62 protein-coding genes, 1 tRNA gene and 1 pseudogene (1 of these 64 running past the window's edge) are annotated in these 55,013 nt (G+C 56.3%); 26 read left to right on the top strand and 38 right to left on the bottom strand.

Features of this window, described 5'->3' with window-relative positions; genetic code table 11:
- The 5 genes in view from rplP to rplB are tightly spaced (at most 12 nt apart) and all read right to left on the bottom strand, a layout consistent with a single transcriptional unit that may run on beyond the window.
- Positions 1-241, bottom strand: the 5' portion of a protein-coding gene (rplP, locus tag ACR0EK_RS17765) for a 50S ribosomal protein L16 (protein ID WP_267364819.1). It extends 173 nt beyond the left edge of the window; 241 of the gene's 414 nt are visible here — the first part of the coding sequence; its start codon is at positions 239-241; the stop codon falls past the left edge of the window.
- Positions 242-253: 12 nt separating this feature from the next.
- Positions 254-964, bottom strand: a complete 711-nt coding sequence (rpsC, locus tag ACR0EK_RS17760; RefSeq protein WP_209505853.1) for a 30S ribosomal protein S3 — start codon at positions 962-964, stop codon at positions 254-256.
- A complete protein-coding gene (gene rplV / locus ACR0EK_RS17755; RefSeq protein WP_039538267.1) occupies positions 964-1,344 on the bottom strand; it encodes a 50S ribosomal protein L22 in 381 nt (126 codons plus the stop codon). Before rplV ends, rpsC begins: the two co-directional genes overlap by 1 nt.
- A gap of 3 nt (positions 1,345-1,347) precedes the next feature.
- The gene (gene rpsS, locus ACR0EK_RS17750) at positions 1,348-1,626 is read right to left on the bottom strand and encodes a 30S ribosomal protein S19 (RefSeq protein WP_005980699.1); all 279 of its coding nucleotides are present in this window, start codon (positions 1,624-1,626) and stop codon (positions 1,348-1,350) included.
- 3 nt (positions 1,627-1,629) lie between these two features.
- Positions 1,630-2,472: a 50S ribosomal protein L2 gene (rplB, locus tag ACR0EK_RS17745; protein WP_480474051.1), complete on the bottom strand. Its 843-nt coding sequence runs from the start codon at positions 2,470-2,472 to the stop codon at positions 1,630-1,632.
- 295 nt (positions 2,473-2,767) lie between these two features.
- Between rplB and ACR0EK_RS17740 the strand changes: the two genes are divergently transcribed.
- Positions 2,768-3,889 (top strand): hypothetical protein, encoded by a 1,122-nt coding sequence (locus ACR0EK_RS17740; protein WP_480901033.1) that lies wholly within the window; start codon positions 2,768-2,770, stop codon positions 3,887-3,889.
- 74 nt (positions 3,890-3,963) lie between these two features.
- Here ACR0EK_RS17740 and ACR0EK_RS17735 read toward each other — a convergent pair.
- A pseudogene (locus ACR0EK_RS17735) lies at positions 3,964-4,062 on the bottom strand (50S ribosomal protein L23); the annotation flags it as partial.
- The gene (locus tag ACR0EK_RS17730; protein ID WP_480508542.1) at positions 4,061-5,095 is read right to left on the bottom strand and encodes a fatty acid desaturase; all 1,035 of its coding nucleotides are present in this window, start codon (positions 5,093-5,095) and stop codon (positions 4,061-4,063) included. The pseudogene ACR0EK_RS17735 and the gene ACR0EK_RS17730, both read right to left, overlap by 2 nt.
- Before the next feature lie 319 nt (positions 5,096-5,414).
- On the opposite strand from ACR0EK_RS17730, the gene rplO reads away from it, so the two are divergent.
- From rplO to ACR0EK_RS17640, 18 genes are all read left to right on the top strand, one after another.
- Positions 5,415-5,888, top strand: coding sequence for a 50S ribosomal protein L15 (gene rplO / locus ACR0EK_RS17725; RefSeq protein ID WP_480496037.1), 474 nt, complete (start codon positions 5,415-5,417; stop codon positions 5,886-5,888).
- A gap of 110 nt (positions 5,889-5,998) precedes the next feature.
- Entirely contained in the window at positions 5,999-7,363 is a 1,365-nt protein-coding gene (gene secY, locus ACR0EK_RS17720; protein WP_480508517.1) for a preprotein translocase subunit SecY, read from the top strand.
- Entirely contained in the window at positions 7,360-8,004 is a 645-nt protein-coding gene (locus ACR0EK_RS17715; RefSeq protein WP_209505861.1) for an adenylate kinase, read from the top strand. The genes secY and ACR0EK_RS17715 overlap by 4 nt, the downstream gene beginning before the upstream one ends.
- Positions 8,001-8,378 carry a hypothetical protein gene (locus ACR0EK_RS17710; protein ID WP_480921009.1) on the top strand — a complete coding sequence of 126 codons (378 nt, stop codon included), beginning with the start codon at positions 8,001-8,003 and terminating at the stop codon, positions 8,376-8,378. Before ACR0EK_RS17715 ends, ACR0EK_RS17710 begins: the two co-directional genes overlap by 4 nt.
- Before the next feature lie 192 nt (positions 8,379-8,570).
- On the top strand, positions 8,571-8,939 hold the full coding sequence (gene rpsM, locus ACR0EK_RS17705) for a 30S ribosomal protein S13 (RefSeq protein WP_170576075.1): 369 nt from the start codon (positions 8,571-8,573) through the stop codon (positions 8,937-8,939).
- A gap of 15 nt (positions 8,940-8,954) precedes the next feature.
- On the top strand, positions 8,955-9,344 hold the full coding sequence (gene rpsK, locus ACR0EK_RS17700; protein ID WP_170462414.1) for a 30S ribosomal protein S11: 390 nt from the start codon (positions 8,955-8,957) through the stop codon (positions 9,342-9,344).
- A 114-nt stretch (positions 9,345-9,458) separates the two neighbouring features.
- The gene (locus tag ACR0EK_RS17695; protein WP_209598874.1) at positions 9,459-10,475 is read left to right on the top strand and encodes a DNA-directed RNA polymerase subunit alpha; all 1,017 of its coding nucleotides are present in this window, start codon (positions 9,459-9,461) and stop codon (positions 10,473-10,475) included.
- Positions 10,476-10,650: 175 nt separating this feature from the next.
- Complete coding sequence (rplQ, locus tag ACR0EK_RS17690; RefSeq protein WP_480871362.1) at positions 10,651-11,073, top strand: 50S ribosomal protein L17; 423 nt, start codon at positions 10,651-10,653, stop codon at positions 11,071-11,073.
- A gap of 110 nt (positions 11,074-11,183) precedes the next feature.
- Positions 11,184-11,591, top strand: a complete 408-nt coding sequence (locus tag ACR0EK_RS17685; RefSeq protein ID WP_480901036.1) for a hypothetical protein — start codon at positions 11,184-11,186, stop codon at positions 11,589-11,591.
- 65 nt (positions 11,592-11,656) lie between these two features.
- Positions 11,657-13,042: a trypsin-like peptidase domain-containing protein gene (locus ACR0EK_RS17680; RefSeq protein ID WP_480901037.1), complete on the top strand. Its 1,386-nt coding sequence runs from the start codon at positions 11,657-11,659 to the stop codon at positions 13,040-13,042.
- A 3-nt stretch (positions 13,043-13,045) separates the two neighbouring features.
- Positions 13,046-14,356 (top strand): replication-associated recombination protein A, encoded by a 1,311-nt coding sequence (locus ACR0EK_RS17675; RefSeq protein WP_480484766.1) that lies wholly within the window; start codon positions 13,046-13,048, stop codon positions 14,354-14,356.
- A 186-nt stretch (positions 14,357-14,542) separates the two neighbouring features.
- On the top strand, positions 14,543-15,586 hold the full coding sequence (locus ACR0EK_RS17670; protein ID WP_209505873.1) for an RluA family pseudouridine synthase: 1,044 nt from the start codon (positions 14,543-14,545) through the stop codon (positions 15,584-15,586).
- A complete protein-coding gene (locus tag ACR0EK_RS17665; RefSeq protein WP_480508505.1) occupies positions 15,583-16,254 on the top strand; it encodes an HAD-IA family hydrolase in 672 nt (223 codons plus the stop codon). The genes ACR0EK_RS17670 and ACR0EK_RS17665 overlap by 4 nt, the downstream gene beginning before the upstream one ends.
- 3 nt (positions 16,255-16,257) lie before the next feature.
- Positions 16,258-16,965 carry an ATP12 family chaperone protein gene (locus ACR0EK_RS17660; RefSeq protein ID WP_480508503.1) on the top strand — a complete coding sequence of 236 codons (708 nt, stop codon included), beginning with the start codon at positions 16,258-16,260 and terminating at the stop codon, positions 16,963-16,965.
- A 205-nt stretch (positions 16,966-17,170) separates the two neighbouring features.
- Positions 17,171-18,187, top strand: coding sequence for an amino acid ABC transporter substrate-binding protein (locus ACR0EK_RS17655; protein ID WP_480474036.1), 1,017 nt, complete (start codon positions 17,171-17,173; stop codon positions 18,185-18,187).
- Between the two features lie 128 nt (positions 18,188-18,315).
- Positions 18,316-19,584 carry an amino acid ABC transporter permease gene (locus tag ACR0EK_RS17650; protein WP_480474035.1) on the top strand — a complete coding sequence of 423 codons (1,269 nt, stop codon included), beginning with the start codon at positions 18,316-18,318 and terminating at the stop codon, positions 19,582-19,584.
- Between the two features lies 1 nt (position 19,585).
- Positions 19,586-20,890 carry an amino acid ABC transporter permease gene (locus tag ACR0EK_RS17645; RefSeq protein ID WP_480547313.1) on the top strand — a complete coding sequence of 435 codons (1,305 nt, stop codon included), beginning with the start codon at positions 19,586-19,588 and terminating at the stop codon, positions 20,888-20,890.
- Positions 20,891-20,902: 12 nt separating this feature from the next.
- The gene (locus ACR0EK_RS17640) at positions 20,903-21,694 is read left to right on the top strand and encodes an amino acid ABC transporter ATP-binding protein (RefSeq protein WP_480484762.1); all 792 of its coding nucleotides are present in this window, start codon (positions 20,903-20,905) and stop codon (positions 21,692-21,694) included.
- A 44-nt stretch (positions 21,695-21,738) separates the two neighbouring features.
- On the opposite strand, the gene ACR0EK_RS17635 is transcribed toward ACR0EK_RS17640, so the two are convergent.
- The 8 genes from ACR0EK_RS17635 to ttcA form a co-directional block, all read right to left on the bottom strand.
- Positions 21,739-22,236 (bottom strand): SixA phosphatase family protein, encoded by a 498-nt coding sequence (locus tag ACR0EK_RS17635; protein WP_480774297.1) that lies wholly within the window; start codon positions 22,234-22,236, stop codon positions 21,739-21,741.
- Positions 22,233-22,919: a ferredoxin gene (locus ACR0EK_RS17630; protein ID WP_480774296.1), complete on the bottom strand. Its 687-nt coding sequence runs from the start codon at positions 22,917-22,919 to the stop codon at positions 22,233-22,235. The genes ACR0EK_RS17635 and ACR0EK_RS17630 overlap by 4 nt, the downstream gene beginning before the upstream one ends.
- A gap of 22 nt (positions 22,920-22,941) precedes the next feature.
- Entirely contained in the window at positions 22,942-23,805 is an 864-nt protein-coding gene (gene argB, locus ACR0EK_RS17625) for an acetylglutamate kinase (RefSeq protein WP_480774295.1), read from the bottom strand.
- A gap of 60 nt (positions 23,806-23,865) precedes the next feature.
- Positions 23,866-24,519, bottom strand: a complete 654-nt coding sequence (yihA, locus tag ACR0EK_RS17620) for a ribosome biogenesis GTP-binding protein YihA/YsxC (RefSeq protein ID WP_480474029.1) — start codon at positions 24,517-24,519, stop codon at positions 23,866-23,868.
- Positions 24,516-25,253, bottom strand: a complete 738-nt coding sequence (locus tag ACR0EK_RS17615) for an MOSC domain-containing protein (protein WP_480897824.1) — start codon at positions 25,251-25,253, stop codon at positions 24,516-24,518. Before ACR0EK_RS17615 ends, yihA begins: the two co-directional genes overlap by 4 nt.
- The gene (gene yidC, locus ACR0EK_RS17610) at positions 25,250-27,079 is read right to left on the bottom strand and encodes a membrane protein insertase YidC (RefSeq protein ID WP_480901038.1); all 1,830 of its coding nucleotides are present in this window, start codon (positions 27,077-27,079) and stop codon (positions 25,250-25,252) included. The genes ACR0EK_RS17615 and yidC overlap by 4 nt, the downstream gene beginning before the upstream one ends.
- A gap of 126 nt (positions 27,080-27,205) precedes the next feature.
- Positions 27,206-28,762 (bottom strand): putative bifunctional diguanylate cyclase/phosphodiesterase, encoded by a 1,557-nt coding sequence (locus tag ACR0EK_RS17605; RefSeq protein WP_480901039.1) that lies wholly within the window; start codon positions 28,760-28,762, stop codon positions 27,206-27,208.
- Positions 28,763-28,806: 44 nt separating this feature from the next.
- Positions 28,807-29,700, bottom strand: a complete 894-nt coding sequence (gene ttcA, locus ACR0EK_RS17600; RefSeq protein WP_480901041.1) for a tRNA 2-thiocytidine(32) synthetase TtcA — start codon at positions 29,698-29,700, stop codon at positions 28,807-28,809.
- A gap of 114 nt (positions 29,701-29,814) precedes the next feature.
- Between ttcA and ACR0EK_RS17595 the strand changes: the two genes are divergently transcribed.
- On the top strand, positions 29,815-30,750 hold the full coding sequence (locus ACR0EK_RS17595; protein ID WP_480901043.1) for an alpha/beta fold hydrolase: 936 nt from the start codon (positions 29,815-29,817) through the stop codon (positions 30,748-30,750).
- Here ACR0EK_RS17595 and yidD read toward each other — a convergent pair.
- Genes yidD through rpmH form a run of 3 tightly spaced genes read right to left on the bottom strand, consistent with a single transcriptional unit; the run spans position 30,747 to position 31,563 of the window.
- Complete coding sequence (gene yidD, locus ACR0EK_RS17590) at positions 30,747-30,980, bottom strand: membrane protein insertion efficiency factor YidD (protein WP_209598859.1); 234 nt, start codon at positions 30,978-30,980, stop codon at positions 30,747-30,749. The two genes, ACR0EK_RS17595 and yidD, sit on opposite strands and share 4 nt — an antisense overlap.
- Positions 30,977-31,402: a ribonuclease P protein component gene (gene rnpA, locus ACR0EK_RS17585; protein ID WP_209598858.1), complete on the bottom strand. Its 426-nt coding sequence runs from the start codon at positions 31,400-31,402 to the stop codon at positions 30,977-30,979. The genes yidD and rnpA overlap by 4 nt, the downstream gene beginning before the upstream one ends.
- A 26-nt stretch (positions 31,403-31,428) precedes the next feature.
- On the bottom strand, positions 31,429-31,563 hold the full coding sequence (gene rpmH, locus ACR0EK_RS17580) for a 50S ribosomal protein L34 (protein ID WP_005980833.1): 135 nt from the start codon (positions 31,561-31,563) through the stop codon (positions 31,429-31,431).
- A gap of 269 nt (positions 31,564-31,832) precedes the next feature.
- Here rpmH and ACR0EK_RS17575 point away from each other — a divergent pair, with 269 nt between their 5' ends.
- The 6 genes from ACR0EK_RS17575 (at position 31,833) to ACR0EK_RS17550 (ending at position 37,089) form a co-directional block, all read left to right on the top strand.
- A complete protein-coding gene (locus tag ACR0EK_RS17575; protein ID WP_480901045.1) occupies positions 31,833-32,591 on the top strand; it encodes a TVP38/TMEM64 family protein in 759 nt (252 codons plus the stop codon).
- Between the two features lie 3 nt (positions 32,592-32,594).
- Positions 32,595-34,013, top strand: coding sequence for a dihydrolipoyl dehydrogenase family protein (locus ACR0EK_RS17570; RefSeq protein WP_480968000.1), 1,419 nt, complete (start codon positions 32,595-32,597; stop codon positions 34,011-34,013).
- Between the two features lie 18 nt (positions 34,014-34,031).
- Positions 34,032-35,414 carry an ATP-binding protein gene (locus tag ACR0EK_RS17565; protein ID WP_480967999.1) on the top strand — a complete coding sequence of 461 codons (1,383 nt, stop codon included), beginning with the start codon at positions 34,032-34,034 and terminating at the stop codon, positions 35,412-35,414.
- 64 nt (positions 35,415-35,478) lie between these two features.
- A tRNA-Arg gene (locus tag ACR0EK_RS17560) sits at positions 35,479-35,555 on the top strand.
- A gap of 243 nt (positions 35,556-35,798) precedes the next feature.
- Complete coding sequence (locus tag ACR0EK_RS17555; RefSeq protein ID WP_480967998.1) at positions 35,799-36,290, top strand: hypothetical protein; 492 nt, start codon at positions 35,799-35,801, stop codon at positions 36,288-36,290.
- Between the two features lie 331 nt (positions 36,291-36,621).
- A complete protein-coding gene (locus ACR0EK_RS17550) occupies positions 36,622-37,089 on the top strand; it encodes a hypothetical protein (protein WP_480967997.1) in 468 nt (155 codons plus the stop codon).
- Between the two features lie 576 nt (positions 37,090-37,665).
- Here the strand turns inward: ACR0EK_RS17550 and ACR0EK_RS17545 are convergent.
- From ACR0EK_RS17545 to ACR0EK_RS17450, 20 genes are all read right to left on the bottom strand, one after another.
- A complete protein-coding gene (locus ACR0EK_RS17545) occupies positions 37,666-37,866 on the bottom strand; it encodes a hypothetical protein (RefSeq protein WP_480967996.1) in 201 nt (66 codons plus the stop codon).
- Complete coding sequence (locus ACR0EK_RS17540; protein ID WP_480967995.1) at positions 37,859-38,098, bottom strand: hypothetical protein; 240 nt, start codon at positions 38,096-38,098, stop codon at positions 37,859-37,861. Before ACR0EK_RS17540 ends, ACR0EK_RS17545 begins: the two co-directional genes overlap by 8 nt.
- 17 nt (positions 38,099-38,115) lie before the next feature.
- Positions 38,116-38,499 (bottom strand): type II toxin-antitoxin system death-on-curing family toxin, encoded by a 384-nt coding sequence (locus tag ACR0EK_RS17535; protein WP_480967994.1) that lies wholly within the window; start codon positions 38,497-38,499, stop codon positions 38,116-38,118.
- A 616-nt stretch (positions 38,500-39,115) separates the two neighbouring features.
- Positions 39,116-40,780 carry a hypothetical protein gene (locus ACR0EK_RS17530; RefSeq protein ID WP_480967993.1) on the bottom strand — a complete coding sequence of 555 codons (1,665 nt, stop codon included), beginning with the start codon at positions 40,778-40,780 and terminating at the stop codon, positions 39,116-39,118.
- The gene (locus ACR0EK_RS17525) at positions 40,780-41,115 is read right to left on the bottom strand and encodes a hypothetical protein (RefSeq protein ID WP_480967992.1); all 336 of its coding nucleotides are present in this window, start codon (positions 41,113-41,115) and stop codon (positions 40,780-40,782) included. The genes ACR0EK_RS17530 and ACR0EK_RS17525 overlap by 1 nt, the downstream gene beginning before the upstream one ends.
- A gap of 92 nt (positions 41,116-41,207) precedes the next feature.
- A complete protein-coding gene (locus ACR0EK_RS17520; RefSeq protein ID WP_480967991.1) occupies positions 41,208-41,627 on the bottom strand; it encodes an HNH endonuclease signature motif containing protein in 420 nt (139 codons plus the stop codon).
- A gap of 186 nt (positions 41,628-41,813) precedes the next feature.
- Positions 41,814-43,325, bottom strand: coding sequence for a DUF5906 domain-containing protein (locus tag ACR0EK_RS17515; protein WP_480967990.1), 1,512 nt, complete (start codon positions 43,323-43,325; stop codon positions 41,814-41,816).
- Positions 43,315-44,166: a bifunctional DNA primase/polymerase gene (locus ACR0EK_RS17510; protein WP_480967989.1), complete on the bottom strand. Its 852-nt coding sequence runs from the start codon at positions 44,164-44,166 to the stop codon at positions 43,315-43,317. Before ACR0EK_RS17510 ends, ACR0EK_RS17515 begins: the two co-directional genes overlap by 11 nt.
- On the bottom strand, positions 44,163-44,300 hold the full coding sequence (locus ACR0EK_RS17505) for a hypothetical protein (protein ID WP_480967988.1): 138 nt from the start codon (positions 44,298-44,300) through the stop codon (positions 44,163-44,165). Before ACR0EK_RS17505 ends, ACR0EK_RS17510 begins: the two co-directional genes overlap by 4 nt.
- Before the next feature lie 212 nt (positions 44,301-44,512).
- A complete protein-coding gene (locus ACR0EK_RS17500; RefSeq protein ID WP_480967987.1) occupies positions 44,513-44,803 on the bottom strand; it encodes a hypothetical protein in 291 nt (96 codons plus the stop codon).
- A complete protein-coding gene (locus ACR0EK_RS17495) occupies positions 44,803-44,973 on the bottom strand; it encodes a helix-turn-helix domain-containing protein (RefSeq protein WP_480967986.1) in 171 nt (56 codons plus the stop codon). Before ACR0EK_RS17495 ends, ACR0EK_RS17500 begins: the two co-directional genes overlap by 1 nt.
- A 95-nt stretch (positions 44,974-45,068) precedes the next feature.
- On the bottom strand, positions 45,069-45,746 hold the full coding sequence (locus ACR0EK_RS17490) for a hypothetical protein (protein ID WP_480967985.1): 678 nt from the start codon (positions 45,744-45,746) through the stop codon (positions 45,069-45,071).
- Positions 45,743-46,078, bottom strand: coding sequence for a hypothetical protein (locus ACR0EK_RS17485; RefSeq protein WP_480967984.1), 336 nt, complete (start codon positions 46,076-46,078; stop codon positions 45,743-45,745). Before ACR0EK_RS17485 ends, ACR0EK_RS17490 begins: the two co-directional genes overlap by 4 nt.
- Entirely contained in the window at positions 46,075-47,217 is a 1,143-nt protein-coding gene (locus tag ACR0EK_RS17480) for a tyrosine-type recombinase/integrase (protein WP_480967983.1), read from the bottom strand. Before ACR0EK_RS17480 ends, ACR0EK_RS17485 begins: the two co-directional genes overlap by 4 nt.
- Positions 47,218-48,113: 896 nt before the next feature.
- Positions 48,114-48,971, bottom strand: a complete 858-nt coding sequence (locus ACR0EK_RS17475) for a DUF302 domain-containing protein (RefSeq protein ID WP_170582983.1) — start codon at positions 48,969-48,971, stop codon at positions 48,114-48,116.
- Position 48,972: 1 nt separating this feature from the next.
- The gene (locus ACR0EK_RS17470; RefSeq protein ID WP_480901144.1) at positions 48,973-49,362 is read right to left on the bottom strand and encodes a DUF4345 domain-containing protein; all 390 of its coding nucleotides are present in this window, start codon (positions 49,360-49,362) and stop codon (positions 48,973-48,975) included.
- A 126-nt stretch (positions 49,363-49,488) separates the two neighbouring features.
- Positions 49,489-51,051: an arylsulfatase gene (locus tag ACR0EK_RS17465; protein WP_170582981.1), complete on the bottom strand. Its 1,563-nt coding sequence runs from the start codon at positions 51,049-51,051 to the stop codon at positions 49,489-49,491.
- Between the two features lie 304 nt (positions 51,052-51,355).
- Positions 51,356-53,116 carry an adenylate/guanylate cyclase domain-containing protein gene (locus ACR0EK_RS17460; protein ID WP_170556818.1) on the bottom strand — a complete coding sequence of 587 codons (1,761 nt, stop codon included), beginning with the start codon at positions 53,114-53,116 and terminating at the stop codon, positions 51,356-51,358.
- 190 nt (positions 53,117-53,306) lie between these two features.
- Complete coding sequence (locus ACR0EK_RS17455; RefSeq protein ID WP_480474019.1) at positions 53,307-53,765, bottom strand: hypothetical protein; 459 nt, start codon at positions 53,763-53,765, stop codon at positions 53,307-53,309.
- A gap of 484 nt (positions 53,766-54,249) precedes the next feature.
- Positions 54,250-54,897 (bottom strand): MAE_28990/MAE_18760 family HEPN-like nuclease, encoded by a 648-nt coding sequence (locus tag ACR0EK_RS17450; RefSeq protein ID WP_480870385.1) that lies wholly within the window; start codon positions 54,895-54,897, stop codon positions 54,250-54,252.
- Positions 54,898-55,013: the final 116 nt, after the last annotated feature.

Below are 55,013 nucleotides of genomic sequence, written 5' to 3'. Positions count from 1 at the left end.
CTTCGATCGGCTTTGCAGTGACCGGAGTGTCGGGGAAGATGCGGATCCAGACACGGCCCTGACGCTTCATGTGACGCGTCATGGCACGACGTGCAGCTTCGATCTGGCGTGCGGTTACACGCTCAGGCTCGATCGCTTTCAGGCCGTAGGTGCCAAAGTTCAGATCAGAGCCGCCCTTGGCTTCACCCTTGATCCGGCCTTTGTGCAACTTGCGGAATTTTGTACGCTTTGGTTGAAGCATATCTTTCCCTCCTTAGCGACGACCGCCACCAGCACCACGAGGTGCAGGGCCGTCCTGGAGTTCCTGTGCTTTACGGTCACGTGCCTGCGGATCGTGCTCCATGATCTCCCCTTTGAAGATCCAGACCTTGATCCCGATGATCCCGTAGGGGGTCATCGCTTCGGCATGTGCGTAATCGATGTCGGCGCGCAGCGTGTGCAGCGGCACACGGCCTTCGCGGTACCATTCGGTCCGTGCGATTTCGGCACCACCCAGACGGCCAGCGACGTTCACCCGGATACCCAGGGCGCCCATGCGCATGGCGTTCTGTACGGCACGCTTCATCGCGCGGCGGAACGAAACACGGCGTTCCAGCTGCTGAGCGATCGACTCGGCAACCAGCTGACCGTCAAGCTCGGGCTTGCGCACTTCGACGATGTTCAGGTGCAGTTCGCTGTCGGTCATCGCGGCCAGCTTCTTGCGCAGAACTTCGATGTCTGCACCTTTCTTGCCGATGATGACACCCGGACGTGCGGTGTGGATCGTAACGCGGCACTTCTTGTGCGGACGTTCGATGATCACACGGGCAACACCGGCCTGCTTGCACTCTTTCTGAATGAACTCACGGATCTTGAGGTCTTCCAGAAGAAGATCACCGTAGTCCTTGGTATCTGCGTACCAGCGGCTGTCCCAGGTGCGGTTGACCTGAAGGCGCATGCCGATCGGATTGACTTTATGTCCCATTAGGCTTGCTCCTCAACTTGACGCACCTTGATGGTGATCTCCGAGAACGGCTTCATGATCTTGCCGAAACGGCCACGGGCACGCGGGCGACCGCGCTTCATGACCAGGTTCTTGCCAACCCAGGCTTCGGCGACGATCAGTTCGTCAACGTCCAGGTTGTGGTTGTTTTCGGCATTCGCGATTGCGGACTGCAGGCACTTCTTGACGTCCTGCGCGACGCGCTTGTTCGAGAAAGTCAGGTCGGTCAGGGCCTTCTCGACTTTCTTGCCGCGGATCATTTGCGCAACCAGGTTCAGTTTCTGCGGGCTGGTGCGAAGCATGCGCGTTTTCGCCATTGCTTCGTTTTCAGCCACGCGGCGGGGGTTCTTTTCCTTGCCCATGACTTACTTCCGCTTCGCTTTTTTGTCTGCGGCGTGGCCATAATAGGTCCGTGTCGGCGAATATTCACCGAACTTCTGACCGATCATGTCTTCCGAGACGTTTACCGGGATATGCTTCTGGCCGTTGTACACACCAAAGGTCAGACCCACGAACTGGGGCAGGATGGTGGAACGACGCGACCAGATCTTGATGACTTCGTTGCGGCCCGACTCGCGCGCTGCTTCGGCTTTTTTCAGCACGTAAGCATCGACGAAAGGACCCTTCCAAACAGAGCGAGACATGGATTAACGTCCCTTCTTCTTGGCGTGCCGCGAGCGGATGATCAGCTTCTGGGACGCTTTGTTCTTGTTGCGGGTACGCTTACCCTTGGTGTCCTTACCCCACGGCGTAACCGGCGTACGGCCACCCGAGGTACGGCCCTCACCACCACCATGCGGGTGGTCGATCGGGTTCATAGCAACACCACGAACCGACGGACGCACGCCCTTGTGGCGCATACGACCGGCTTTACCGATGTTCTGGTTGCTGTTGTCGGGGTTGGACACGGCACCGATGGTGGCCATGCATTCCTGACGGACCATGCGCAGCTCGCCCGAGCTCAGACGGATCTGAGCGTAGCCGCCATCGCGGCCAACAAACTGAGCGTAAGTACCGGCCGCACGTGCGATCTGACCGCCTTTGCCCGGCTTCATCTCGATGTTGTGGACGATGGTACCGATGGGCATGCCCGAGAACGGCATTGCGTTGCCCGGCTTGATATCGGCCTTTGCCGACGCGATGACCTTGTCACCAACAGCCAGACGCTGCGGAGCCAGGATATACGCCTGCTCGCCGTCTTCGTATTTTACCAGTGCGATGAACGCGGTCCGGTTCGGGTCATATTCGATCCGCTCGACGGTTGCCGCGACATCAAATTTGTTCCGTTTGAAGTCAACGATCCGGTAGAGACGCTTTGCGCCACCGCCGCGGCGGCGTGAAGTGATCCGTCCGGTGTTGTTCCGGCCGCCCGATTTGGTCAAACCCTCTGTAAGAGACTTGACCGGACGTCCTTTCCAAAGCTCCGAACGGTCGATCAGCACCAGCCCGCGCTGGCCCGGCGTCGTCGGCTTGTACGACTTGAGTGCCATGCTTTCTGTCTTCCGTTTAGCAAGTGCAGGGGAGGTCCCCCGCTATGTGATAGGCCCCCGTAGGTGCCAAAGGTATAGGGCCCCGAAGGTCCCCGGTTGCAAAATATCTAAGGCCCCGGAACGAATCCGAGGCCGCAAGATTGGGTGCGTTTAGCAGTGTTGGGAGTTGGTGTCTATAGGGTGCGGCAGATTATCTTAGCGTTGCTGACAACACACTGAGGGAGTTGCTCACACTTTTCAACTCTACTACCTCAAAAGGTGAAAGAATCCAGTCTAGAAAGCGGGTAACGCGTTGATGTTAAAAACACTAATCAGCCAATTTGGGAGAAAGGAGCTCGAAGTATATGAATGGGACAGAAATGACATTTTGATGAAGAGGCTGCCGGATCGACCCCAGTGGGCTCACTTCGCAAATGCCAGACCAGCACTTGAGTTTTCAGGCTGGCAGCTTGCGCAGGCAGTTGTTAAAACAGATTTCCTGATAACAAAAAGTAGATATTTGCAAAGCCTTGGGTTTCTCCTCCAATGCCACCACGTTCTTAACCCAAACATGGGTGGAAATTTGAGGCTTGTAGACGGTGGATCCGGCCTGCTTAGCGATGTTTCTCAAACCAGCATGAGCGCTCGCCTAGGGCAAGGTATCTCTGTTCTTTTCGCTCAGAACTTAGGATACGATTTTGTCAGTCATCTAGCTACCGACCCGGACGTCAAAGTGCACAAGAAGACCAATAAAATTGGCACAGTAGCAGATTTTCTTTTCGAAAACTCCTCTCGGGAGCGTATGATACTTGAAGCGAAGGCCTCTTTTGCGCTGCAAGAAAACAATCCTTCCGGGGTGAAGCAAGTGCTTAAACCCGCCCTTGAGAAACAAGTTGCACCGTGGCTTAGCGCAATTTCCCCACCTGCCAGTAAAGGATACGCCACCCTTACGTGTTTTCGCGAGGCATCGAGCAATACGCAGAGCGCCCTGGTTTTTGTAGACCCACCAGGGGATGAAACCGTAACAGGAATGAAGTTGCCACCTAGTTGGGTTCTTCGTAGAAATTATAGTTCTTGGCTTGCCGCAATGGGAATGATTGAAACAGCCCAACAGCTTATTGGAGCAGATATCACAGAAAGTCGGTCCCATGACATTGACCTAGCTACAATCAGGGATCGAGCGTTTGTTGTTACCCGGTTTCACCCTGAAATTTCTGAGATGGAAGATATCTACGTCGGAATCGATTTGAGTATATATTCTCTCATTCGCGATACGATAAATGGCTCGGAAGACGCACTATTGGGCTACGAGCAGGTGGAGTGGGAACCTGATGACTTCGGGCAACGGCCAAATGGCAGCCTCATGTCAGATGGAACATTTTTTGGGTCAATTGATGAAATCCAAGAAATTAAATCTCCTAAGAAACATTACACGTAGTTTCGCAATGTTCACGAAAACAAAAAACCCCCGCTTTCGCGGTGGCCTTTATCTCTCTCCAAAGACGGGTTCGATCAGAGACCGGTGGACACGTCGATGGAGCTGCCCTTTTCCAGGGTCACATAGGATTTCTTGACGTCTTTCCGACAGCTCAACCGGCCAAGGAACTCCTCACCCGTAAAGCGCGCGGGCCTCGGCGAATGACAGCAGTCGGCGGCTTTGCTCATCCCAAAGGTGCAGGCGCGCGTTGGCGAGGCTCTCGCGGATGGTCATCCGGTTGCTGTTTGCCAGCTCATCATGGTCGCGCAGCACTTCGGTCAGGCGATAGAATGGAATGCGGCTGTACAGGTGATGCACGTGGTGGATGCCGATATTGGCGGTGAACCACTGCAACACGGACGGCAATATATAATGAGAGCTTCCGTGCAGCGCCGCTTCGTGCAACTGCCAGTCTTCATCGGCGTCCCAATGCGTGTCCTCGAACTGGTGTTGCACATAGAACAGCCATACCCCGGCGGTGGCGGCAATCAGGGTCGAGGGCAGGAAGATCAGCACCATCGGCATCAGCCCGCCAAAATAGTAAATGGCCACAAGCGCAACCAGAATGGCAAGATTGGTGGCCATCGCGCTGACCCAGAACCGGACGCTGTCGGTCAGACCCAGCGGAAGGCGGTTTTGAAACAGGAACAGATATCCGGGGCCAAAAACGAACAGGGTGATCGGGTTTCGATACACACGATACCAGAACCGGTTCATCGGGGTTTTCGCCTGATATTCGGCCACGGTCAGGGTGTGGATATCGCCCATCCCGCGTTTGCCCAGATTGCCGGAACTGTTGTGATGTGTGGAATGCGTGCGGCGCCAGACATCATAAGGTGTCAGCGTCAGAACTCCGATCGAGCGTCCAACCCAGTCACTGACCGTCCGGTTCTTGAAGAACGCGCCGTGCCCGCAATCGTGCTGGATGGCAAACAGGCGCAACAGAAAGGCCGCGTTGAGAACGGAAATCGCAAAAGCAAGCCAATAGCTGACCGACAGCGACATCCAGGACAAAGCCCAGAGCGCGAAGAAGGGGATGATACTGACGCCCAGCTCAAACGCGCTGCGCAGCTGGTCGGGTTCGCGATATTTGGCAAGCGTTGTTACCCAGTCACGTGCAGCGGTAGCCCCAGGCTGTTTCCGGGTCGAGAGAGTGGTTTCAGTCATGCGCCTGCCAAGTTCTTGTTTGTGGCAATCCGGATAGACTACCGCCCGGTCATGGCAAGCGATATTTGCCAAAATCGCCATATTTCGTGCTCAATTTTCGGTCAGACCCCGGTGAAGGTGTCCTTTTGGGTTCACCCGCGGGGCCGGTCCCGGGGCTTTGGCCGATCAGGCCAAGCGGCTGGCGATCTACAGTCTTGCCAAGCCCTGCCATCGGGCCTATACGCCTGCGGTGGCTTTTGGGCCGCGAGAATCAAAACCAAGAAATGCCGTGTTTGGCCCATCACGCTTCGGGGGTCATATCCGGCTTAGGAGAAGCGAAATGAAACTGAACGAATTGCGCGACAATCCTGGCGCCGCCCCAAAACGCACCCGCGTTGGCCGTGGTCCGGGTTCCGGCAAAGGTAAAATGGGTGGCCGTGGTATCAAAGGCCAGAAATCCCGCTCGGGTGTGGCCATTAACGGCTATGAAGGCGGTCAGATGCCCTTGTACCAGCGTCTGCCCAAGCGTGGCTTCAACAAGCCCAACCGCAAGGAATTCGCCGTCATCAATCTGGGCCTGATCCAGAAATTCGTCGAAGCCGGCAAGCTGGACGCCAAGGCTGCGATCACCGAAGACGCTCTGGTTGCGTCCGGTCTGGTCCGCCGCAAGCTGGACGGTATCCGCGTTCTGGCCAAAGGCGAGATCAGCGCCAAGGTTGATCTGGAAGTGACCGGTGCGTCGAAAGCTGCTGTCGAGGCAGTTGAAAAAGCGGGCGGTTCACTGAAAGTCACAAAAGCCGCTGCGGCAGAGTAAGCGCTTGTGAGCGGGCAAAGACCCGCTTACATAGACTTCAGAGTTTTCCAAGACGCCGTCCGAGCCGGAAAACGGTTCCGGGCGGCGTTTGCATAAGAGAGACCGACTTTATGGTATCAGCAGCAGAACAAATGGCAGCCAACACAAGCTGGGCTGCCCTTGGCAAGGCCACCGATCTGCGCAACCGCATCCTGTTCACGCTGGGTTTGCTGATCGTCTATCGTCTGGGCACCTTCATTCCGGTGCCGGGGATCGACGGAGCAGCATTGCGCGAGTTCATGGAACAGGCGGGGCAGGGCATCGGCGGCATGGTTTCGATGTTTACAGGCGGGGCGCTTGGCCGAATGGGCATCTTTGCCCTTGGCATCATGCCCTATATCTCGGCCTCGATCATCGTGCAGCTGCTGACATCGATGGTTCCCGCGCTCGAACAGCTCAAGAAAGAGGGCGAGCAGGGCCGCAAGAAGATCAACCAATACACCCGTTTCGGCACCGTGGCGCTGGCCACCGTTCAGGCCTATGGTCTGGCTGTTTCGCTGGAATCGGGCGATCTGGCGACCGATCCGGGGCTGTATTTCCGCATGTCGACCATGATCACGCTGGTCGGCGGCACCATGTTCCTGATGTGGCTGGGTGAGCAGATCACCGCGCGCGGCATCGGCAACGGTATCTCTCTGATCATTTTCGTCGGCATCATCGCCGAGGTCCCCGCCGCCCTGGCGCAGTTCTTCGCGTCGGGCCGTTCGGGCGCAATCAGCCCCGCCGTGATCGTTGGTGTGATCGTAATGGTGATCGCCGTGATCATGTTCGTGGTCTTCATGGAACGGGCGCTGCGAAAGATCCATATTCAGTACCCGCGCCGTCAGGCCGGGATGAAAATCTATGAAGGCGGCTCCAGCCACCTGCCGGTCAAGGTCAACCCCGCGGGCGTGATCCCGGCGATCTTTGCCAGCTCGCTGCTGCTGCTGCCGGTGACGATCTCGACCTTCTCGTCGGGCGCTGCAAACGGGCCGGTCATGTCGTGGCTGCTGGCCAATTTCGGCCCCGGACAGCCGCTGTATCTGCTGTTCTTCGCGTCGATGATCGTATTCTTCGCCTATTTCTACACGTTCAACGTGTCGTTCAAGCCGGATGATGTGGCGGACAACCTCAAAAAGCAGAACGGGTTCGTGCCCGGTATCCGCCCCGGCAAGAAAACCGCCGAGTATCTGGAATACGTGGTCAACCGCGTGCTGGTGCTGGGTTCGGCCTATCTGGCCGCCGTCTGTCTGCTGCCTGAAATCCTGCGGGGCCAGTTTGCCATCCCGTTCTATTTCGGCGGCACCTCGGTTCTGATTATCGTCTCCGTGACCATGGACACGATCCAACAGGTTCAGAGCCATCTTCTGGCGCATCAATACGAAGGGCTTATCGAAAAGTCTCAACTGCGCGGCAAAAGCAAGAAACGCGGCAGGAAGGGACCCTCTCGTCGATGAATATCATTCTGTTGGGCCCCCCGGGGGCTGGGAAAGGAACGCAGGCGCGTCACTTGGTTGAAACACGCGGCATGGTACAGCTCAGCACGGGCGACATGCTGCGCGAAGCCAAGACCTCGGGCACCGAGATGGGCCGGAAGGTTGCGGCGATCATGGATGCGGGCAAGCTGGTCACCGATGAAATCGTTATCGGCCTGATCGAAGAGAAACTGACCACCGAAACAGGCGCCGGTTTCATCTTTGACGGCTTTCCCCGCACGCTGGCGCAGGCCGATGCTTTGGCCGCTCTGCTGACCAAGCTGGGCCAGTCGCTGCACACCGTGATCGAGATGCGCGTTGATGACGACGCGCTGGTGGGCCGGATCACCGCACGCTCAACCTGTGGCGGATGTGGCGAGGTCTATAACGACAACACCAAGCCGATCCCGGCAGATGGCAAATGCACCAATTGCGGCAAGGAAAATGATTTCCAGCGCCGCGCTGATGACAACGAAGACAGCCTGCGCACGCGCCTGATGGAATACTACAAGAAGACGTCTCCGCTGATTGGCTATTACTACGCCAAGGGCGATCTGCGCCCCGTGAACGGGCTGGCGGATATCAAGGAAGTGACGGCGTCGATTGAGGCGATACTGGGTTGAGCCAAGGCACCACAGTTGTGGTTCCAGAGGAATTGGTCGGTGCGTTTGAGCGTTACGGCGAAATAATTCGAGCTGAGAGCCCGCTGTTTTATAAGTGCATGTTGTTAGTGCTCCTGGTTGGGGCTCCTGTATCATTGGTCGTTTCGCTTTGGGTGTTGCCTGCGATATGGCCAAATGCGGCTAATTCACTCTTCTATTTTTTTCAGTTTGGGGCTCCTTTTTTGTTTGCGGTTCCGCTTGATCTAAAGAGGAGAAAACTTGAACGGGAGCGTTTCGAAATTTCTAACCTGTTTCGACGCCGTGGCCTGCACATCTGCCATGATCCGGGGCTTCGAGTTGATGTATTGAAAATCGTTCCCGGTCAGATCATCTAATTGCCTTGACGACCTTTGAAAAACTCTCTACGCACCCCCATCCCTAAAGGGAATCAAGACCGCATGCGGGATTCGTCCCAATTGCCCCGACCACCTCGAATAATACTGGACCCTCTGGCGTCACTGCCACGGTAAAGTGTTGTGAAAAAAGGTTCCGGAGTTACGGAACCGCAACAAAAAGGAAAGTGACACGTGGCACGTATTGCCGGCGTAAACATCCCGACTGCAAAGCGGGTCCCAATCGCCCTCACATATATCACCGGTATCGGCAACACCTCGGCCAAAGCGATCTGCGAAGCCGTGGGCATTGAAGCGCACCGCCGCGTCAATGAACTGTCGGATGCCGAAGTTCTGGCCATCCGCGAACATATCGACGCCAACTACACCGTCGAAGGTGACCTGCGTCGCGAAGTTCAGATGAACGTCAAGCGTCTGATGGACCTGGGCTGCTATCGCGGTCTGCGTCACCGCCGCAACCTGCCGGTTCGCGGTCAGCGTACCCACACCAACGCTCGTACCCGCAAAGGCCCCGCAAAGGCCATTGCCGGTAAGAAGAAATAAGGGAGGGTCTGACCGATGGCACGCGATAAGACTCGCATCAAGCGCAAAGAGCGCAAGAACATCGCATCGGGCGTTGCCCATGTGAACTCGACCTTCAACAATACCAAGATCCTGATCTCGGACGTACAGGGCAACGCCATCTCGTGGTCGTCTGCCGGTACCATGGGCTTCAAGGGATCGCGGAAATCTACTCCGTATGCCGCGCAGATGGCTGCGGAAGACGCAGGCAAGAAAGCGCAGGAACATGGCGTCAAGACGCTGGAAGTCGAAGTTCAGGGCCCCGGTTCGGGCCGTGAATCGGCTCTGCGTGCGCTGGCTGCCGTGGGCTTCAACATCACGTCGATCCGCGACGTGACACCGATTGCTCACAACGGCTGCCGTCCGCCGAAGCGTCGTCGCGTCTAAGCGATCTGGAATTAAGCTGGGGCTGTGTTTTTACACGGCCCCAGCACGTCATTTTGAACCTCGGGCGTCTGCACCTTGTTGGTCATGGGGCGCGGGCAGGAATGGAGGGATTACATGATCCACAAGAATTGGGCAGAATTGATCAAGCCGACCCAGCTGGAAGCCAAGCCGGGCAACGACCCTGCGCGTCAGGCGACACTGGTTGCCGAACCGCTGGAACGTGGTTTTGGTCTGACCCTGGGCAACGCCCTGCGTCGCGTTTTGATGAGCTCGCTGCAAGGCGCGGCCATCACCAGCGTCCAGATCGACAACGTCCTGCACGAGTTCTCGAGCGTGGCGGGTGTGCGTGAAGACGTCACCGACATCATCCTGAACCTCAAGCAGGTTTCCTTGCGCATGGAAGTCGAAGGCCCCAAGCGCCTGTCGATCAATGCCAAAGGCCCGGCAATAGTTACGGCTGGTGACATCAGCGAAAGCGCAGGTATCGAGGTTCTGAACCGCGATCACGTCATCTGTCACCTGGATGACGGCGCCGACCTGTTCATGGAGCTGACCGTCAACACCGGCAAGGGTTACGTTTCGGCTGAAAAGAACAAGCCGGAAGATGCGCCCATCGGTCTGATCCCGATCGACGCGATCTATTCGCCGGTCAAGAAAGTCGCCTATGACGTTCAGCCGACCCGCGAAGGCCAGGTTCTGGACTATGACAAGCTGACCCTGAAGATCGACACCGACGGTTCGATCACCCCCGATGACGCACTGGCCTACGCCGCGCGCATCCTGCAGGATCAGCTGTCGATCTTCGTGAACTTCGATGAGCCGGAATCGGCTGGTCGCCAGGACGAAGATGATGGTCTGGAGTTCAACCCGCTGCTGCTTAAGAAAGTGGACGAGCTGGAACTATCGGTCCGTTCGGCAAACTGCCTGAAGAATGACAACATCGTCTATATCGGCGACCTGATCCAGAAGACCGAAGCCGAGATGCTGCGCACCCCGAACTTCGGCCGCAAGTCGCTGAACGAGATCAAGGAAGTGCTGTCCGGCATGGGTCTGCACCTCGGCATGGATGTCGAGGACTGGCCGCCCGACAACATCGAAGATCTGGCAAAGAAATTCGAAGACGCGTTCTAAGCATCTTCGACTGCGGCGGCGGGGCCAACCTGCCGTCGCAGGTTTTGTACATTTTGGACCAATCGGGTCCGAAAGCCGGTACAAAACGTACAATCCGGGCAATCCCGCCCCAAGGTGAGCTTCTGACACGCATCGGAAGCCGGACAAAGCAAAACGCGAAAGAAGGAATTGAAAAATGCGTCACGCACGTGGTTACCGCCGCCTGAACCGTACTCATGAGCACCGCAAGGCTCTGTTTGCAAACATGGCTGGCTCGCTCATCGAACATGAGCAGATCAAGACAACTCTGCCCAAGGCAAAAGAACTGCGCCCGATCATCGAAAAACTGATCACCCTGGGCAAGCGCGGCGACCTGCACGCCCGCCGACAGGCCGCAGCACAGCTGAAAGAAGACAAAGATGTCACCAAGCTGTTCGAAGTTCTGGGCCCCCGCTATGCCGAGCGTCAGGGCGGTTATGTCCGCATCCTGAAAGCAGGCTTCCGCTATGGTGACATGGCTCCGATGGCGATCATCGAATTCGTCGATCGCGACATTGATGCCAAAGGCGCCGCGGACAAAGCCCGTACTGCTGCCGAAGAAGCCGCAGCCGAAGAATAAGCACTAAGGTCATCGACCTAATGCGCCTGCCCGAGCAATCGGGCAGGCTTTTTTTGTGCCTCAGCCAGCCGATTGTCATCATGTGGTTTGTCCATTAAGTTCAAACCGTTATGACAAATAAACCTGCAACTGGATACTCGGGCAAACCGCTCTGGTCGAAACTGGGTTTCAAACCCGGATATGCGGTCCGCACGCTCAACGCTCCTGCCCATTATCCCAACCTGGCAGCCGGTGCCGACGGTGTTCTGTTCGACCCTGCAGCCGATCCTGCGGATGCGGTTCACATGTTCCTGAACCATCCGGACCAGATCGCCGAATTGGCCGCTGAGCAGATCGCCCACATACGGAGCGGAGGAATGCTGTGGGTCTCCTGGGCCAAGAAATCTTCGCCCCTGCACGCAGGTGTGACCGAGGATATGCTGCGCAGTGAAATCCTGCCGCTGGGCTGGGTCGACGTGAAGGTTTGCGCGGTTGACGCCGATTGGTCCGGGCTCAAGTTCCTGCGCCGCCGAAGCTGAGCGCGCGGCTTGCATTTATTGCCTTTGCCCCGCATATCCCAAAGATAATCAAATCCGGAGCCCCCATGATCCGCGCATCCTTTATCTCTCTTATGCTTGTCATGGCCCTGCCAGCATTTGCCGAAACCCGCGTCCCGCAATCGCAGTCCGAAATCTCTCTGGGCTTTGCTCCGGTGGTCAAAAAGGCCTCGCCTGCGGTGGTGAATATCTACGCCAAGATCGTGCGGCAGGGGCGGGCCAGCCCGTTTTACTCGGACCCGTTCTTTCGGGATTTCTTTGGCGGCAGCCTGGGAACGCCGCAGCCGCGGGTTCAGAACTCGCTGGGTTCCGGGGTCATCCTGTCTGAAGATGGCTACGTTGTGTCCAACTACCATGTTGTAGGCTCGGCGACCGAGATCAGAGTCGTGACAACCGACCGGCGCGAATTTTCTGCCACGGTCGTACTGGGGCACGAAGAAAGCGACATTGCGATCCTGCGTCTGGAAGAGGCGCAAGACCTGCCCTACCTGACCCTGCGCGATTCCGATCAGGTCGAGGTTGGCGAACTGGCCCTTGCCATCGGCAACCCGTTCGGGGTGGGGCAGACGGTGTCCTCTGGTATCATCTCGGGCTTGGCGCGCACAGGTACGGCGACAGGCAATGCGCGCGGGTATTTCATTCAGACGGATGCGGCGATCAACCCGGGCAACTCTGGCGGTGCGCTGATTGATGTGAACGGGGACCTGATCGGGATCAACACCTCTATTCTGACACGCTCGGGCGGGTCGAATGGCATCGGTTTTGCCATCCCCGCAAATCTTGTGGCCGAGTTTCTGAAACAGGCGCAGCAGGGCAATGACAGTTTTGTCAGCCCTTGGGCAGGCATGACCGGTCAACATATGAGCGCGGATATTGCTGAATCCCTTGGTCTTGCCATTCCGCTGGGCGTTGTCATCTCGGACCTGCATGACCTTAGCCCGCTGCGCGAGGCGGGGCTTAAGGTGGGGGACGTCGTGACCCATGTGGACGGGGACGAAGTGAACTCACCCGCCGAGATGAAGTTTCGCATGTCCGTTGCAGGGGTGGGGGGAACCTCGGTTCTGACACGGCTGCGCGGCACCCAGAGCGAAGAGGTTGAGGTGGCGCTGATCAAAGCGCCCGAAGTCCCGGCAGCTGAAGAGACGACATTGGGTGAAGACACTGTCCTGCCGGGGTTGGTGGTGTCTCTCGTCAACCCTGCGGTGATCTCCGATATGGGCTTGCCACTGTCCCAGACAGGTGTCGTTGTTGTTGATCCGGGCCCCTATGGTGGACGCGCGGGTTTGCGATCGGGGGATATTCTTGAAAGCATCAATTCCAATGACATCGAACGTCCTGGGGATGTGGAGAATGCGCTGACAGATCCGGGTCGTCGTGTGCAGATGGGTCTTCTGCGCGGTGGCCGGTCAGTCTCATTGCGGTTCCGGCTGTAACCCGTGAGCGATCTGTTCGATACCGGGCCAACGGAACCCACCGCTGCGCCACACCGTCCCCTGGCGGACCGGTTGCGCCCGCAGTCACTGGCCGAGGTCATCGGTCAGGAACAGGTTCTTGGCCCGGATGCACCGCTGGGGGTCATGCTGGCGTCAGGCAGTCTGTCCAGCCTGATCTTCTGGGGGCCGCCCGGTGTCGGCAAGACGACGATCGCACGGTTGCTGGCGCAGGAAACCGATCTGCAATTCGTTCAGATCAGTGCGATTTTCACCGGTGTTCCGGATTTGAAGAAGGTTTTCGAAGCGGCCAAGATCAGGCGCCAGAACGGGCAGGGGACCTTGCTGTTCGTGGACGAGATACACCGCTTCAACAAGGCGCAACAGGACGGGTTTCTGCCGCATATGGAGGACGGCACGATCCTTCTGGTCGGGGCAACGACCGAGAACCCGTCCTTTGAGCTGAACGCCGCGGTTCTCAGCCGGTCGCAGGTTCTGGTGCTGGAACGGCTTGGCCTTTCCGATCTTGAACGCCTGACCCAGCGCGCCGAAAAAGAGCTGGACCGCGCGCTGCCGTTGACACCCGCAGCCCGCGATGCGTTGCAGGAAATGGCCGATGGTGACGGGCGGGCGTTGCTGAACCTGATCGAACAGGTCTCGGCCTGGAAGGTGGATGCGCCACTGGACACGGACGCGCTGTCGACGCGGCTGATGCGGCGGGCGGCGAAATATGACAAGTCGGGCGATGAACATTACAACCTGATTTCAGCCCTGCACAAATCGGTGCGCGGGTCCGACCCGGACGCGGCGCTGTACTGGTTTGCGCGAATGCTGACAGGGGGCGAAGACCCGCGCTATCTGGCGCGTCGGATCACACGGATGGCGGTCGAGGATATCGGTCTGGCCGACCCGCAGGCGCAGGCCATCTGCCTGCAATCCTGGGAAACGTATGAGCGGCTCGGCTCCCCCGAAGGTGAGCTGGCGCTGGCGCAGGCGCTGGTCTATCTGGCCCTGGCCCCGAAATCCAACGGTGCTTATGTCGGCTATAAGGCAGCGATGCGGCTGGCCAAGCAATCAGGCAGCGAGCCACCGCCCAAACATATCCTGAATGCCCCCACATCACTGATGAAGGATCAAGGATATGGTGCTGGCTATGCGTATGACCATGACGCCGAAGACGGGTTTTCCGGTCAGAACTATTTTCCCGAAACAATGAAACGCCCGGTTCTGTATCAACCGGTCGAGCGCGGGTTCGAGCGTGAGCTGAAAAAGCGCCTCGATTACTTCGCCAAGCTTCGGACCCAGCGCAACAGCTAGACTGGCTGGGAATGTATTGACCGCGCCGAGGAGTGGCGGGCGGTGCTGAGCCCCCTCGAACGCCAAAGGTTCCTGTCTGATACCTTGACTCTTGCCGCGTTGCGCGCGAGAGACCCCCATGATTTCTGGGACACGGACAAAGACGCAATCCGGGCGGATCACCCGCGCGGCGCAAGGGGCAATGGCATGAGTGGCGTACAGATGATTACAGTCGCTGAAGGGGACGGCGATCAGCGTGTGGACCGCTGGTTGCGCCGCCTGTTCCCGCATGTCAGCCAGGGCCGCATCGAAAAGATGTGCCGCAAGGGAGAACTGCGCGTGGATGGCAGCCGGGCCAAGGCCTCGACCCGATTGGAGGTCGGTCAGGTGGTTCGTGTGCCGCCGTTGCCGGGGCCTGATCACAAACCGGTTGAGGTCAAGCATCGTATCTCGGATGCGGATGCCAAGATGATCCAGTCCTGCGTGATCTACCGTGATGATCACATTCTGGCCCTGAACAAACCGCAGGGCCTGCCGGTACAGGGCGGCAGCGGGCAGACCCGGCATGTCGACAGCCTGTCCGAGGCGTTGCGGTTTGGGTATGACGAAAACCCGCGTCTGGTTCACCGCCTGGACAAGGACACGTCAGGAGTTCTGCTGCTGGCCCGCACGCGCGAAGCCGCAAAGGGGCTGACAGCCGCTTTCCGCCACCGCGACACGCGCAAGATTTACTGGGCGCTGGTTGCAGGTGTTCCCACGCCATATCTGGGTGAAATCAAGACGGGTCTTGTGAAAGCAGCTGGTCATGGCGCCCACGGCGAGGGTGAAAAGATGATCCCCGTCCATATGAACGAGATCGACAGCACCCCCGGTGCGAAACGGGCACATACACATTATGCGACCCTCTACCGGGTGGCCGGGCGCGCCGCTTGGGTGGCGATGGAGCCAATCACGGGCCGCACCCACCAACTGCGCGCGCATATGGCAGCGATCGGTCATCCGATCATCGGCGACGGCAAATATGGTGGCTCGGGGCAGGAAAACCTGGGTGATGGCTGGGGCGCGCAACTGGGTGGGATCATCAGCAAAAAGCTGCATCTGCACGCGCGGCGACTGTCATTCCTGCATCCGATAACGCGCAAACCGGTAACGGTGACTGCGCCCTTGCCGGAACATATGAAACACAGCTGGGACACCTTCGGCTGGACCGAGGATCTGGCCGCCGACGACCCGTTTGAGGCGCTGCAATGAGCGCACCGCTGCGGCTGGTTTTGTTTGATGTCGATGGCACTCTGGTCGACAGTCAGGGCAGTATCGTTCACGCCATGACCACCAGCTTTCAGGCCGCTTCGGTCCCTGTACCGACGCGAGAGGTGATCCTGTCCATTGTCGGGCTGTCCCTGCCACATGCAATCGCACGGTTGGTGCCGGACCAACCTTCCTCGGTCCAGAACGATCTAGTTGAAGGGTACAAGGAAGCTTATCATGCGCATCGCTTGGATTTGGGCGCGGCCAGCTCTCCGCTCTATCCCGGTGCGAGAGAGGCGATTGAAGCTTTGCACGCCGTGCCCGAAGTGCTTCTTGGGGTGGCAACCGGCAAATCCCAGCGCGGACTTGATGCGTTGATCGAAGTACATGGGCTTGAGCGCTACTTCGTCACCCGGCAGGTCGCCGACCACCATCCGTCGAAACCGCATCCTTCCATGGTGCAGGCCGCGTTGGCCGAGACCGGTGTCGAATCCGACTGCGCGGTGATGGTCGGCGATACAAGCTATGACATGGACATGGCCGCCGCTGCCGGGGTGCGCGGCATCGGCGTGGCATGGGGGTACCATGATCGGTCTGCTTTGACCTCGGCCACCTGCATGATTGAGACCTTTGACCAGTTGCCCACTGCGCTGGCCGGGATATGGAACTGAAACATGAGTGACTGGAAACCGAAACGCTTCTGGAAAGACAGCCGGACCATCGATGTTGAAGGTGGGTTTACGGTTGAACTGGATGGCCGCCGCGTCAAGACCCCTGCCAAAGCAGCGTTGATCCTGCCGACCCGCGCCATGGCCGAAGCGGTTACAGCGGAATGGGATGCCCAGCAGAGTGAGGTAGATCCGTCGACGATGCCATGCACCCGATCGGCGAATGCGGCAATCGACAAGGTTCGGTCCCAGCACGGGGAAGTTGCCGATATGCTTGCGGATTACGGCGATTCTGATCTGCTGTGCTATCGAGCGACACATCCAACAGAGTTGCAGGAACGTCAAAGCGCCGAATGGGATCCGGCACTGGATTGGGCCGAGGTCGCACTGTCTGCTCGCTTGCGGCCAGTTGTCGGTGTGCTGCACAAACCGCAATCTGCCGCTGCCCTGTCGGCGCTGCGTGCTCGCGTCCATGCGCTGGATGCGTTTCAACTGGCGGCGTTCCACGATCTGGTCAGCTTGTCAGGGTCATTGATTCTCGGGTTTGCGGCGGCCATGGATTGGCGCGAACCGGCCGAAATATGGCGCATTTCGAGGTTGGACGAAACCTGGCAGATCGAACAATGGGGTCACGATGACGAGGCCCATGCGGTTGCCGAAACGAAGAAAGCCGCATTTCTGCATGCTAAACGCTTCTTTGATATGTCGGTTTGATCCTTATTTTCCGATTTTTGGCCAAATGTTCAAATTGGTTGGGGTCTGATCCATCGTTTTCGATGATCCGACCCTTGACGTTTGTTTATGAATACGCCCAAACTCAGTGCCACTAAAGGGGAGACACCTTTGGAGTAACCTATCCGGCATCCACTTGCCGGGCAGAGCCGCCTCTGATGGGGCGGGAAATCAGGAAGAGGTAAAAATGAAAAAATCCGTAATCTTGGGCGCGGCAACGATTGCCGGTCTTGCTGCTGGCGCAGCCGTGGCAGGGACCGTTGACGACGTTAAAGCGCGCGGCAAGCTGAACTGTGGTGTGACCACCGGTCTGGTTGGCTTTGCTGCTCCTGACGCCAATGGCGAATGGCAGGGCTTTGACGTATCGCTGTGCCGTGCCGTTGCTGCTGCTGTTCTGGGCGATGCAAGCGCAGTAGAATTCGTTCCGACCACCGGTAAGACACGTTTTACCGCTCTGGCCTCGGGCGAGATCGACATGCTGGCGCGTAACACCACCTGGACCTTCAGCCGCGACGTCGACCTGAAGTTCGAATTCACCGGTGTGAACTACTATGACGGTCAGGGTTTTATGGTTCCCAAGGCACTGGGCGTAAGCTCGGCCAAGGAACTGGACGGCGCAACCGTTTGTATCCAGACCGGCACAACAACCGAGCTGAACCTGGCGGACTTCTTCCGTTCGAACAACATCAGCTACGAACCGGTTCCGATCGAAACCAACGCCGAAGCACAGCAGCAGTATCTGGCTGGCGCATGTGACGTTTACACCACCGACGCTTCGGGTCTGGCGGCAACCCGCGCCACATTCGAAAACCCCGGTGATCACATCCTGCTGCCCGAAATCATCTCGAAAGAGCCGCTGGGCCCGCTGGTCCGTCACGGCGACCACGAGTGGGGCGACGTTGTGCGCTGGACTCTGAACGCGCTGATCTCGGCTGAAGAGCTGGGCGTAACCTCGGCCAATATCGATGAACTGGCCGCTGGCACCGAAAACCCCGAAATCAACCGCCTGCTGGGTACCGAAGGCACCCTGGGCGAGATGCTGGGTCTGAACGCTGACTGGGCAGCCAAGGCGATCAAAGCCGGCGGCAACTATGGCGAAGTGTTTGCCAAGAACATCGGTGAAGAAACCCCGATTGGTCTGGCACGCGGCCTGAACGCACAGTGGACCGAAGGCGGCCTGCTGTACTCGCCGCCGTTCCGCTAATATCGACGGAGAAGGGCGCAGGGCAACCTGCGCCCTTTTTCCATCCATAAGAATCACGCCCGTACGGTTTTGAGCAGGGATCAACTCTGCCGACATATTTACGGGATGCACGGGGATATACATAGGTCATGACGACTCTCACTGACCCGCCGAAGGAGCAGTTCCGGCTGTCCATGCTCCTTTATGATACGCGGTACCGATCTGCGACCATCCAGGTCATTGCAATGATTGGTTTTATGCTTCTGGCAGCCTGGATCATCTCCAATACCATCCAAAACCTCGAAGCGCTTGGAAAACCGGTTGAGTTCGGCTTTTTCGCAGAACCGGCCAGTTACGATATCAACCAGCGCTTGCTTGAATACGATTCGCGCGACAGTCACTTGCGCGCGGCCTTTATCGGCTTGCTGAACACGCTGGTTGTGGCGGTTCTTGGTTGTATCACAGCAACGATAGTCGGTGTTTTGGTTGGTGTTCTGCGCCTGTCCAACAACTGGCTGGTTGCGCGGATCATGACCGTCTATGTCGAGATGTTCCGCAACGTACCTGTGCTGCTGTGGATCGTTCTGGCCATGGCCATTCTGATCGAAAGCCTGCCAGCACCAAGGGCGTTCCGCGGAGAAAACCCAGAAGCCACGATGAATCTGTTCGATTCTGTCGCGGTGACCAATCGCGGGGTCTATATCCCGGAGTTCCTGTTCTCGCGCAGCCTGGGTGATATACACATCTTCGGTGCGTCGAGCCTGCGGTTCGATATCTCGCTGGACCTGATCGCCATTCTGATCGTGCTTGGTGGCAGCATCTTTGCGATGCGCAAGGTGTCCGCCTGGGCACAAGCCAAGCAAGAGGCATCCGGTGATCGTCCGACTATCTGGCACATCCAACTGGGTATTCTGTTTGTGCCGATGATTGTCCTTCTCACCATCCTGGGGTTTCACCTTGGTTTCCCTGAGCTGAAAGGCTTCAACTTTACCGGCGGCACACATTTGCGTAACTCGTTGATCGCGCTGTGGCTGGCCTTGTCGCTTTACACGGCGGCCTTCATCGCCGAGATCGTTCGTGCGGGTATCCTGGCCATCTCAAAAGGCCAAACCGAAGCCGCATCGGCGCTGGGTCTGCGCCCGGGCCGGACCATGCGCCTTGTGATCCTGCCGCAGGCATTGCGGGTGATCATTCCGCCCATGATCTCGAACTATCTGAACCTGACCAAGAACTCGTCACTGGCGATCGCGGTCGGGTATATGGACATCACGGGGACCCTTGGCGGCATCACCATGAACCAGACCGGTCGCGAGCTGGAATGTGTTCTGCTGTTGATGCTGGTCTATCTGTCCATCTCGCTGAGCATCTCAGGGGTGATGAACTGGTACAACAACCGTGTAAAACTGGTGGAGCGGTAATATGAGTGATGTTTCATTTGTCCGCACGGAAATGCTGCCCGAGCAGGCACCGCCTGCTTCCGAGGTCGGTGCGCTGGGATGGGTCAAGCACAACCTGTTCTCAAGTTGGTTTAACACGATCCTGACGGTGGTTTCGCTTTATGCGATCTACTACGTGCTGTCAGGTGTTCTGCCATGGATTTTCCAGTCCGTGTGGAATGCCGACTCTCTCAACGAGTGCCGCGAGATTATGATGGCCACCTGGGGGTCGACCCATGGGCACGCCTGCTGGGCGGTTATCAATGACCGTTGGTTACAGTTGCTGTTCGGCTTCTATCCAAGCCATCTGTACTGGAGACCGATCCTAGCGCTGGTTCTGTTGCTGGTCGCATTGGCGCCGGTTCTGTATTCGGACCGCGTCCCAACCAAGATGCTGATCTTCACGGCAATCTACCCGTTCCTGATGCCGTTCCTGATGTGGGGCGGAACCATCTGGGGGCCAATCTCGGCCGCGCTTGGGTTTGTCGTCGGTTGGTTTGCGTATTCGGTTCTCAGCAAACAGGTGAGTGAACTGGTGGGTATGATCGGTGCGGTCGTTGCCGCAGTGATCTGGTGGCTGGTGCTATCCAGCTATTTCACGGGCGCGATGGACTCGGTTCTGCCGATTGGCATCGAAGCTGTTGAAAGCCGTCAGTTCGGTGGTTTCATGCTGGCGATCCTGCTGGGCGTTGTGGCCATTGGTGTCTCACTTCCGATCGGTATCGTTCTGGCGCTGGGGCGTCAGTCGGACCTGCTGATCGTCAAATACCTGTGCGTGGGCTTTATCGAGTTCATTCGCGGTGTGCCGCTGATCACCTTGTTGTTCGTGGCGTCGCTGCTTCTGAACCTGTTCCTGCCACCGGGCACCAACTTTGACATCATCCTGCGGGTGATGATCATGATGACCCTGTTCTCGGCGGCTTACATGGCCGAGGTGATCCGGGGTGGTCTGGCTGCCCTGCCACGAGGACAGTACGAAGGCGCCGACAGTCTGGGCCTGAACTACTGGCAGGCGCAAAGGCTGATCATCATGCCGCAAGCCCTGAAAATCTCAATTCCGGGCATCGTGAGCACATTCATCGGGATCTTCAAGGATACGACGCTGGTGTCGATTATCGGGTTGTTCGACGTGATCGGATTGGCATCTGCTATCCGCGCCGACACAGCCTGGAACGGCATCTATTGGGAACTGTTCGCGTTCATCGCGTTCCTGTTCTTCATCGTCTGCTTCTCTATGTCCCGTTATTCCATGTATCTGGAGCGCAAGCTTCAGACTGGCCACCGTTAAGGAGTTCAACACATGTCTGAACTTGCAATTGACCGCGAAATCGACCGTTCCAAAATGCAGGTGAGCGACGAGGTCGCCATCGAAATCACCAACATGAACAAGTGGTACGGTTCCTTTCACGTGCTGCGCGACATCAATCTGACCGTCAATCAGGGCGAGCGGATTGTTATTGCGGGTCCGTCCGGGTCAGGGAAATCCACCCTGATCCGCTGCCTGAACGCGCTGGAGGAACACCAGCAGGGCACGATCATCGTGGATGGGACCGAGCTGTCGAATGACCTCAAGAACATCGACAAGATCCGGTCCGAGGTTGGCATGGTGTTCCAGCACTTCAACCTGTTCCCGCACCTGACCATTTTGGAGAACTGCACGCTGGCCCCGATCTGGGTGCGCAAGACGCCTAAGAAAGAGGCCGAAGAGCGCGCGATGCATTTCCTTGAAAAGGTGAAAATTCCCGAGCAGGCCGACAAGTATCCTGGTCAGCTTTCGGGTGGTCAGCAGCAGCGTGTGGCAATTGCCCGCTCGCTGTGCATGATGCCGCGGATCATGTTGTTCGATGAACCGACATCGGCGTTGGACCCCGAGATGATCAAAGAAGTGCTCGACACCATGATCGAGCTGGCCGAGGAAGGCATGACCATGCTGTGCGTGACGCACGAGATGGGCTTTGCCCGTCAGGTTGCCAACCGCGTGATCTTTATGGATGCGGGCCAGATCGTGGAACAGAACGAACCGGAAGAGTTCTTCAATAATCCGCAAAGCGAGCGGACCAAACTGTTCCTCAGCCAGATTCTGGGACACTGAACGGCTCAAGATGGTGGAAAGGCGGGGTTTTGCCCCGCCTTTTTCTATTCCAGCAACTCTCGCGCGGTGGTGAAGCCCAGCACGGTGCCCATATGCCATCGCACGTCCGACCAGCTGTCGGCGTTGAATGTCATCACAGTGGTTGCACAAGTCGGATAATCGAAAAAGCGCATGTGATCCGGTGGCCGTTGCACAAGGCGGTTGGCGAATTCGGCGATTCCGGGGTTATGGCCCAGCATCAAAACAGTCGGTTCCGTGGCACCTGCTAACTCGCGCAACATGTCTTCGGCGCCGGCGTGGTAGAGCACATTGTGAAAGCGGACCTTATCGGCCGTTAACCCCATCCGGTCCCATGTCTCGCGAGTGCGGGTTGACGTCGAGCTTAGCACTTCATCCGGCAGCCAGCCGTTATCGCGCAGCCATGCACCAATGGCCGGGGCTGACCTGCGCCCACGCTTGCTCAGGGGGCGTTCATGATCGCCAAGTCCTGGGTTATCCCAGCTGGATTTGGCGTGACGCGTCAGGATCAGAGTGCGGGTCATGACGGGTGAAAAGCCCTCATATGATGGGCTGATTGTTCGGGGTCGCGCCCTGCGCCCGCGCTGAGCGGGCAGGCGAGGCGGGCCAGACAGCCGCCTGTCATGCAGGTTTGACCCTCAGTGGTATCAAGATGGTCGTGGCAGGCTGCAAGGTCATAGAAGTTTTGCGCGTTCAGCGCGCCGACAGGGCAGGCCGTCGTGCACGGAGCGGCGCAGGTGTTACAGGGGGAAACGCCGGGTGTTTCTGGGATGGCAAACTCATGGGCGAAATGCAGTGCGCCGCGATATGAGATCATCATACCGACCGTGTCATGTACCAAAGCCCCCACCGGGCTGCTGAAGGTGCGTCCCGATTTCAGGGCCCAGTCGATGAAAGGCGCATAGGGCGGACCACCAAAGGGGAAATAGGCCTGTGCACCGAACGCATGTGCCATCTGGCCGACGATTCTGGTTGACCAGCGGTCTACTGGATCAGGCCCCCGCCATTCGGGCGAGGCTTTCAGAGCAGACCAGAAATCAGAGCCTGCGCCCAGCAAGATCAACGTGCCAGTGTCAAGTTGCCGGGCCGCCACGCGATGAGGATGCAGCGCACCCATGACAATCAACCCCGCCTGACGCGCCGCGTGTTCTACGCGGCCATAGGTTGCCGCATCCGGAACTGAGGAAGGTTGCGCAAGGTCTGTCATCTTCCCTCGGCTGTTGCTGCGATCAGTCTGGCCGTATCAGCGACCCGGCGCCATGTTCCGTGAACAGTTCAAGCAGAACCGCATTTGGCGCGCGCCCGTCAAGTATCACGACGGCCCGAACGCCGCTGTGCAGGGCATCGAGGGCCGTTTCGGTCTTGGGGATCATACCGCCCGCGATGGTGCCTTCGCGGGTCATCTCGCGGATCTGGCCGGCTTTCAGCTCGGTCACCACATCGCCCGCCGCGTTCTTGACGCCCGAGACATCAGTCAGCAGCAGAAGGCGGTCAGCTTTCAATGCCGAGGCAATCGCCCCGGCAGCCGTATCGCCGTTCACGTTGAACGTTTCACCCTCACGGCCCGCGCCCAGAGGGGCGATGACCGGGATCACATCATGTGAGAACAGATCATGCAGGACTTTCGGGTTCATCTCGGACGGGGTGCCGACATAACCCAGAGACGCATCCGTCTGGTCGCAGATCATCAGGTTTGCATCCTTGCCCGACAGACCCACGGCCGAACCGCCCTGTCCATTGATAGCCTGAACGATGCGCTTGTTCACCAGGCCAGACAGAACCATCTCGACAACTTCGACGGTTGCCGTGTCGGTCACGCGCTTGCCGTTCACAAAGTCGGACTGGATATCAAGCTTGTTCAGCATCGCGTTGATCATCGGACCACCGCCATGCACGACAACCGGGTTCACGCCGACCTGCCGCATCAAGACGACATCGCGGGCAAAGCTCTCCATCGCCTCGTCACTGCCCATGGCATGCCCGCCCAGCTTTATGACGACGATGGCCCCATCATAGCGCTGCAGATAGGGCAATGCGCTGTTCAGGGTTGCTGCGGTGGCGATCCAGTCCCGGTTCATGTCACGTGTCTTCATTGCTAGGGTCCCTCTGACCGTCCGTGTTAGGGCCTTTGCACCGCGCTGCCAAGGGCGAAGCTATTCCAGATGCGCAATGATCGAGCGCAGGGTCGGAATCCCGTCGCCTTTTTCGGACGAGGTCAGGACGATTTCCGGGAATGCTGCGGGATGTTTGGACAAAGCCGCACGGGTTTGTTCCAGAACCTTCTCGCGCTCGTTGGCCTTGACCTTGTCGGCCTTGGTGAGAACGCATTGAAAGGTCACGGCACTGGTATCCAGCAATTTCATGATTTCAGCGTCGACCGGTTTAACCCCGTGGCGCGCATCAATCAGGACAAAGGCACGGCGCAGCGTCTGGCGACCGCTCAGGTATTGCTTGAGAAGCTTCTGCCATTTTTCCACCACGTTAACCGGTGCATTGGCATACCCATAGCCCGGCAGGTCGACCAGATAGAGGTCCGGGCCTTGCGTGAAGAAGTTGATTTCTTGCGTACGGCCAGGTGTGTTCGAGGCACGCGCCAGACCCTTGGTTCCGGTTAGCGCGTTGATCAGGCTGGATTTGCCGACATTCGAGCGCCCGGCAAAGCAAACCTCCAACCGGTCAGGGGCGGGCAGGCCCGTCATGGCGACCACGCCTTTGATAAATTCAGACGGGCCGGCAAACAGTTTGCGACCGCGTTCTTTGGCGAAGTCATCCGGCTCTTCGGCCAGCGGAAACGGAAGCGTGGTCATAGCAACTCCAGCGTATCATTCAGGCGGATTTCACCACCCTGAATGACTTCTGCATAGACACCGAAATCCTGATGATCCCAGCTGTTCAGCGCGCCCAGAGTATCCGCGTCGCGTTCGCCGGTTTCCGGATTTGCAGTGGTGGCCAGACAGCGAATGATACGCTCGCGAACCCGGAGTACGGTTTCGCCAATGCGAAGGTCACGGCCCAGCCAGTCGAATTCATCCCACTCAGGCAGGCCTTCGAACCAGATGTTTCCCCGCCACCGTGCCGCAGATAAAGACTGGCCCAGCTTTTGTTCAACAGCGCGATGAGAGGCCATGTTGCACAGGCTGATTGACGGGAAATCGGTATCGGTCATGCCGCGCCCGGGCACCCGGACAATTCGGGCGGACGCAGCGCGATCCGAGGGCATAAGCGGTTTTACCCAGTTCAGGAAAACCGAGTGCTCCGTGTCGGGGTGAAAGCTCAGATCCGGGCGGTCCGGGTGGCGCAACGTGACCTGCTCGCCGTCCAGTTTCGCCCAAATCGCCATAAGCTTGGGGGCTTTTGAACCGCGGCTGAAATTTACACATGGGGCCCATTCCGTTCCGTCGGTCTTGGCCGCTTCATGGGCAACGGCCCAAACGCGATCCCCGGGCATGGTCTGCCCGGGGTTGAGGGTAATCTGGCTCAGGGCTTCGCGCCCATGGCTTTTGATCGGGTGACGCCAAAGGCCTGAAACTGTTCCGCTCATTTCTTGTCCGTGTTCGGCAATCGCTTAAATCCGGATTTGATGTTTCCGAACACATCCGGCGTATACCCCTGACTACGCATGATCAGATATTGCTGCGTAAATGTGATCGTGTTGTTCGCAATCCAGTACACGACCAGACCGCTGGCAAAGCCGCCCAGCATGAACATGAAGACCCACGGCATCCACGCGAAGATCATCGCTTGTGTGGCATCGGTTGGTGCCGGGTTCAGTTTCTGTTGCAGCCACATCGAGATCCCCAGCAGCAGCGGCAGAATACCGATAAAGATCAGCGCCATCAGGGTGTCCGGCTGCGGGCCAGCCCAGGGCAGCAAGCCAAAGAGGTTCATGATCGAGGTCGGGTCAGGTGCGCTCAGGTCCTGGAAGGGGCCAAACCACGGTGCCTGACGCAGTTCGATTGTGACGAAGATCACCTTGTACAGTGAAAAGAAGATCGGGATCTGCAACAGGATCGGCAAACAACCGGCAGCGGGGTTCACCTTTTCCTTCTTGTACAGCTCCATCATACCCTGCTGCATCTTCTGGCGGTCGTCGCCCGCGGCTTCCTTCAGGGCTTCCATCTGCGGCTGTAGTTCCTTCATCTTCGCCATCGAGACGTAGGATTTGAAGGCCAGCGGGAACAGGATTGCCTTGATGATCAGCGTCAGGCCGATAATGGACCAACCCATATTGCCGATCAGCGCATGAATGTTGTGCAGCAGCCAGAAAATCGGCTTGGTCAGGAAGAAGAACCAGCCCCAGTCGATGCTGTCGATGAATTTCTGCACACCGTCAGCCTGGTATTCGCGGATGGTCTCCCACTCTTTTGCGCCGGCAAACAGCTGCGTTGTCACCTGCTCGGTCGCACCCGGCGCCACGGTCAGCGTCGGAAGTACCGTTTCTGTCTGGTAAATCTTGCGACGCGAGTCGTATTTGGCAGCCGCCTTGAACGCAAAACCGGGTTCCGGGATCAGCGTGGTCATCCAGAAGTGATCAGTGAACCCGATCCAGCCGTTTTCCTTGACCTGAAACACCTCGGCCTGAGCGCGCTCGTCCGGGTCGATATCGAAATCACGAACGTCGCCATAATCCACTTCGGTCAGAGTGCCGTCGGCCATACCGATCACACCCTCATGCAGAATGAAGAAGTTCTTCAGGTCCGGCAGGTCCCCGTCTTCGCCAATGCCGTGGCGCGCAAGAATGCCATAAGGTGCCAATCCAATTTCAACCCCGGTGGCGTTTTCGACAGATTGCGTGACCGTGAACATATAGTTCTCGTCAACCGCGATGGTGCGGTGGAACGTCAGTCCATTGCCGTTTTCCCAGGCCAGCGTCACAGGTGTGTCAACACCCAGGGTTTCACCCTGCTCAAGCGTCCAGATGGTATTTGGTCCGGGAACATCTGCACCGGTCAGGCCCGCGCCAGGAGCCCAGCCATAGAGGGCGTAATAGGCGGATTGCGATCCGACTGGCGACAACAACTCGACAATCGGAGAATCCTCGGCCAGCGAGACCTTGTAGTCTTTCAATGACAGCTCGTCGATCCGACCGCCAGCAAGGGACAGGCTACCGGTCAGGCGGGGCGTGTCGATATTGATGCGGGGCGCTTCGGCCTCGGGTTCAGCTTCGGCAGCTGCCGCGGTTGCCTCTCCGACAGTGCTGGTGTCGGCCGCACTGGGCGTCTGAACCTCACTGCCTTCGACGCTGGTTGCTTCAACCTGATCCGGGGTTGTCGTCTGTTCCGGAGGGGGGAACAGCACGAACCAGACCAGGATCACGAGAAAGCTGAGCGCGGTTGCGAGGATAAGGTTCTTGTTCTGATCGTCCATCGGGGACAGCCACCTTGAGCAGTGAAAGACACCCGCAGGGTTCAACAGAGTGCAGACCCAAAGGTCAAGCGGAATCGCCCGTCATTTCGTCACGGAGGGGTCTTCTTTGTCGCGATTTCCGGTTCCCTACCGCGTTTTCCGCCCGATTTTGGGAACACCGTCGACCTTGTTGCGGTAAGACGTGATCCAATCCTTGGTTTTTTCGAATGGTATGGGCTTGCCGATGCCAAACCCCTGAACATGATCGCAACCCAGTTGGGCCATCAAAGCGTGCTCACCCGGCGTTTCGACACCTTCGGCCAGAGTTTCCAGATGCAAACGTTCTGCCATCATCAGAATGGCGCTGGCAAGCTGTTGCTGGCTTGGGTCCAGATCCGCTTTGGCAACAAATGATCTGTCGATCTTGATGCGCGACACGTTGAACCGTTTGATGGAACCGATCGAGGCATGTCCTGTCCCGAAATCGTCCAGATCAATACAGCACCCCATTGCGGCAAGCCCGGTGACGTTGCGGGTGATGACATCGTCGGGCCGTCTGGAGAACACGGTCTCCAACACCTCGACCGCCAACCTGTCAGGGGTCAGATCGAATTGATCCAGTTCCCATTTCAGACGGTCGATCAGGCCCGGATTGCGCAGTTCGTCAGATGAAAAGTTGATCCCGATGCGCGGCACCGACAGCATGGACCGATCCCAGTCGCGCATTGCGGAAAAGGAATGATGCCGCATGGCCTGACCCAACCGGTCCATCAGTTCGGCCTGTTCGGCAAAGGGCAGGAACACATTGGGGGCAAGAACCCCTTTTTTCGGATGTTCCCAGCGGGCCAGAGCCTCAAACCCGCTGATACGCCCGGTATCGGTTGAGATCTGGGGTTGAAACCATGGACGGATCTCACCGCTGTCCAGCGCCGCTTCGAATTCTTTGCGCAAGTTGATCCTGACCTGTGCCCGTCTGCGCGTCTGAGAGGAAAAAGCGCGAATCGTGGATGGCCCGTTTTGTTGTGCCTCCAAAAGGGCGTTATTTGCGGCCTCCTGCCAATCGATTGCAGAGCCGTCAGTGATATTGCTGCTCAGGCAAAAGCCAATGGAACAGGACATATATACGCCGGTGCCATTCAGCATGATGGGATCTTCTACGGCGTTTTGCATACGGCCCGACATCTGAATACAAGCTTCCAAATCCAGTTGCCGTGCCGGGTGCAGAACAACCATCATCCTGTTTCCACCCATCCGGGTTGCGCAATCATTTGAGCGGATCATGGACAAAACGCGCGAGCAGAATTGCTGTGCAACGTGGTTTGCCGCCGCCTGTCCGTGCAGATCAAGCAATTGCGTAAAGTCATCCAGAACCACCGCGAAACAGGCCGAGTTTTCCCCCTTCAGGCGGGCGTCGGCAAATACCTTCTCCAAAACTGTCTCAAACTGGTCCTTTGACAGCAGACCGCCGGGACGCCAAAGCCCCTTACGCGACGGATTGGCTGCGAACGCATTGATGCCTGCGACGATCAGAGGCAAAACCAGGGCCAGTGCAACCAGGGCCTGTTCACCCCCAATCCAGAATGCACTCAGACAAAGCGCCGGAACAAAGGCCAGCGCGGCTGGGCCGCCCAGAACGGTTTTCAACGAATGGACAAAACGGTCGGTAAGGGGATGGTTCCGCATCAGCTTTCTGGCCTTGGGCATGATCTGCACAAGGCAAAGCCTATGAAACCAGTCTGAGTCAGTCGTTAACGCAGAAGCGGAATCTCTTCCAAATTCCCGGAATTTTCGTTGGAATTTAGCGAAAGGTTAATGAAATCAAATAGCTTTCCATCCAGAAGGTGCGATGGCCGCGCATTTGTTAACGCTCGGAACATAACCTGTCGCCGACCCGGGCTGTTCTTTTCCCATTGATCCAGAATCTGTTTGACCTGCTGGCGCTGCAACCCATCCTGACTGCCGCACAGGTCACAGGGAATGATCGGGTATTGCATCGCCTTTGCAAATTTCTCGCAATCGGCTTCGGCGACATGGGCGAGCGGGCGGAATACAAAAAGATCGCCTTCTTCATTCACCAGTTTTGGCGGCATCGTGGCCAGGCGGCCGCCGTGGAACAGGTTCATGAAAAACGTCTCAAGGATATCGTCGCGGTGATGCCCCAGGACGACCGCCGAGCATCCCTCCTCGCGCGCGATGCGATAGAGGTTGCCACGGCGCAAACGGGAACACAGGGCGCAATAGGTCCGGCCCTGCGGAACCTTGTCCATCACAACGGAGTATGTGTCCTGATATTCGACCCGATGCGGTACGTCCATTCGACCCAGAAACTCGGGCAGGACCGTGGCCGGAAAGCCCGGCTGGCCCTGATCCAGATTGCAGGCCAGCAGATCGACAGGCAACAGGCCTCGCCATTTGAGCTCGTAGAGAACAGCCAGCAATGTATAGCTGTCCTTGCCACCGGAAAGACAGACCAGCCAGCGGGGCGGCTTGCCATCCTTGTCGTGGGCGGACGGAGCCACCATCCCGTATTGCTCGATCGCTTCACGGGTCTGGCGCACAATGCGTTTGCGCAGCTTCTTGAACTCGGTTGTCGAGGGCGCGCCGGCAAACAGCGGGTGGATATCGTCTGCATCATCAAACATGCGCCGTGGTTACAGCGGACCGAAGGCCCGGGCAAGGCGTAGAAGCAGGATCAACCGCGTTTGGAGCGTAGTTGCACCCGTGTTACCCTGCGCGTATTTTTCAGGAGGTATATTATGGACTACTTCTTTTCGGTCCGCGCCCGCAGCGGCGATCACTATTCAAACAAGATGGGTGCCGCGCGATATCTGGCTATTCCGGGAAATGTCGGGCAACCGGCACGGCAGCATGAAATACCGCAGTCTCAATGGATAAGCCGGCTTCAGGCCGAAGCCGGGGCGACGGCTACCGAGAATGGGCATATTGTCGTCTTCGTGCACGGGTTCAATACCGAGCAATATCAGATGCTGGAACGTCACCGCAAAATTCGCACCGGTCTTGAGGCGCATGGCTTTAACGGTGTGGTCATTAGCTATGATTGGCCAAGCGATGGATCGGTTCTGGGCTATAACGTTGACCGGGCTGACGCGCGGCGTGCGGCAGAAAAATTGTTCAGTCACGGGATCACGCGGCTGTCCCGGATGCAGACCGCGGATTGCCGGTATAACGTCCATGTTCTGGCGCATTCCATGGGCACGTTCTTGGTACGCGAAGCCATGGATTATGCCGATGACGACCATGAAACCGCGCAACACAGCTGGATGACCAGCCAGATCGCGTTTGTCGCGGCGGATGTATCCGCGAAATCGTTCCGCGACGGCAGTTCCAAGACCTCCTCTCTGATGCGACGTTGTACCAGGCTGACATGCTATTACAGCCCCTTTGACGAGGTTTTGTCGATTTCAGAGGTCAAGCGTGTCGGAGTATCGCGCCGACTGGGCCGTGTCGGAATGCCAAACGACCGGCCTGAGAAAGCGGTTAATCTGTATTGCGGGTCCCATTTCAAGAATACCCGCGATGAATACGGGGATGGGCCTTCGGCGACACACAATTGGTATTTTGATTCGCCCCGGTTTTTCGAAGACCTGCACCATACGTTGATGGGGAAACTGGACCGAGAGGTCATTCCGACCCGCAGCTTCACCGACCGCGGCAACCTGGCGTTGACTTAAGGGTCGGCATTGTCGGGCACCGGATCGTAACCGTCACCGCCCCAGGGGTGGCACCGGCAAATCCGGTGCGCAGCCAGCCACGATCCTCGGATCGCGCCATGTTTTTCCAATGCTTCCAGTGCATAGGCCGAGCATGTGGGCTGATAGCGGCAGTTGAAACCAACCCAGGGGCTGAAAATCAGCCGGTACGCGCGAACGGGCAGGGCGACGATATGGGACAGAAAGGTCATTTGCGATCCGCATGCACTTTGCGAAGCGCATACCGCAAGTCGCTCAGCAGGACGTCATAAGGAAGATCGGCGGTTACATCAGCCCGCCCGATCAGCACATAGTCCCAACCTTCAAGACCATACACAGGCAAGACGGCCCGTGCGACTTCTCTCAGGCGGCGCTTGGCACGATTGCGGGCCACGGCATTGCCGACTTTCTTTGAGCAGGTAAAGCCAACGCGCAGCCCCACCGCTTCATCCGGAGCGCGTCTGCGGGCCTGCACCATCATCGAAGACGTTCCCTGCCTGCGCGCGCGGGCGGCTTTCAGGAAATCGGCTCTTTTTTTCAGGATCGTCAGGGATGTGGGTAGACAAACAGAAGCCGCCGGGGGCGTATTCCCGGGGTGGTTCTTACCATCCTCAGGGGCCTCCGGCGGCGTCATGTTCATACCCTGATCGGTGGGCGGTTTTACGCGCTCAGCGATTTGCGGCCGCGGGCGCGGCGTGCGTTCAGGATCTTGCGGCCGGCTTTGGTGGCCATGCGCGCGCGGAAACCGTGGCGGCGTTTGCGAACCAGGTTCGAAGGCTGATAGGTGCGTTTCATCGCTCCGTCTCCAATCTATAGCGGTCGGGTGCGGCGCGGATTCGCCTGGCCCTAGTGTTCGAAGCCCGTCCTCTACTGCCAAGCGAAGTGTAAGTCAAACCCCAACGGTCCGGTTTTCGCGGCTTTTGCAACAATTCTGTAAACCGGATGCAGAAAAGATTTCAAATCGGTCGATTATCGTCTGAAACTGTCACGTTCGCGGCCACATAGATCAAGGCCCCGTGAACCCCCTGTTGCCGAAAGCGCAAGCAGCGCATGTTGGGCGTAAGATGAAGCAAGAAGAACCGGAAGGCCAGATGTCCGAAACAAGCCACGCTCCACGAAACGGGTTGGCGCGTCATATCCCCTTGCTGGTGATTCTCGGTGTCGCCGCGGTGGGGTTTTTCACGCTGGGTGATTACCTGACTTTCGAAACCCTGCGAGACAACCGCGAAGCGTTGCTGGCGTGGCGGGACGCAAACTATTGGGCCATGGTGGCCGGGTTCGTTGCCGTCTATATCGTAATCGTCGCGTTTTCGCTGCCCGGGGCTGCTGTCGCCTCGATGACCGGCGGGTTCCTGTTTGGACTGTTTGCCGGAACGGTGTTCAATGTATTTTCGGCCACTATTGGCGCATCGGCCATCTTTTTGGCCGCCCGCTGGGGGTTGGGCAATGTTTTGACGGCCCGGCTGGATGCCTCAAAGGGGACGATTGGGAAGCTGAAAGACAGGTTGCGCGAGAACGAAATCTCGGTGCTGTTCCTGCTGCGGCTTGTCCCGGTTGTGCCGTTCTTTGTGGCCAATCTGGTGCCTGCGCTGGTGGGCGTCAAATTTCGCAATTTTCTGATCACGACGGCGCTGGGCATTATTCCGGGGGGTATCGTTTACACCTGGATCGGCGTTGGGCTGGGCGGTGTGTTCGACCGTGGCGAAACACCGGACGTTTCTTTGTTGTGGGAACCCTTCGTCATTGGCCCCATTGTCGGCTTGTGTGTGCTGGCTGCTTTGTCGATTGTCATCAAGTCCCTGCGTGGCGGAAAGGACGCCTGACCCATGCAACACCTCAAGACAGATATCCTGGTCATTGGGGCCGGGTCCGGTGGGTTATCGGTTGCGGCCGGTGCCAGCCAGATGGGTGCGAAGGTGATCCTTCTGGAAGGGCACAAGATGGGTGGCGACTGCCTGAACTTCGGCTGCGTCCCGTCGAAAGCGCTGATCGCAAGCGGCAAAGCGGCCTTTGGTCAGGCGCATTCCGCCGCGTTTGGCGTGGCCGATGTAAACCCTCAGATCGACTATGCAGCGGCGAAGGATCATGTGCGAGATGTGATTGCCCAGATCGAACCGATGGACAGCCAGGAGCGCTTCGAAGGTTTGGGTGTCAAAGTGATCCGCGAATATGGCAGCTTTATCTCCCCGACCAAAGTGCAGGCCGGAGATCATGTCATCACCGCGCGCCGGATCGTGATTGCGACCGGGTCGTCGCCAATGGTTCCGCCAATCCCTGGTCTGGACACTGTACCTTATCAAACAAACGAAACCATCTTCGACCTGCGCGAGCGTCCGGAACACCTGCTGATCATTGGCGGTGGTCCGGTGGGTATGGAAATGGCGCAGGCTCATGTCCGGTTGGGCAGCAAGGTAACAGTCGTTGAAGGGCAGAGGGCGTTGGGCAAAGACGACCCCGAGGCCGCGTCCATTGTGCTGGAGGCTTTGCGCAGTGAAGGTGTCGTGATCCACGAAAACGCCGTGGTGGCCCAGATTCGCGGAAAGGATGGCGTTGTGGAGGTCGTGACCGAGAACGGCGATATTCACCGGGGCTCTCACCTTTTGATCGCCGTAGGGCGCAAGGCCAATATCGAGCGTCTGAACCTGACTGCGGCGGGAATTGACCGCACCAGAACCGGAATCAAGACGGATGACAGCTTGCGGACGTCAAACCGCCGGGTCTATGCGATTGGCGATGTCGTGGGGGGGCTGCAATTCACCCATGTTGCCGGGTATCATGCGGGTATCATCATTCGATCCGCCTTGTTCGGCCTGCCCACCAGGGCGAAAACGGCGCATATCCCATGGGCAACGTTCACCGATCCTGAACTGGCACAGGTAGGTCTGACCGAAGCTCAGGCCCGCGACCGGCATGGCGACAGGCTGGAGGTTGCGCGCTTTGATTTTCACCACAATGACCGCGCTTTGGCCGAGCGCAAAACCAAAGGGTTCATAAAGGTCATGGTGGTGAAGGGCAGGCCCGTCGGCGCCACGATTGTGGGCCATCAGGCGGGCGAGTTGATAAACATGTGGTCGCTGGCTTTGGCCAATAATCTGAAGATGGGGCAGATAGCTGCTATGGTTTCACCCTATCCGACAATCGGAGAGCTTAACAAACGCGTTGCTGGCGCTTATTTCTCTCCAAGGCTGTTTGAGAATCAGACAGTTAAACGTGTGGTCAGGTTTGTTCAGCGTTGGATTCCCTGACCTGTAAAGGAGCGTAAATTGAACTCGCTGTCGGGCCGATTTCTGATCCTGACGACGGTCTTCGTTATGTTGGCCGAAATCCTGATCTTTGTCCCGTCGATAGCCCGGTTCCGCGAGGATTTCCTACTGAACCGTCTGGAACGCGCTCAGATCGCATCGCTGGCTTTGTTGGCAGATGATATGCTGGCCGAAGATCTTGAGGCGGAATTGCTGGCGAATGCCGGTGTCTACAACGTGGTATTGCGTCGGGATGAAGTCCGCCAACTCATGCTGTCGTCTCCGATTCCAGAGGCAATCACCAAAACATTTGATCTACGGGATGCCGGTCCATGGATTTTGATCCGGGATGCGGTGAGCCGGATATTTATACCTGAAAATGAAGTCATCCGTATCATTGGCGAGCCGGTCAAGGGCGCGGGGCTGCTGATCGAGGTCACCATCGACAGCGCCCCCCTGCGTATGGCGATGGTTGATTACGGCCTGCGCATTCTGGGGCTGTCCTTTGTCATCTCGATCATCACGGCGTCCTTACTGTTCCTTGCGGTGCGCGTGGTTCTTGTCCGGCCCATCAAAAGCGTGGTTGGATATATGCAGCGCTATGCCAGCGCACCCGAGGACGCGCGCGGCATCATCTCGCCGAATTCCAGAGTGACGGAATTGCGCGAGGCTGAAGAAGCGCTGAAGATGCTGCAAACGGAACTGACGCAGGCGCTCAAACAGCGCGAGCGGCTGGCGCAACTGGGCGGGGCGGTTGCAAAGGTCAGCCATGACCTGCGCAACATTCTGACATCGGCGCAGCTGTTCACGGACAGGATCGAATCCAGTGATGATCCGCTGGTCCGGCGAATGGCTCCGAAGCTGGTGAATTCGATCACCCGTGCTGTATCGTTGTGTGAAAGCACATTGGCATTCGGCCGTGCAGAAGAACCTGCGCCCACCTTGACGATGGTGCCCCTACGGACAATTGCGGCTGACGTCGCCACCAGCGAACAGCTGGCGGTCGCAGGGGGCTGCGTCGAGATCGTGAACGAAGTGCCGGAAGATCTGATCGCCCGCGCCGACTCCGAGCAGTTGTTTCGTGTCATCATGAACCTCGTGCGTAACGCAAGACAGGCGTTGGAAGCCTCGGGTAAGCCGGGTCACATCACCATCGTCGGGTGTGAATATCAGGATGCCTGGTGTCTTGAAATTCGCGACACCGGGCCGGGTCTTCCGCCAAAAGCACGTGAAAACCTGTTCACACCGTTTCAGGGTGGGGTCCGCAAAGGAGGCTCTGGCCTGGGCCTTGCAATCTCACAGGAACTGGTGCGCGGGCATGGCGGTAACCTGACACTGAAGGAGACCGGACCCGATGGAACGATCTTTGAAATCAGGCTTCCGCGTGGAGACATGACTTTTTGATTTTTTTTTGAAGAATCGGCTTGCACGTCTTTGACCACAGGTCTAAACAGCGCCTCACCAACGCGGACCGATAGCTCAGCTGGATAGAGTACTTGACTACGAATCAAGGGGTCGGGGGTTCGAATCCTCCTCGGTCCGCCATTAAAATCAATCACTTGGCGGAAATTTGGTAACTGGCAAAAAGGGCTGTGTCAGTCTGTTGTCAGTCGCGCCGCTTCAACTCATACCGTAAGATTCGCTTGGCAGTATCAGCCCAGCGGCTGCGCAAATAATCCCAAGCCTCATTGTTCTAAGCCTTTGTGGCCTGTCAGAGGCACCACGCTTATTATACTCTAAACCGATTACTCCTTATTCGCAGTTACGTACATTTGGAAGGAGGAAAGAATGATGAAGTTTTTTGCGACTCTTTTGGCTTCTTTTTTTGCGTTTGCACCGCTTGCACAAGCTGAGGTGATGCGGTGTTTAGACATGTATTCTCTCTATTCAGGCGGTGAACACGGTTATTTGATTGAGAAAGACCAGCAGGGGCAAATTGTTTCCTTGTATAGCCTTGCAGTGAAGGTGGCCCGAGAATGCGTCGGACCACGAAGTACCCGATCTTGCAAATCACTCACTGAAAATGCCCTCTTCTCGGAGTCGTTCCACGTCCATTATACAATTTTCCCGGTCACTGATATTGATACCGAGAACGTATCCGGACACCAGCGCTATGCATTCAGACTAAATATGCTTCGGGACGCAGGATATGAGCCAACGCACTTCATAAGCACTACTGACGCACTTGTGAAAGCTGACGGGTCGATACAATCAATGGGCGGTGACGGAAGATACTTTCGATGTGAGAAGGGCGAATTGATTTGGAAATCCACCGATTGAGCAGATCATAGTTCGCGTTAGAAATTCTCAGGCACGGGGCGGTTCCTAGGTTTTGATGGAATCGCGCAGCCAAGTTCAGCCTCTGTGCGCTTTTTGATATGGGCCTTCAGTAGGGTGCGAGTATCGGGCCGCTCGGGCCTACAGAGACTGTTAAATGGTATGAAGTGACCCCTCGAACAGTGCAGCCCCCTTGCGCTTGCCGTGTTCCTCAGTAAACGCCTCGGCCCGGTTCAGGTCCGACCGATGCGGGCAATAAAACCGCAAAAAATTGGTTCCACTTCCACATTCAAAGTGCCAAGGTCCACGCTAAATATTGGACGGAGATTTGATAGTGAAACCTGCTGCTTACCTTGGTATCTGCCTTGCATCCTTAGTTTGGAACGTTCCCGAAGCAAATGCGGCATCATGGATTTGTCATGCTTCTGACGCGGCAGGCTATCGGTTAGTAGGAGGTGACTACAGACCCCAAACATTCACTGCCGATGACAGATTCCTCATTAGACCATTTAACCCGTCAGTTGATCCTGACCCAAATTCTCCCTTCCACGAAAACGCCCCGACATATGTGGGAATTGAACTTGGAACGACAGACCAATATTTCTATTTTTGGGCCGACTTCGACCCTGACGAAGATGCATACGCTCAGTCCGTGATCGGGGCTGGAAAAATGCAATTCTATCCAAAAAAGAACTTTATGACCGTCGAGTACACCATGTCCGCAATTGTCGGAAACAAAGGAACCGAAGAAGACTCATACACTCCAATGTTCTCAATAGCCAAATGCGCACGAACGGACTGACAGATTACTTGACAGCCAATCGAACAAAATTAGAACATTTGCCATGAAGAAATGGCCAAGAACAATTCCGTTTGATTTGAAATGTAAGCTGGAAAGTCTGCGGGAATATCGCAGCGCACCATCCTTGCAAGACGATTGGGCCGCGATCTTTGAGTGGTTGCATAAGCACGACATTGAACCACCAGATCACGCGTTGCCGACCGAACCGGAATTAAAGGGTCCTGTCGGTCACTGGTGACAGGAAACTTGTTACCTCCTCATCCTCGAAAAAACCCGCATTGTTCGGAGGGAAACCAATTGAACAACGCGGGCGATAGTTTCGGGGTAAAATTGTTACGGCTCACATCTTGGGTTGGATCAAAGTTCCCCGCGTCGCCTTAATCTGGGATGATAGGCAACGCGGGGATTTAGTCTGAACATGGGACTGCCCAGACTAAATGGGGCAAATGTGTTACGGGTGGTTACACAGGTTGGATCAAACACTGAAACTCGGCGTCAGTTACGCGGGTGTCATTTCTCTCGACGACCAAACATCAACTCCAGCATCCATGACGTGGTTGATTACCCTGGGTATTGCTAGACCGATGGCTGCTCTGGTGCGTCACCCAATGCGAGCAATAGCAAGATGGCCAGCAAAGGCGATCCAACAAGACCAATAAGAAACCAGATCAATCCGGATCGGTTGCGTCGTCCAGCCATAGTGATCGGCAGGATATAGAGCCAAATCGCTGCAGCCGTTATTAGAATCAGGAATATGAGTCCGCCGAAGTCACTCATGACTTTTATTTCCGATAGCTGCCGCAGCGGCGAACAATAGAGCTGATATTATTAATCCGCCGACTATGCTGTAAGGTGCGGCGTACAACGCAAGCGTGATTTTACTTTCTGAGCTGGCTGTGCCGCCTGCGAGGCTAAGTAGCACATTGACCTTGTCCATTGCTCTAAGAAAGCTGAATACGGAAAATCCCAAAGCGCATGCAGCACCAATGGCGAAAATATGATGGTTCATAGCCTGTTACCTTTAATTCATTCAATAACTGTGTGAAACCAAAACGCTACTGCGTCCTGAGACATACTGCCGTCAACGAGACGCACCACGAGAGTGTCTAAGAAGTCGATTGAAACAGGCGGCAGATCGTATCCTGATAATCGTGTCATGGTCATAGTGATAAGCACAGCCGCGCGTTTGTTGCCATCGTGAAAGCCATGCGCTTTAGCAACACCATGCAACAACGCAGCGGCTTTTTCATGCAACGTTGGATATACCTTCTCGCCACCAAAAGACGCGTAAGGTCTGGCAATTGCACTTTGAATGCTGTGTTCGTTCTTGATGTACGGTTTGGCATCTGGAACCCGCATGGCTTCGCAATAGACCAGTCGAATGTCATCGTACGTAACCTGATAGATCATTACTTGTCGGCCAGTCGGTCCAACACATCTTTCATGTCTTTGGCCGTCTGTTTGATCGTCGCCTTAACCTCTTCACGAGACGGTTTCTTCGTTACGCGTTCCGTCTGAGTTTTTTGATCGTTTGTCATACGGCTAGGATGATCTGTAAAGCCCAAGATCGTCAACTGTTTCATACGACCATTTGCATTTGGCCCCATCCGAGCAGATACATGATCGTTACGGCTTCAGCCATCATCAACTATTTGAAACTGCCGGCATCGGTGATTGGTAGGAAACCGCAATTTTGATGTTTTCTAGAAGAGGTGGCCCGAATAAGTGAGAAACGCCACAAATCCAATAAGCGCAATCAAACACGCGGCCTTAGACGGCGAACGCTGATTGGAGACCCATCTTCCATGAGAAAAATATCCTTGTACTATATCTGAGTCTCTACCATCGATCAGGTACAGGTTATGCAAAAGCCAAAATGAAAAGGCGACCAAAGTCCAAATCAGACCTAGTAAAATGGGCGCAAAGATCACAAGGATCAAAGCACCTCCTAAAATATAGAATATGGTTTCTAACATCGCCAACAGTCTTAACACAGTCTATGACTGCTTGTGGATTTATTCACATGTCACCCAATAAATCGCCCAATCTCAAAAGCACGGTGGCCGTGTTCATCGATCAAGGCCGTTGCGTTGATTGCGGCAATAATGCCATCGATCTTGGCGTACCCTTGGCCGCTCAAACGGTTGTCACGTTTCTTGAGCCTGCGATTTCCGTTTGCCAGTTCCTCAACCAAAAGGTTTTCCACATTCGCCAGCAACAATGGGCAATGACTGTGCGATACCGCGCCGTCGAGCAAACGCGCTTCCAGACTGGCGAGGGCTGCACCCAAAATCCATGTTTGCGGCACGGCCTCAAACCTCTTGCCCGTGGCGTCACGCAGCGCCTGTGCAAAGCCCGTCTGGCCGTGTTCATCGCCGCCCACAACGTCACAGCCAGCTTGGGCCACCAGATCGAACATGGCGGCCTGCATCGCTTCTGCCGTTTCGTGAATGTGCAACGTTTTATTGGAAACCGCTGCATCGTATGTGTCGCGTAGGTTATCGGGCGCACGCTCGTAACCCGTCTGGGTGAGAAACTGATGTACCGTCAATTCTAGGCGGCGCTGGGCGGCCTTGGGGCGTCTGGCAACGCATACGGCGGCGGGGTCATCAAGCCCGCCTGCATCGATGCCCACGGCGGTGAAATCATACGGCCCAGACGGCACGAGGCGCGGGCATTTGTCAAAGTGCAGATGCAATATGCTTTCCGCATTGGCGGCGCTGTCGTTTCGCTCAATCCCAAGGCGCTGGGACAAGGTGAGGGCAAAGGTTTCCTGATCGTCAGCATCAGCCGCTTGCCGTAACTCGCGCTCTAACTCAGCGGCGTCCATCGTGCCGGGTTGCCCTGCCGTTCTGAGGCTCGGCATACCGCGCCACCACTCGCTAGGGTCCAGCGGGTCTAGGTCGGGCCGCTCGGTTAGCGGGAAGGTGTAAAGCAGGGGTAGAAAGTCGGGGTCTTGGATGTCACCGCCTCGCACGGATCGCGCATAAGCAAGCTGGCGCTTAAATTCACCTTGGGGCGGTTCGATACTCATCGTCGTAATGGCGAGAACCTTGAAGTCTCGGCCCCAGTTCGCGCCGCCTTGGCGTAGCTGATTAATCGCGGCGGTTGCGTCACTCAGTTGCGCCATTTCGTGCAACTCATCCAAGATCAGTAACACAGGGCGGCGGCCCACTGCGTTACGCATAGAGCAAGAGATAATTTGAATGACGATACCGCTCGTGATGTGCGTCAGGCTCTTGGACTGGGCGTTACTACGGAATAGGGGGCGCAACTCATCATCCGCAAGAATGGCCTCTAGGATGTGGTTGAACACGATCTTTGCGCCTTCGATATTCGCGGCCATGATGACAACCTGTCCGCGCGTGTTGATCCCGAGAATTGAGGACAACATGACATAGCCCAGAGCAAAGGCACCCACGCTTACAGATTTGCCGCTGCCCTTACCCAGAACCCAGAGCGACTCGCGCACTTGAAAGCTGGCCTTGAGTGCATCGCGTTGCCACGGCAGCCAGTGTTGCTCTAGTCGATCCCCAGCCGCTGGGCCTTGGGTGAGCGTAAACTTTCCGCACAGCGTAACGAAACGCTCGGCTGTATCGGCGTCTCGGTCGAGTACAGGCACAAGCGACTGGGCATCTGGTGCGTGCGCCCAATCTGGATTGGCTGGCGTTACGGGGCGGATGTAGCTCATCAGGCTTGCCAGACCGAATTACCAGGATTTTGCGGTTTGGCGTCTTTCTCAATCGCGGCCAGCTTGTCTTTACCCAGCCCCAACAGCCCAGCCAGCTTTGTGAGCGTTCCTGTGTGACGGGCGATAATTGAAGACGCGACATGCGCCTTTCCGTCTGGCCCAATCGGCCCGCCATCAAGCGTCATTCTTGTTTGGGCCGCTCTGAGGGCTTGCAGGTTCACCAAATAAAGTTCAACCACACTGGCTTTCTCGGGCGTCCACGCCTCATGCGCATGAAGGTGGCGACAGAGGCCGTTCCACTCAGCCCAGTAAGCTGGATTGAGACTGGCGGGCATGACTGGCACCTCAAACGGCGCGGTTTCGTCTGATTTGTTCTGAATCGCCGTAAGTTGCGATTTTTGGGATGTAGTTGGGTTGGCCATTTCGGTTATTTCCCTCTCTGTTTTTGACGTTCGAACAACGTAGCGATACGGTCATTCTTGGGCGCTGTGTGTCTTTCGGTTGCCCCGCGTTCGGTGGAGAACTCCCCGTTAGACAAAGTCCTATACCCCTCCCACGCTTGTGAGCGGTGGCCTATGCCGTTGTGGGTTCGCCTGTCGTTGGCCTTGGTGCGCAGCTTGCTGTTGCACGGTTTGCAAATTGGTCTGAGGTTGTCGGTATCCCAGAACGTTGAGTTGTCAGGACGGTGTTCGATGTGGTCAACGCTGTCAGCAGCAACAGCATGACACACTGAACAGATTGGACCGTTGGCCAGCACTCTTGCACGTAGCCGTTTCCAGCGTGCCGTACCGTACCAACGCTTACGCTGGGCCACCTCGGGCCGTCGGCTCTTACGCTCAACAGTCATGGCAATATATCCACAATTCTATAGCTGTTGGCGCGTTGAGCGTGTTTAACGGCTTGGTATCCAATGTATCCGTTAAAAAGCACTCACTTCTTTTCGTGGGAATCGCACATATATTTTTCAAAAAAGTATGTGCGTTTTCGTGCAAAAGAAGTTGGTGGGATACATTGGATACATTGGATACGGGTTTTAAGGATTGGCAAGCCAACGTTCGAAAGCCTCCTGTAATCTCTCCCAATCTGGGTTGTTACCGTTCGCTGGCAGCGTAACGACACGAAGCTGTTCACCACGGCTGCCCGGTCGCGCTTGCTCAACCTCGCCCTTGGTCATGGCGTAGAAGTCTTTCCAGAATTGCCGTTCGCCAACAGCTCGGGCCGCTTTGTGTTCGTTCTCGCGGTGCCAGTGTTTGTAGCCCGCGTAAAAGACCTTCTTATCGATTTCGAACGTATCGCTCGGCACGGGCATAGGCGGGCTGCCCTCGTAAACCTTGCTCGGTGCGGGCCGTAACGTGTCGAGCGGATCGTATCCAAACGACTCGTTCTGCACAGTGTCGTGCCACCAATGATGGACTTCCCGCAGGCTGGATTTGCGGCTGTCGAGATAGATCGGGGTCAACGGCCTGTCATCGACTGGATGCCAGCCCGACACGTCACGGTTCAGCAGATAATTGAGAACCAAGAATTTGCCGCCCCCCTCTAACCATGCGTGCAGTTCGTCCCAATATTGGCGCACTTGTGGGATGTCGCTCACTTCGAACATGGCAAAGCGGCGGTCTGAGTATTCCACCTGTGCCGCGAACCTGTGGTTTGTCCCAAGCATGATGGACAGGCGGTTTTCCATCTGGATAGCGTCAACACCTTTGGGTTCGATAAACAGATACGGCTCGGTCACAATCGACTTGAGGGCGTCAGCGGCCCTCAGATCGCCAGCGAATAGCGCCTCATCCGCAAAGGCGAAAAGAGCGTCGGCAAGGTGTTTGTTGAAATCTCCAACCAAACCCTTGGCTTTGTAGATCGCACGCCCGTGCTGGCCGAATATGGTCAGCAGCAGATTGCCCAAGGTGCCTTTGCCTGTTCCTTGTCGGGCGCTGATGAGACACAGCGCAACGCCAATGCGTTTACCCGGATTTTGAACAACCCAAGCCAGCCAGTTCAGAATGTACTCGGCCCAAGCGTCCTGTTGGCAGGCGAGAACGGTGTGAACAAAGGTGACAAAGGGCGAGGCGTCACCATCGTAAGGGGCAATACCAAATCCCATCCAGAGGTTCAGTTTTCCGTTATGGACTGGCGGCGCGTCTGGGTCGGTTATGAGGCCGCTATACATTAGGCGTTTTGGGTTCTTGAGCCACAGTTCCGCCTCTGGGCGGTGTTCGTTCCAACCCAGAAAGTCGGCGCGTGTCATCATGTGTAACGTGCGCCTGCCGTGGCCGTTCATCTGTTCTGCTGTGAAATGGCAGTATCGGACCTTGCCACCAAAGTTGACGACAAAATACTCGGCAAGCATCGCCTCGGCGGCGTCCTGCGTCTCGGCATCGCGCGGCGCGTTCACCTCGGCCATTACCAGATTGCGCAGCATCGGCTTGCGCTGGGGGAAACCCTCTTTGGTACACCTCGTGTGCAACGCGGCAATCTCGGGTTCGCGTTCGATTTCCATCAACCCTGCAATTCGCTGGATTTCAGAGGCCAGTGTTTCAGCGTCCATAAAAAGCCTCCTGCATCCTCTGGGACATGATTGCGCGTCCCTCGGACGCTCGGGCCGCCTCGCGCTTAATCTGCCTGTCTGTGACGCGCGTCAGCCCGTCTCGGGCCACAACGCCATGTGCAAACTGTGTGGCCAGCAGCCAGTAAATCTCGGAATAGGTGAAGCCAGCGATGCCCAGCAGCTTGGCTATGCTCATGTCAAAGCCAGAGCGGCTTGTGTCGTGCAGCCCTTTGGCATCCCCCGCCCAGCGGCGGCGCAAATTCGGATGCCCGAACGTCAGGGCGAGATTGAGACGCCGTAAGACCGCGCCCGCATCCACAGGCGTTACAGGTTGCAGTGTTACGTCTCGGCCCTCGGGTGCCTTGGACAACTCAAGGCAAACCGCATCGGGCAGGATAGCAGGCCAAGCGTTACACGTGACTGTGTAGCCCTCGCCAAACGCAATCCAACCGCCAGAGCCTCGGCTGTCGAGGCCGGGAACAATGCCTTGCCGTGTCCCAAGGTTCTGCCACTCGCCAAGCGTCCGATAGATCAGATGCAGGCCGCCAGATACCGTGCTGTGCGTTCTGGTCAGCATTGGCACCCCCCACTGGGCTAACCAGTGCTGGGCCGCGCATCCGTCCTTGTAGCTATCCAGATCAAGGGCGTACCAACCGTTACCCATTCGGATACCAAACCCATTGGCGCGGCTCCAATCGAACGAGGCCACATCATACGAGGCGTCAAGGTGGCCATGACGGGTTAAGGGGGTCTTGTCCCACTTCACCTTGTTTGGGTTCCAGACAATGCGAATAGGAAAGACGGGCGCTTGCATCGCCGCTGCCAACTCGGGCCACATCATGCCGCCACCTCATCTGCCATCAGACGCGCACACAGCATCACGGCGGCGGCACGCACCTGTTCCTCGGTCGCGTGCATTTCGGTCAGTACACGGCCACTGGGGCGCAAAAACAAAGTACCTGGAATTTGCTCCAATGCCTCTGCTGAGGTTTTCCAAGAGACTTTGGGTATTGCTTCCCAAATCCTCACACGGATGAGGCCGCAATATCCCTCGTTCGGTTTGTCGTTCACCCATTGAATGCGCATCTGGGGATTTCCTTGTCGGATGACGCTCGGGCCGCTATCGTCATCGCGTTCCAATCGACTTGATAACTGACTGAGCGGGGCGGCTGTGGTGGCCGCCTCGTTTACGTTTGGGCGAGTAGGACTCGGACTTCTTTCGCCAGATCGGCCATTTTGTCCGCGCCGCGCAGGAAACTGTTCAGGTGAATGTCATCAGACAAAAGCCAAAGTTCCGTGCGGCAATCGTCGCCATGTTCTGCGTTGAGTACCGCGCCCTTTGCCTCAATCAGAGCCTTGGCGCGGGCTATCCCAGCGGGCAGGGATAGAAGGTACTCTTGCAAGCTATCATCAGCGGCGCACATTTCCTCGGCACCACCAGCCAGCATGACAACAAGATAGGTTTGTATATCGAACATCAGGCGGCCTCGCTCGTAAGCCACGCTTCAATGTCGCTGCGCTTGTATCGGATGTATCGGCCACGCTTGATAAACTTGGGGCCGCCCCCAGATTGCCGCCAACGGCCAAGAGTGACTGGGTGTTGCCCAATCAGCTTTGCGGCCTCTTTCGTGGTTAGAAGTTCGTCCATGTTGTCACCTGCTGATTTTTACGAATCGTGGTGACACCCCATAGTGGGCATAAAAAGCGGTCTGTCAGGGGACAAACAATGCTTGTCCCCAAATTCTACTTTTGGTTGTCCCTCTGCAATTGTTTTCGCAATGCGGAATCTCTGTCCCCTGCGTCACGCTTGAACGTGCCGTCATCCTCATAGCCGTAAATCTCGGCCAGCCGCTCCAATTGCTCGGGCGTAGCTGTCTTGAGCCTCGCAATCAGGCTCGGCCCGCTCGGCTTGTCGAGGTCGAACACGGCCCAAGCTGCCAGCTTGCGGGCTTTCCTGTCGGCGGCCTTGCGGGTGTTTCCGCTTTGCTGGCTCCTGCGTTGCAACTCGGCCATTGCGGCCTGTGCCTTGGCGCTGCGCAACTCGGCGGCATCTGGGCTGGTACTGAGACTTCCCAGCCATTTGTGCGCCGCCAGTTCAACGGCTCCTAGCTGGGCGTCAAAGTCGCCCTCATCAGCCCAATACCTGAACGTTGCACGGGCCTCGTAACATTGCAGGTAAAATGTAACGGCTGGGTCCGTAACACCATTGCGTAACGCGTCCCTGTCATCTGGGTTGAGACCAAGGGCAATAATGTCGGGGGCAGCCTCTCGGGCCAGAGCCTCAAGTACCGTAACAACATCAACGGCCAGTTCATCCGCGACTGGGTATTCCTCGCCACGCTGGGCCGCATACCATGCTCGGTCGAACTCAGGCACCAGAGGACGCAAGCTGTCTATGGCTGCCGTTATGTCATCGATCATGTTCGGTTCAGTGTCGGTTTGAGTTGTTCGATTAACGCGCGTTCACGCCCCATCAGTTCGTCCGGGTCGCAGTTTTCCAAAATTCGAACAGTTATACTTTCGCCTCTGCGGACGGCCTCGGCCAACCTGATATGAACCGCGCGATATGCTCTACCGTTCAAAGGCGGTTTGCCTTCTGCCATCCTTTGAACGTTTCGTGCGTAGCGTTTTATGCGTCGTTTTCCTCGTCCGGCACCAGCCTTTCCAACGTAATCGTCACTACCCACAATCCAGTAATAAACCAACGGTTGGTCCAAATCGTAACCGTTCAAGTCCAGTTCGAATTCCATCACGCGACTAACTCCTGCACATGATTTTGCCAGCCGCGCAAAACCTCGGCGGCTTCCTCTGCATAGTCGTGCTGCATGTAAGCCTTGTCCAATGCCGTGCGTTGCACCTCGTGCGCCAATGCAGCCTCGCTTGCCTCGTATCCGTATCCACTGGCGGCGGCCCAAGTGCGCATTGCTCGGCGCACGTCGTGCGGCTTTACCGTCGCATCAACGCCAGCCGCTTTGCGCCATGTGGGCAGCGCCTGCTTTAACCGTGTCGTACCTTGCCCGAATACCGCGCCCTCTTGGGCGAGAACGGGCCGTATCTGGTCGTATGCCCAAGGCGTAAGGGGCGTCCAAAACTCGCGCTTGCCTTTCATCACATCAGCAGGCCAGACGATACCGTCTTGTCGAATCCAACGGCGCTGCAATTGCTGCAAGGCTCCCGTGCGAACACAGGTCATAAGAACGAGACGGCCCGCAATGGCCGTAAGAGGCGTCAAAGTCTCGGCGGCGTCCCAGAGTGCCTTAATCTCATCCTCGGCCATAACTCGGGTGCGTGGCTTCGGTGTGGGTGCGGCTCTGCTGGCTTTGGGCAAAGTCACCTCTGTCAGCCCTCGGCTATCCGCCCAAGTCAGAAAGCTGTTGAGGGTGCGGAAAGTCAACGCGCCACTGGATGCACTACGGTCTGTCGCGCGGTCTACAATCCGCATCAGGTCGGCGCGTGTTACGTCACCTATTCTAATCTCGGCGGCGTCAGAATTGAGAACGTCGCGGCGCATCGCTCCAACGTATCCCTCGTGGGTGCTGGCACTCCAATTGTGCTTGGGGCTGTCGAGCCATTGCGAGACAAGCTGGCCCAAGGTGTCGCCGTGTTTGGCCTTGGCCGTTGCTGTCTCGGCCTGCTGGCTGGGATCGGCTCCTGTGCGTATCTCTAACCGCATCTGGGCTGCCCTCTTGCGGGCCGCATCAACCGTCAACTCGCCCAGCTTGCCGATTATCAGGCGCTTGTACTTCCCAGTTCCGCGCACCTGATAATTGAGGAATAGCGTTACATCCCCATTGTTGGCTTTGCGTGCGCCAAAGCCCTTAACCTCAGTATCCCAGATCAGTTTGCCCGCCTGCGCCTCGGCCAGATTGCGGGCGCTTAGTTTCATTGCCATGTCAGCGCCTCGTGTCAGTCATATGTCAGTCTATGTACGTTATTGGGCGCTAATGTAAATACCTCTATGTTATCAAGTTCTATATAAAAATACCTATATTCAATGGTTTATGTAGTGGATTCAAGTATTTGCATGTGAGACATTCGTTAACTACGAATCAAGGGGTCGGGGGTTCGAATCCTCCTCGGTCCGCCACTGGTTTTCTGTTGAACGTCACATGAACCTGACCCAACCTTCATAGTTGGACCAGAAAAGCAGCGAACGTTCGACATCAGAAGGCGCCCCCAATGTTGGACATCAGTTGAATTTGACCTTTGTGTCATCAGCTAACACGCCGCCGCCATTTCGTATTCCCGCAGATAGTGTGGTTTGATCTGACTTCCCTTTCGGAAAATCAGAGCTGATTTGTAGGTCAGACAGCGAAGCTGCCTGTTCCTGCTAATCTGCCACGTGGCGAACGCGGGAGGGGGCGAGGCAATGCTATTCGACAGGGGTGGTGCGGCCCGCAGGCACAGCCGAGGACACGGCCCTGTCTAATGGGGTTGCCCGAGGGGGAGGGCTGCGCCCTCACCCTGACGGCCAGGGCGTTTGGCTTGTCCAAATCCCGCTGGCCCACGAAAAGAAAGTGGTGAGGTAGAGGGCCTGCCGCCATTTGCGATTGAGCCCTTCTGTCAAAATTCAAAAAGTTATAGACGCCCACCAAGCCGCCATTCGCTGCGGTTGCAGCACTTGTCACTTCGAATGGCAGCAAGGCGCAGAAAGCGGCCTTTGCAAAGTTTAACGAACGGCCCAAAGCGTGGTAGGCCTGTTGCGTTGAGAACCGCTGAAATCAACCCAAAGCGGACGACGAAAAGATGGCCAATCGGCAAAGGTTTTTTGCGTTTTCCTAACAGCGGCTACTCAATTGCCTTGCGAAATGTCTCCGTCAGCCGTTTGTTCAAACCGTGATGAGGTTCGGCTGAAGAACCGTAGTGCAACTCCGCCAAAGCAGCGATGTCATTGAAAATGACTACGGAGCCGCCTTCTTCATTCGCGTAAACCAATAGTTTTTGGCAAAAGGCATCCAAACCAATTGCCGGAAAGTCCGCCATAGCCACACCACCGGGCGCTGGTCCGCCGAATAGCAAGAGAACAGCATCCGGCAGCTCCGTCCCCAGTTGGGACGCTTCGGCCGCAAAATCGATCTCCCCAAACCAGACTGTATCGTCCTGTCCCATCACAGCTGTCCTGACACGTTCCACTGCCTCTGGAACGCTGAGCTCAGATCGCAATTCGATGATGCCATGGTTTGCAACTAATCCTTTGGTCGGCGCTGGTGCTGCATCCAAGTCGTTCAGGACTTCGAGCAACTTGTTCTCAAATGCATTCAACGCTTGGGTATTGATTAGACCATGCCGAACTTTGAGAAACTGAGAGTCTGTGTATTCGATCTGCGGTCGACCATCCTGATCGAATGAAAGAACGCGAAAAGGAAGGTCCAGACCTGCACGTACGTTCTCCTCCAGTATAGGTGTGTTTACCTCTGGATCAGAGAAAACGAGTACACGAGATGCTGGCATTTCGACGCCTTCGGCCTTGGCCAGGCGCGCGTGATCTATCGATGCGATTGGAGCAGCTCCCGCTTCGGAAACGGCAGTCTCAAGCTCTAAGAAGTTTTCGTCCACCGCGGTCTGGACAGATGAAGATTGTGCAAAAGCGGATGCCGAAACTGATAAAGTTGCGATCATCGAGAAAACAAAGCCGGACCTCACCATTTTACCACTTCCTGTTTCCTCGTACTTTTTTCAGAGAAACCGCCGCCAGAGCTGCAAAAGCTATCTCGGCTGCAAGATAAAAGAGAAGTACCCCGTTCGGAACTCCATCGATAAGGATGCTTAGTATGCGCCCAACGGCCAGTCCTGACATAAACAAAAATAGAACCCACAGCGCGGGGCGTTGTAACTCTGGTTTCGAAGCAGCCGCCAACCAAAACAGAGCGTTTGCCAGGTAAAGACCCATAATCGCTCGGAACACGTGGGTTTGGTTCGTCCCTTCCACCGGAAATCTCAGCAAAACTGGGATCGAACGGCCGGGCATCAGACCGTATGATAACGCAATTGGCACGAGGCCGACGGCAGCAAGCAGAAGGACTAATCTAGCACTCATGGAGGACTCCTTCTCGTAGAGGTTTCGCTTTTTGCGAAATTCCTAGTCGGTTATTTTGGGCATCCGATGATCCGAGCCGGATGCCCACGCTGCGGTGGGAAAGGCGTATTGGTTGCCTCGCTTCCTCTACTGAGAGATGCCGCCTTCGGTTGATGTCTGTTCTTCAACATGGTCTTGATTGGCGACCGGCTTCCCGCGCGGAGGGAACTCCTCGAAAGTAGCGAGATGTGCCTGCACTAACCGGGCGGCTGGGCCGAATGCCCACATTTTCTCACCCATCCAGCGGACGTACATACCGCTTTCCTCCGCAGCTTTTTCGTAGGGATCGCGGCGGAGGTTGAAAAGCAAGGGGGCGACCAATTCTTCCTTCGGGCCTGACCAGCCGTGGTTTTGAACGACAAAGTGCGCTTTCCAATCGTTGTAGCGTACTGCTTGGAGGTCTGTACCCTGATAGTAAATCAGCTCGCGGCGAATGCTCTCTTCATCCTCACCCGTCAGGTAAGATAGTTGATTGTAGCCATCGAGATGCACTTTATAGCCTTCATATCCCTCTAGGAGCTTTTCTCTTAGATCTGTCGGACCTCCAGCCGCAGCTACAAATGTTGGCATCCAGTCCATTCCGCTGAAGATGCCATTCAAGACTTGACCTTCTGGAATTTTGCCCGGCCAGCGAATAATCGCAGGAACTCTAAAGCCACCTTCCCAAGTAGTACCCTTTTCCCCATGAAACGGTGTCGTACCACCATCAGGCCACGTCAGTGTTTCCGGGCCATTGTCTGCGGTGAACATCACTATGGTATTATCGGCGACTCCCAGATCCTCAAGGTGGCTGAGAACGTTACCAACGTTGTTGTCCAACTCCTTCATGACAACATCCTGAAGTCCACGCCCATTGCCCAACATAGCTTCGTATTCGGGGCTGAGGTGGGTCCAGACGTGTGCACGGGCTGGAGCCATCCAGACAAAAAACGGAGTGTCCGACTCTACTGCACGAGAAATGAAGTCTTTCGTGTAAGATGTCACTTCGTCATCCAAAGTCTTTTGGCGCTCAGGAGGCGCAGGCCCGTCATCAATAATGCGCTGCTTCCCGACTTTTCCAAATCGCGGGTCGACTGTTTCGTCTACCTCCTCTGTTGCAAATGAATGAATGATGTTGCGAGGCGCAAATTGCGCGTTGAATTCTGGGTCGTCTGGCCAATCCGGATCAGACGTATATTCCATAGCATTCAAATGATAGAGCCAACCCCAATACTCGTCGAAACCTTTTGCAGTCGGTAGGAACTCATTGAGGTCGCCTAGATGGTTTTTTCCGAACTGCCCCGTCGTATACCCCAACTTTTTCAGGAACATCGGAAGCGTTGGGTCATCTGGGTTTAAACCTACCGGATCTCCCGGCAGTCCAACCGTGTGCATACCAGTCCGTATTGGCAATTGTCCGGTCATGAAAGCTGATCGACCGGCAGTACAACTTGGCTCGGCATAATAATCTGTGAGACGAGCACCCTCAGAGGAGAGGCGATCCAAGTTCGGCGTCTCGATGCTTTTGACACCTCCGTGGTAAACGCCGACGCTCGCCCAACCTACGTCATCTGCCATGATGACAAGAATGTTGGGCGGGGTATGTTCGTCGGCCCAAGCTCCAGTGAAAGCAAAGCAGACGGCACCCGTTACTGAGATAAGCTTGTTCATTAAGACCTCCCGACTTGGTACTTCTTACCAACCATAGGAAAAACATCGGCTTAGAGGAACGGTCTGATTTGTTAACTTTTTGGGCTCAGCACCTTGGTGCAAGAAATTTCTTCGACCAAAAAGCCCGCCAAGCCGGAATTGCAAAGTCCTGGGTTGAATGTCCGGTTTGGGCTGGGAAACAGTCGTCGCCGATTGAAGCAATGAGCGATTGCTTAGAACCTTTCGAGGACATTGCGCTAAAATTGGATTGGCCCTTGGCACGATTTGTCTGCGATAGTTTCGAGCTTTGGCATCCTGACCAACTCTACGGCTTAACACCAGCTTTCTTCAAGCCTTCGACCAAAAGCGCATTGTGTTCGGGTAGACGGAAGAGGATCAAAGCTCCGGAGACAATGCTGTCTAGGAACGCTGGGGCGAAATCCGCCAGCGCCTGCTCATGTGGCAGGCCTGCTTCGGCGCGCCCGAGGTGGGCGGCACTGGCGATCATAAGAGCCCGGCGGATCGGCGCACGCGGCGTCATCTGAATGGCGTGCTCACCCCAACGCATTGCGTCTTCAAAATCAGCGTCGGCGAAGGCAGCTTGGGCGAGCGCCAGATAGGCGTCTCCTACCCAGAGGTCAGTGTCGCGTGGGGAAAGCTGGAGGGCAAGGTGGGCATGTTCGCGCGCCTGTGTGGTTCGGCCGACCAAAGATTCATGCCAGGCCATGAAGAAGATGTTCCGGGCAAAGTTCGGGTTCAGTGTGAAGCCCAAACTGAAGTCGGCGTTGGCCCCGTCAAAATCTCCACGGAAATGACGAACCATACCGCGAACGCATAAGGCGCGCGGGTCGAGTTGACCACCAAGAAACAGAGGTTCAACGCTTTTATCAGCTAGGCCCAGGTTTTCGGTGGGGTCCTCATCGAACTGGTATAGATAACGCATCAGGTAGGCAAACGCTTTGATCCAATGGGCCTGGACGTTGCGCGGGTCGAGATCAATGGCGCGATCAGAGACCGATATGACCTCATCGAACTTATCCTGAGAGTAGAAGCCTCCCGCGTAGAAGATCGCCATTGCACGTAGCGAGAGGTCGTAGGAGTTGAAGTCGATATCTCGAGCCACAGACGCGCGATCTATTTCGGCAATGGATATCTGGGGGGCGATGGCGCCGACCACGCTGCGTGTAATCTCATCCTGTAACGCGAAGATGTCGTCTAGCGTGCGGTCGTAGCGCTCGGCCCAAACATGGGCTCCATTTGTGCAGTCGATGAGTTGGGCAGTAATGCGTACGCGGTTTTGGGCTCGACGGAGGCTACCCTCTAGCATGTAGCGAACACCGAGTTCTCGAGCGATATCTATATGGGTGACGGGGCGACCCCTGAACGAAAATGAGGAGTTGCGGGCGATGACGAAAAGCTCGGGAAAGCGCGAGAGCTCTGTGATGATGTCTTCGGAAACGCCGTCACAGAAGTATTCCTGTTCTGGATCATTGGACATGTTCTGGAAGGGCAAGACAGCGATGGAGGGTTTGTCAGTGGGTTGAGATTGGTTTTGCGTGGAATCTGATTTGCCCTCCATCGCCAATTTGTAGGCGCGAACTGGCTCGGAGATGTTTTTGAGCGCTACTTCGCCAAGGTCTATGATGTCGTGTTCGATTTTGCCTCGAACCTGCCGGCATGCGTCGTCAGACAGTATGACACCGCCTGGGTCAGCGATGCCTTCGAGTCTTGCGGCAAGATTAACACCCTCGCCATAAATGTCGCCCTCGTCCAAGATTACGTCTCCAATGTGCAACCCTATTCGGAAGCTGATCCGGCTTTCGGTGGGGCTCTCGGCTTCGGCGGCGTGCAGCGCCTTCTGGAGCGTCGCTGCGGCCTCAACGGCAGAAACGACCGAGCTAAAAAGTGCAAACAGGCCATCACCGGTAAGCTTGATAATCTCACCTCCGGCACTTTCGATACTTGGATTGATGATGTCCCGTCGTAGGTCTTTGAGACGAGCAAGTGTTCCCGCCTCGTTAGCCGCCATAAGCCGTGAGTAGCCGACCATATCGGCGGCAAGTATGGCGGCAAGTCGGCGTGTCATGCGCATTTCCCAATAGCAACCTTTTTTCGAATCTATCAAGTTCGGCAGTAGTGTGCCAACTTTCGAGAATGTCCGCTTCGGGCTGCCACCGGTCATTAATGTGAAAAGTAACGAAAGGCGACAACAAGCCCAATGCGGGCTTTGCCAACCTTTCAAATCAGCATCATCCCCGACCATTTCAGTTCGAGTTTCAATCCCTAGCGGGCAAGGCAACCTCGCCTTCCCAGTCAGAAATACGGTGCGGTAGCGCCAGGAGTTTTGACGCCACACGTGTTTTGGTCGTTCCACTTCCAGTCATCCCCGAATATTTGCCGGTGGAGGAAACAATCCGCCAGTTGTTGACGCCGAAGGCAACAACCTCCCATCTCATGGTGAACGTGTCCTCTTCTTCACCATAAACACAGACGCCACCGCCGCTGACACCGCTGGGTCCGCCGAAACCCGAGCCCACGCACCGGACAAAACCAGGATCGATTGGTCCCTCGTCAACGGTATAAGTCCCATAGTTGTCCTCTTTCCAGAACACGTCCTCGCCCGCGGAAATTTGCTCTTGGTTGACGACATAGAAGTTCGTTGCCGACACTTTCTCTGCAGCAGTCAGACAATGAGGCGCAAAGAGAACTGCGGGGATAAGCATTGAACGCAACATGTTGTTTCCTTCGACAGTGGGGCAAAACCAGCATGATAGAGACTACGAAATTTATTGCTAGGAAAGGAACGCATAGCCGGACCTGAAAAGTCAGCTTCGTCCCGCATCTCAGAGATTGCAAAGCTTAGTGATGAAGGTCCGCTTTGGGCTGCGTGCGGCCAATCATGCTAACAGCAGACAACGATGGCACCGAGCCCAATTCAGTCGTTTACAGCAGACAACATGATTTCCTGAACGTCGCGCATGTCCTAGTCAATGGCTTGGTGCAAAACTGAAAAGCGTGATTGTGAATGCCTGCTTCAGGCTGGGACCAGCCAATCATGCTTGCTGCGGAGAACGGCAACACTGAGCCCACTTTGACCGATGTTGCGCGATGCCCCCCAATTGCAGCAATGCGCAGGAAGCGGACTTCGCAAAGTCATTAGGCAGTCTAATCGGCGACTAGTGATTGCAAACGATGCCTCAGAACAAAACACTGCCGCCCTTACGCTGCCAAGTATGATTTGAGCTGAACCCTGTTGTCGAGGGCATCACCAAACATTCTCATCAATCCTATGGTTTTATCCGCTAATTCATCCAAGTCACTTTTAGCGACGAAAGTATCTTCGCCGTGAGCAATGGCGTTGCGTCGCTTCAGTAGGATCGCGTCAATGAAACTCTCATGCTCATCAAATTCTTCGCTCGGTATCTCGCAAACTAGGCAAATTTCGCGGAGCACTTCCGAGTTCAAATTGGACTTTGTGTTCACTAGGTCATCATTCACACGAGAAAACTGTTTGCTCGAAGCCACTAGAATTTCATCCAACAACGCACATTTGGACGCCATGTTACTCTTGCTTGTTGAAAGTGCCGACAATCTTGGCAGGAAATAGTTTTTCAGGAACTGCGGACTAAGGTTCGCGTACTGAAATTTACGCAAGGCTATATGAGTTAAATACAACCTTGCCGAATTTCTAACATGTCCTTCCCAATGTGCGTACGAGACAGTTACCAATGCTCGAAGAAGTACTTTTTCTAGAGATTGGTCTGCTCGCCGGATCGCAGTCTTGAGGTCAGATATCTCCCGGATTCGCCATGTCCTGTCGGAGGTGACAAGTTGTGAGAAGTCGTCGGCAGAATATGGTTTGCTCATGGTCTAAACCAATCGTTCCCGAAAGGGTGGACCTGTCCCGTTTTTGTGCCGCCCCAAGTGCTCGTTTAAGCCACTTTCCTTTCGAATGCGACAGGGCTTTTCCAGCCCAATGCTGA

Source organism: Ruegeria sp. AE4 (genome assembly GCF_056542185.1).
The sequence above is the reverse complement of the archived record's forward strand: the minus strand, read 5'-3'. Positions and strand labels throughout refer to the sequence as shown.

Coding starts and splice junctions, on each gene's coding strand:
- ACR0EK_RS17460 (WP_170556818.1), bottom strand. CDS start 53,116: ATGACACGCCGACTTGCCGCCATACTTGCCGCCGATATGGTCGGCTAC.
- yihA (WP_480474029.1), bottom strand. CDS start 24,519: ATGACCACGCTTCCGTTTCCGCTGGCCGAAGAGCCGGATGACTTCGCC.
- ttcA (WP_480901041.1), bottom strand. CDS start 29,700: ATGTTTGATGATGCAGACGATATCCACCCGCTGTTTGCCGGCGCGCCC.
- argB (WP_480774295.1), bottom strand. CDS start 23,805: ATGAAGACACGTGACATGAACCGGGACTGGATCGCCACCGCAGCAACC.
- rnpA (WP_209598858.1), bottom strand. CDS start 31,402: ATGACGCCGCCGGAGGCCCCTGAGGATGGTAAGAACCACCCCGGGAAT.
- ACR0EK_RS17525 (WP_480967992.1), bottom strand. CDS start 41,115: ATGCCCGCCAGTCTCAATCCAGCTTACTGGGCTGAGTGGAACGGCCTC.
- ACR0EK_RS17660 (WP_480508503.1), top strand. CDS start 16,258: ATGAGTGACTGGAAACCGAAACGCTTCTGGAAAGACAGCCGGACCATC.
- secY (WP_480508517.1), top strand. CDS start 5,999: ATGGTATCAGCAGCAGAACAAATGGCAGCCAACACAAGCTGGGCTGCC.
- ACR0EK_RS17680 (WP_480901037.1), top strand. CDS start 11,657: ATGATCCGCGCATCCTTTATCTCTCTTATGCTTGTCATGGCCCTGCCA.
- ACR0EK_RS17510 (WP_480967989.1), bottom strand. CDS start 44,166: ATGATGTGGCCCGAGTTGGCAGCGGCGATGCAAGCGCCCGTCTTTCCT.
- ACR0EK_RS17670 (WP_209505873.1), top strand. CDS start 14,543: ATGAGTGGCGTACAGATGATTACAGTCGCTGAAGGGGACGGCGATCAG.
- ACR0EK_RS17500 (WP_480967987.1), bottom strand. CDS start 44,803: ATGTTCGATATACAAACCTATCTTGTTGTCATGCTGGCTGGTGGTGCC.
- ACR0EK_RS17730 (WP_480508542.1), bottom strand. CDS start 5,095: ATGACTGAAACCACTCTCTCGACCCGGAAACAGCCTGGGGCTACCGCT.
- ACR0EK_RS17575 (WP_480901045.1), top strand. CDS start 31,833: ATGAAGCAAGAAGAACCGGAAGGCCAGATGTCCGAAACAAGCCACGCT.
- ACR0EK_RS17650 (WP_480474035.1), top strand. CDS start 18,316: ATGACGACTCTCACTGACCCGCCGAAGGAGCAGTTCCGGCTGTCCATG.
- ACR0EK_RS17655 (WP_480474036.1), top strand. CDS start 17,171: ATGAAAAAATCCGTAATCTTGGGCGCGGCAACGATTGCCGGTCTTGCT.
- yidC (WP_480901038.1), bottom strand. CDS start 27,079: ATGGACGATCAGAACAAGAACCTTATCCTCGCAACCGCGCTCAGCTTT.
- ACR0EK_RS17520 (WP_480967991.1), bottom strand. CDS start 41,627: ATGACTGTTGAGCGTAAGAGCCGACGGCCCGAGGTGGCCCAGCGTAAG.
- ACR0EK_RS17465 (WP_170582981.1), bottom strand. CDS start 51,051: ATGAACAAGCTTATCTCAGTAACGGGTGCCGTCTGCTTTGCTTTCACT.
- rplO (WP_480496037.1), top strand. CDS start 5,415: ATGAAACTGAACGAATTGCGCGACAATCCTGGCGCCGCCCCAAAACGC.
- ACR0EK_RS17570 (WP_480968000.1), top strand. CDS start 32,595: ATGCAACACCTCAAGACAGATATCCTGGTCATTGGGGCCGGGTCCGGT.
- yidD (WP_209598859.1), bottom strand. CDS start 30,980: ATGACCTTTCTGTCCCATATCGTCGCCCTGCCCGTTCGCGCGTACCGG.
- ACR0EK_RS17495 (WP_480967986.1), bottom strand. CDS start 44,973: ATGGACGAACTTCTAACCACGAAAGAGGCCGCAAAGCTGATTGGGCAA.
- rpmH (WP_005980833.1), bottom strand. CDS start 31,563: ATGAAACGCACCTATCAGCCTTCGAACCTGGTTCGCAAACGCCGCCAC.
- ACR0EK_RS17640 (WP_480484762.1), top strand. CDS start 20,903: ATGTCTGAACTTGCAATTGACCGCGAAATCGACCGTTCCAAAATGCAG.
- rplQ (WP_480871362.1), top strand. CDS start 10,651: ATGCGTCACGCACGTGGTTACCGCCGCCTGAACCGTACTCATGAGCAC.
- rpsS (WP_005980699.1), bottom strand. CDS start 1,626: ATGTCTCGCTCTGTTTGGAAGGGTCCTTTCGTCGATGCTTACGTGCTG.
- ACR0EK_RS17545 (WP_480967996.1), bottom strand. CDS start 37,866: ATGAGTGACTTCGGCGGACTCATATTCCTGATTCTAATAACGGCTGCA.
- ACR0EK_RS17635 (WP_480774297.1), bottom strand. CDS start 22,236: ATGACCCGCACTCTGATCCTGACGCGTCACGCCAAATCCAGCTGGGAT.
- ACR0EK_RS17515 (WP_480967990.1), bottom strand. CDS start 43,325: ATGGACGCTGAAACACTGGCCTCTGAAATCCAGCGAATTGCAGGGTTG.
- ACR0EK_RS17645 (WP_480547313.1), top strand. CDS start 19,586: ATGAGTGATGTTTCATTTGTCCGCACGGAAATGCTGCCCGAGCAGGCA.
- rpsC (WP_209505853.1), bottom strand. CDS start 964: ATGGGACATAAAGTCAATCCGATCGGCATGCGCCTTCAGGTCAACCGC.
- ACR0EK_RS17535 (WP_480967994.1), bottom strand. CDS start 38,499: ATGATCTATCAGGTTACGTACGATGACATTCGACTGGTCTATTGCGAA.
- ACR0EK_RS17715 (WP_209505861.1), top strand. CDS start 7,360: ATGAATATCATTCTGTTGGGCCCCCCGGGGGCTGGGAAAGGAACGCAG.
- ACR0EK_RS17450 (WP_480870385.1), bottom strand. CDS start 54,897: ATGAGCAAACCATATTCTGCCGACGACTTCTCACAACTTGTCACCTCC.
- ACR0EK_RS17740 (WP_480901033.1), top strand. CDS start 2,768: ATGTTAAAAACACTAATCAGCCAATTTGGGAGAAAGGAGCTCGAAGTA.
- ACR0EK_RS17555 (WP_480967998.1), top strand. CDS start 35,799: ATGATGAAGTTTTTTGCGACTCTTTTGGCTTCTTTTTTTGCGTTTGCA.
- rpsK (WP_170462414.1), top strand. CDS start 8,955: ATGGCACGCGATAAGACTCGCATCAAGCGCAAAGAGCGCAAGAACATC.
- ACR0EK_RS17665 (WP_480508505.1), top strand. CDS start 15,583: ATGAGCGCACCGCTGCGGCTGGTTTTGTTTGATGTCGATGGCACTCTG.
- ACR0EK_RS17540 (WP_480967995.1), bottom strand. CDS start 38,098: ATGAACCATCATATTTTCGCCATTGGTGCTGCATGCGCTTTGGGATTT.
- ACR0EK_RS17455 (WP_480474019.1), bottom strand. CDS start 53,765: ATGTTGCGTTCAATGCTTATCCCCGCAGTTCTCTTTGCGCCTCATTGT.
- ACR0EK_RS17605 (WP_480901039.1), bottom strand. CDS start 28,762: ATGCCCAAGGCCAGAAAGCTGATGCGGAACCATCCCCTTACCGACCGT.
- ACR0EK_RS17695 (WP_209598874.1), top strand. CDS start 9,459: ATGATCCACAAGAATTGGGCAGAATTGATCAAGCCGACCCAGCTGGAA.
- ACR0EK_RS17490 (WP_480967985.1), bottom strand. CDS start 45,746: ATGATCGATGACATAACGGCAGCCATAGACAGCTTGCGTCCTCTGGTG.
- ACR0EK_RS17470 (WP_480901144.1), bottom strand. CDS start 49,362: ATGAGTGCTAGATTAGTCCTTCTGCTTGCTGCCGTCGGCCTCGTGCCA.
- ACR0EK_RS17480 (WP_480967983.1), bottom strand. CDS start 47,217: ATGGCAATGAAACTAAGCGCCCGCAATCTGGCCGAGGCGCAGGCGGGC.
- ACR0EK_RS17595 (WP_480901043.1), top strand. CDS start 29,815: ATGGACTACTTCTTTTCGGTCCGCGCCCGCAGCGGCGATCACTATTCA.
- ACR0EK_RS17630 (WP_480774296.1), bottom strand. CDS start 22,919: ATGACAGACCTTGCGCAACCTTCCTCAGTTCCGGATGCGGCAACCTAT.
- ACR0EK_RS17475 (WP_170582983.1), bottom strand. CDS start 48,971: ATGGTGAGGTCCGGCTTTGTTTTCTCGATGATCGCAACTTTATCAGTT.
- ACR0EK_RS17615 (WP_480897824.1), bottom strand. CDS start 25,253: ATGAGCGGAACAGTTTCAGGCCTTTGGCGTCACCCGATCAAAAGCCAT.
- rplV (WP_039538267.1), bottom strand. CDS start 1,344: ATGGGCAAGGAAAAGAACCCCCGCCGCGTGGCTGAAAACGAAGCAATG.
- ACR0EK_RS17530 (WP_480967993.1), bottom strand. CDS start 40,780: ATGAGCTACATCCGCCCCGTAACGCCAGCCAATCCAGATTGGGCGCAC.
- rplB (WP_480474051.1), bottom strand. CDS start 2,472: ATGGCACTCAAGTCGTACAAGCCGACGACGCCGGGCCAGCGCGGGCTG.
- ACR0EK_RS17685 (WP_480901036.1), top strand. CDS start 11,184: ATGACAAATAAACCTGCAACTGGATACTCGGGCAAACCGCTCTGGTCG.